The following is a 54,710-nucleotide window of genomic DNA, read 5'->3' as shown; positions in this document are numbered from 1 at the left end:
CAGGCCCCACCAGGGGCTGTCCGCCCCTGGACCCGGACCAGCGCAAGCGCTGGACCCGGGGTCGATGAACTGCGCGATGCGCAGTTCATCGAACAGGCCGAGGCAAGACCGGCGACGACCCCTGCCAACCGAGACAGCGGCGCTGCCATTTCAACGGGCAACGTCGTCTCACCGGCCCGTTGGAAGAACTGCGCGGAGCGCAGTTCTCCATCACGAGTCCAGGGCTTGCCCTGGTTCGGGTCGAGGGGCGAACAGCCCCCGCGGGGTCCGGGGCAGCGCCCCGGCGCGGCGGCTTGCGATGAGACCAATCCGCTGGGTGGGTGTGCGCTCATCGTAATCTCCCTTGCAATACGACCTGAGGCTCGATATTTCCCACGCCTGGAGAGTGAGAGTCGATGAACCGCTCGATCGGAGTTGGGATGGTGTGTGCCGCCGCGCTGCTCGCCGCGTGCGGCGGAGGGGGGACGAACGGCGACACGGGCGGGGGCGGCGGCGCGACGTCGTCCTCGGCGATGGGGGGCGGCGGCGCCTCCAGCTCGTCCTCGTCCACCGCGTCGGGCGGCGGCGGCCCCGCGCCCGACTGGGCCACGGAGCTGCCCGCGGGCGGCAGCTGGACCGAGCTCTCGGGCTCCGAGCCTTTCGCGGAGTGGGCCGCCGCGAACCTCGTGCCCTCGAGCGGCTACGTCGGCTCGGCGCCGATCGGCGCCGTGCGCGACGCGTATTGCAACCCGGTGTTCGATCACGCGGGCAAGGCGTTTTACCTCTTCGGCGGGGGCCATAACGACGGCAGCGTCAACGCCGTCTTCAAGCTCGACGCGTCGACGCTGAAATACAGCATCGTCGTGCCGCCGACGCCGCCCTCCGCGTATCCACCCGCCTACACCGCGCCGAACTCGCCGATCGTCTATCCCTCCGGCGCGACGAACGGGTTCTTCCAGACGGCGGAGACGCTGACGGATCCCGCCGATCTGCCCTATGCGGCGCCGTTCGCCGCGCCCGCGTCGAGCCACACCTACTCCGCGATGAGCTTCGTCGACGGCAAGATGATCCTGCACTATGGCCCCGTGCGCGTCGCCGACGTGGTGAGCGGAAAGTGGACCTCTCTCGAGAAGGACGCGTACGGGCCGCAGCTCGTCAAATTCAACCCCAACTACCACGAGGTCGTGCTCCAGGCGGGCACGCGGACGGCCAACGATCCGGCGACCGGCAAGGCGTGGACGACGCTCGTCCCCGGCGACGCCGGATTGAACTGGCGCAACTGCGTGCTCGAAATGGATCCCGCCACGCGCACGATCGAGAACGTGGTGAGCGCCAAGTGGGAGGTGCTCGGCGACTCGTCTATCGTGATCGGCGGGCCGTACGTCTACGTCTTCACGCCGACGAAATCCAACGGCACCTCGACCGCCACGCGTGGCTGGCGCATCGACAAGGCGACGCGCGCGGTCGAGCACCTGACGCTCACCGGCGATCTGCCGAGCTGGCCGGAATACTCCCCGAAGCAGGAGGGCATTCCGGTCTTCTACGATGGGGCGAAGCTCAATTTCTGGAACTACAGCGTCGAAGCGGATCTCGATGCGTTCTTCCGCGTCGATCTCGAGCCCAAGAGCGGCGCCGGCACCGAGGCGGAGCCGTATGTGCTGGCGTCCACGCGAGAGGTTCGCCCGCCCTCGGGGATGCCCTCGCCCGCGCTGACGTACGAGCTGACCTACATCGCGGAATGGGGCGTCGTGCTGTTCCTGCCGAAAGCCAGCGAAAAGCTCTGGGCCATCAAGCTCTGACGGGACGCCGGCCTTTGCGAGCGGGGCCGAAGCTCTCCGGTCGTTCCTTTCGCTGAACGGCGATTCCGACGGCTATCCTCGACGGCGGGCGGCCTGCATTGCGACCGCAATGCCGTCCTGGAGCGTCGCCTTCGTGACGATCCCTTGCAGGGATGCGTTGATGTGGACGAGCGTCCGGGCCACCTCCGAACGTATCCCGGTGATCACCGTGCGCGTTCCGAGGAGCCTGAGGCCGCTGGCAGCAGCGAGGAGCATGCTGGCGACGTTCTCGTCCACGCGCTTGAGGCCCGTGATGTCGAGAATGACGAATTCGGCGGATCGGCTGCTGGCGCCCTCGAGCATCGCCTCGATGGCCTGCTGGGCCCGGTCGGCGTCCATCGTTCCGATGAGCGGCATGACCAGGATGCGATCCGTGATCGGAATGAGGGGCGTGGAGAGCTCGAGGAGACGGGTCTGCTGCGCGGCGATGATCTGCTCGTGGAGCGCGGTCTTCTCCGCATTCGCGCGCCCTTTCTCGACGAGCTCGAGCTCGAGCCGCTCCTTGGCCTCGCGCAGCTCCTCGGTACGGGTCATGAGCTCGACGAGGAGCGCCTCGCGCGCGGCCTCGGCGGCGGCGCGCTGCCGAACTTCCGCTTCCAGGCTCGTATTCTTTTCCTGCAGCGCCCGTGTCATGCGCCGGACGGCGATGTGCGGGCGGATGCGCGCGAGGAGCTCTTCGGAATCGAAGGGCTTGCTTATGTAATCCACGGCGCCCGCATGTAGCCCTTGCAGCCTGTGCTCCCGACTGCTCAAGGAGGTCATGAAGACGACCTGGGTATCGGCGGTTTGCGGGTTGGCCTTCAGCCGCCTGCACACCTCGAAGCCGTCGATGTCCGGCAACATGACGTCGAGGAGCACGAGATCAGGCTGTTCGCGCTCGATCAGGCGCATCGCCATGCTGCCATCCGTGGCGACGGCGAGGTCCAGACGCTCGACCGACAATGCTTCGAGAAGCGTATCGAGGTTGATGGGGTTGTCATCGACCGCGACCACGAGACCATTGTATTGCGTCAGAGCGTCCATCCAGCCCCCGAAGAGTTTAGCGCGGACCCTATCAAGAAGCGCCACGACAGTAAAGCGCCAAGCATTTGGCGCCGCTCCAGGGAACGCGAGGTCGACGGGTCTGCAAATACGCGATTCCGTGGTGCAGGCGTGATTTTGTTCACACACGTTCCAGGCTCGGTGGGCAACGACAGTGTGTGTGCACGGTTTGGCGTGACACGACCAATCCTCGCATCGTTCAGAATTGCATTGACGTACATCGCCTCGCCGAGGTTAGTCTGGTGCAGATCGGGAGCGTGCATCTGAACGAGACGCACGGGAGGGGTCGAGGATGGATCTGACGGGCTATGGATTGGGAGACGTCGCTTACGAGGGAAGCGAGACACGCGTCTACCGCGCGGTGCATCTTGCCTCGGGCGCGAGGGTGGCGATCAAGGTCCCCCTGGCCGATGTGCCGAGCCCGCGCGTGATGGGGCGACTGGTCCACGAGCATCAAGTGCTGCAGCAGCTCGCGGCCGTGCCCGGCGTGGCGCGCGTGCAGGCATTCGAGCAGCGGGACGGCACGGTGGCGCTGGTGCTCGAGGACCCTGGATTTCGCTCGGTCGATCAGGTGCTCGCCAAGGAGGGTCGTTTGCCGCTTTCGGCCGGGCTGCGGTTCGGAAGGCGCCTCGCTCGGGTGCTCGAGGGCGTGCATGCCGCCGGCGTGATGCACAAGGACGTCAAACCGCAGAACGTGCTCCTGGATGACGCGTACGAACAGGTCACCCTGCTCGATTTCGGAATCGCCTCGATGCTGTCTCAGGAGGCGACCGAGGCGAGCATTCCCGAAGCGCTGGACGGGACCCTGGCGTATATCTCGCCGGAGCAAACGGGGCGCACGGCGCGCGCGCTCGATACGCGCACGGATCTCTATTCGCTGGGCGTGACGCTCTTCGAGGTGCTGTCGGGCCAGCGGCCCTTCACGGACCGCGATCCGCTCTCGCTGGTACACGCGCACCTGGCCAGGACCCCGCCTCCGCTCGATACGGTCGCGCCGGAGGTGCCGAGCGCGGTGTCGGCGATCGTATCAAAGCTCTTGGCGAAGGATCCCGACCGGCGGTACCAGACGGCCAGAGGCGTGGCGGAGGATCTGGAGGAGGCGCTGCGCGCGCTCGAGGAGCGCGGCACGGTGGAGCCCTTCGCGCTCGGAAAGAAAGACTTCTCGCGGAAGCTGCGGCTACCGCAGGTGCTCGTGGGGCGAGAGCAGGACGTCGAGCGGGTAGGTGAGTCGTTTGCCCGCGCAGCGCGGGGCGCGGCGGAGCTCTTGCTCGTCGGCGGGCCCTCGGGCATCGGCAAAACGGCGCTCGTGCGCACGGTCTACCACGACATCGCGAAGGCCGGTCGCGGCCTCTTGATTGCAGGCAAACACGATCAGCTCGCGCGGTCGACGCCGTACGCAGCGATCGCCCAGGCATTCGGGGGGCTCATGCGTCAATGGCTCTCGAGCCCGAAGACGGTCCTCGAGACCTGGCGAGATCGGATCCGCGACGAGGTCGGGGACAACGCACGGCTGATCGCGGACGTGGTGCCGGAGCTCGACCTCGTCATGGGCAAGCTGCCGCCGGTGCCGCCCGTGGAGGGCGATCAGGTGCTCAATCGGCAGAAGCTGACGTGGCTGAACTTCGTTCGAGCCGTCACGACACCGAACCCGCCGCTCGTCATGTTCCTGGACGACATGCAATGGGCAGACAGCGCCACGCTGATCATCCTGCAGACGCTCTTGACGGACGTGGAGCGAAAGTCGCTGCTGGTGATCGCAGCCTACCGTGACAACGAGACCCCGCCCGAGCATCCGCTGTGGAAGCTCGTGGAGGCCACGGAGGCGAGCGAAGCCAAGGTGTCGAGGCTGGCGGTAGGCCCCCTGTCCGAGGAGCAGGTGCAAAAGTGGCTTGCACGCACGCTCGAGAGCGAGCCCGGCCGCGTGGAGCCGCTGGCGCGCGTGCAATGGCAAAAGACACGCGGAAACCCGTTCTTTCTGGAGCAGCTCTTGCTCTCCCTGCACCGGCAGAAGCACGTGGTGAGGGACCCGGAGAGCGGGGAATGGCGCTGGAATCAAGCGGATCTGGAGCGAGCGCAGGTCACCGATAACGTGGTGGCGCTCCTGACGGACAAGGTGCAAGAAATGCCGGATGCCACGCAGCAGCTCCTGGGGCTCGCGGCGTGCGCAGGGCATACGTTCCATCTCCAGGATCTCGAGCGATTGAGCGGATGGGAGCGCGCCCGGGTGACGGGGGCGTTATGGCCAGCGCTGCAGGAGGAGCTGGTCGTGCCGGTGGATGGGGCGTATCGTCCCGCGCAGGCGCTCGGAGCGGTCGGCGAGGGAGCGCTGGACGCTTCGTACCGGTTCTTGCACGACCGCGTGCAGCAGGCGAGCTACGAGCGGATCTCGCCGGAGCAGCGCGTCCTCGCGCATCTCGAGATTGGCCGGCGGCTCTGGGCGCGGTATCGAGCCGAAGGGGGCACGGCGCCGCAACTCCTGGAGCTCGTGCGGCACATGAATCAGGGCGCAGCGCGGATCACGTCCGTGGCGGAGCGCAATGACGTCGCGCGGGTGAACCTGGAGGCCGCTCGTGTCGCGAAGGCGGCGAGCTCCTACCGATTGATGGCAAGCCTGCTGGAGAGCGCGCAGGCGCTCCTCGGCAAGCGAGCCGTCGAGGAAGAGCGAGCGCTGTCGGTGGAGATTGCGCTGGAGCGCCTGGAGGCGGCTTATCTGTTGCGAGACTTCGACGACGTCGAGGCACGCGCCCTCGACTTGCTCGCGAGGCCACTTCCGGCGGTGCCTTGGCTATCGGCGCAGGAGATCCGGGTCCGCTGCTGCCTGGCGACGGGCCAGTATGCGCGGGGAATCGAGCTTGGCATTGCGGCGCTCGCGGAGCGAGGTTTTACCTTTCCCGCGACGGACGAGGCGTGTCAGCCGGCGCTCCTCGAGGAGTCCGCCGCGCTGGATCGATGGCTCGAGCAGGACCTCGGCGCGTTCGATCGAATGCCGCCCGAGCGGTCCCTGGAGCACCGGCTCATCGATGCCCTGATGACGCAGGCGCAGCTCTGTTCGATCTACGGCGGCCGGCCGATGCTTTACACGCTCATCATCGTTCGCCTGGTCTCCGAGGCGGTGCGACGGGAGGCCCTCACGCCGGCGGCCACCCTCATGCTCTGCAGCTTCGCCAATGTGTGGTCGGTGGCCACGGGCATGTATCGACGCGTCTTGCGCTGGGTCGAGCCCGGGGTACGTGCCGCGGAACGAGTGGGGTCCGCGATGCTCCCCGAATGCCTGGTGCTCCATGGTATCTACATGGTCTATTCCAGGCCCGTCGACGAGACGGCTGCCCTCTACGAACAGGCCATCGCGACCGGCTTGAAGATCGGCTCGTTCCAGGGCACGAGCTGGGGCCTCCTGGCCGAGCTGTTCTATCACCGCGTCTGGCGTGGCCTGCCGCTCGGAGAGGTCCAGGCGCAGGTCAAGGCTCGCTGGGATCTCGTGCAGCGCTCGGGAGACGCCGTGGGAAGGCACCACTACGAGGCGGTCGCGTCCTATTGCGAGGTGCTGATGACGCCTGACGGCGCCCCGAAACTCCTGAATGACGAGCCCTTGTCGCGAGGTTCGCGCTCCCTCCTCGGCGACGGGGACGGGTTCACGGGAGGGCTCGCGCGTACCTTGGAAGCCTATCTGTTCTGCGTCACCGGCAGGTGGGATCGCGCGCTCTCGCGGGCGCGGGAGGCAGACCAATTTCGAGCCGACATCCTCGGCATGCCGCCGGTGACGGACATCCCGCTCTTCCTCGCGCTTTCGGCGGCGAAGTTGTGGCATGACGCCGCCGGCACCGAGGAGCAGGCGCGGCTCCGGGCACACATCGAGCACGGCCTCGAGCGGCTGCGTTACTTCGCAGAAGGTTGCGCGTCGAACTTCCTTCACAAGCTGCGCCTCGCCGAGGCCGAATACGCGCGCGTCCTCGGCAAGACCGAGGAGGCAGCGGCCAAATACGACGAGGCCATCGAGCTCTCGCGCGAGCACCGCTTCCTGCACATCGAGGCGCTTTCGACCCAGCTTGCCGCCGAGTTCCGATTGCAAACGGGCAAGAGCCACATCGGCGCCCTGTACATGCGCGAAGCTCGCGACGCCTATGCGCGCTGGGGCGCGGTCAACGTGGTCGCCCATCTGGGCGCGAAATACCCCGCCTTGCTCAAGGCGCCCGTGCACGCGTCGGCTGTCGAGCGCGCGGCCATGACGACGGCGAGCACGACGACCACGGGCGCCTCCGCGGGCGCGAATTTCGACGTGAACACCGCGGTGCGTGCGGCGCAAGCGCTTTCGAGCGAGCTCGACCCGGATCGCGTGGTGGGCCGGCTGATGGGGCTTTTGCTGGAGAATGCGGGTGCGCAGCGCGGCGCCCTCGTGCTCAGCCAAGGGGAAGCGCTCTCCGTCGTGGCGCGGCTGTCGGTGGAGGGGGCTCGCATCGAGACGGGTCTGTCGGAGCCGCTCGGGCAAAGCCAAGACTTACCGGCGACCGTGGTGCAATATGCGGCCCGCACGGGCGAGCCCGTGGTGGCGGCCGATGCCAGGACCGAGGCGCGCTTCGCCGGTGACCCCTATCTGGCGTCGCGCGCGGTGCTCGCGCTGTTGGCGCTGCCTTTGACACACCGAGGCAACCTCGTGGGCGTGCTTTACCTCGAACACCGCGACGTGGCGTCGGCGTTCCCTCCCGCGCGCGTGGAGTTCTTGTCGGTGCTGGCCTCGCAGGCGGCCATTGCCGTCGAAAATGCCATGCTGTACCGGGATCTGGAGGCCAAGATCAAGGAGCGCACGGCCGAGCTTCGGATCGCCAAGGAGGCGGCCGATCGGGCGAACCGGGCGAAGAGCGATTTCCTCTCGAGCATGAGCCACGAACTGCGCACGCCGCTGAACGGGATCCTCGGTTATGCCCAGGTCCTCGCGCGCGCGCCCGAGCTCTCGTCGAAGAGCCGTGATGGTGTGCAAACCATCCAGAAATCGGGCGAGCACCTGCTTTCCTTGCTGGAAGACCTGCTGGACCTCGCGAAGATCGAGGCCGGCAAGATGGAGCTCGTCTCGAAGAGCTTCGAGCTCGGCACGTCGGTGCGCACGGTGGTGGATCTATGTCGCGTGCGCGCAGACCAGAAGGGCATCGCGTTCACCCAATCGATCCGCGCGGGCACGATGTCCACGGTCCATGGCGACGAGAAACGCCTGACGCAGGTGCTCTTGAACCTCGTGAGCAACGCCATCAAGTTCACCGAACGAGGAAGCGTGAACCTCGCCATCGACGAGCTTTCGCGCGGCCCCGATGAGGGAGTCACGTTGCGGTTCCGGGTCGAGGATACGGGCCCCGGGATTGCCTCGGAGCACCTCTCGCGTATCTTCGATCCTTTCGAGCAGTTCGGCGATCACAAAGCGAAGGGCGCCGGCACGGGGCTCGGCCTCGCCATCACGAAGAAGATCGTCGATCAAATGGGGGGCACGATCGAGGTCGAGAGTGAGCTCGGTCGAGGCAGCGCCTTCACGGTGACGCTCGCGCTCGGCGGGGCGCCCACGTCCGCCAGCGCCGATATGGCCCTCGGGTGGGATACCATCACCGGGTATCGAGGAGAGCGCCGCACGATCCTCGTCGTGGACGACAACGCGCAAAATCGTTCCCTGGTGAGTGATCTGCTCATCCCGATTGGCTTCGACGTCGTCGAAGCCGAGGACGGTGAGACGGCGCTCCGGCTGGCCCTGGAGCGGAGGCCGGGGCTCGTCTTGATGGACCTGGCCATGCCGGGCATGGACGGCTATGAAGCGACGCGCCGTCTGCGGCAGATGCCCGAACTCGGCGAAGTCGTGATCCTGGTCTCGTCGGCGAAGGTATCCGAAGTCGAACGGCAAGAGGGCGTCCACGCCGGTTGGAACGATTCCTTGCACAAGCCCGTGCAAGCGAGCGCGCTCTTCGAAAAGATCCAGCGTTTCCTCGGCGTGGAATGGATTCATGCCGAGAAGAAGGCCCCAGTCACAGGGGCGCGAGCGAGTGGTCCGATGGTCCCGCCCTCCGCCGAGGAGATTGCCCTTCTATCGCGGCTGGTGGCGTCGGGGCGCGTCCGGATCGTCATGGCAGAAGCAGCGCGGATGGAGCAGAACGACCCGCGACTCGGGCCGTGGCTCGAGCAGCTCAGGGGGCTTGCGCGGACGTACCAGATGCGGAAGCTGCAAGAGTTCGTCGATGGATATGCCGCAGGTATGGCCCTGCCGGAAGTAAGCGCCTAGCGTTCTTTCAGCAGGTTGCCGGAGCATTGGTCTCGTCTGGGAGCCGCTGCGCTGGGGCGTTGCCCCAGGCCCCACCGGGGCTATCCGCCCCTGGACCCGGACCAGCGCAAGCGCTGGACCCAGGATGGAAGAACTGCGCGATGCGCAGTTCTTCCATCCCGAGGCCGCACGACCGAGACGGAACGAAAGGCAGGAGCAAGAAAAGGGGGTATGCAAGATTCCAGGGGGTAAAGGACCGTCTCTTCCCCGGCGACCACCGGATTCCGGATGGGCGCCCCGCAAGCTCCCCGCGTACGCCATTCGAGCATCGAGGCCTTGTGCATCGCCTGACGTCCGATCTATGCTGCGACCGTAGGGGGGCACGTGCATGTATATCCATGCGATCGCGGTCGCGGACGCCGAGAACCATCGTTTTCACGAACCCATGCGCACCGAACTGGAGCGGCGCATCGCCGAGCTGGAGAGCAAGCTCGAGGCTGCCGAGCATGGGCAGCGCCTCGAGGCGGAGCGCTTCCGGTTGACGGTCGACGGTGCCCCCATCGGGATGGCCCTCGTCGGGCTCGATGGCACATTCATCCGCGTCAATCACGCGCTCGGCGAGCTGCTCGGCTACACGCCCGTGGAGCTCGTAAAGGTGCGCTTCCAGGACATCACGCATCCGCAGGACCTGCAGAGTGACCTCGACCTCGTCGGCCGCGTGCTCCGGGGCGAGCTCGCGCGCTACGAGCTGCGCAAACGATACTTCCGCAGGGACGGCGCCGTCATCCACGCCGAGCTGCACGTCTCCATGGTGCGCGATGGGCGCGGCGAGCCGCTCCATTTCATCTCGCAGATCCTCGACGTCACCGAGAAGCTGCGCGCCGAGGAGGCACTACGCGCGAGGCTGGCCGAGCTCTCCACGCCCCTCATTCCCATCCGCGACGATGTCATGGTCATGCCGCTCATCGGCGCGATCGACTCCGAGCGCGCGGAGCAGGTGCTCACGACCCTGCTCGCAGGCGTGAGCAAGACCGGCGCGCGCGTCGCGATCGTCGACGTCACCGGCGTGGTCGCGGTGAACGAGCAGGTCGCGAGCGCCCTCTTGCGCGTTGCGCGCGCCGTGCGGCTGCTCGGCACGCATATGGTCCTGAGCGGAATCGGGCCCGAAGTGGCGCGCACGCTGATCGCCGTCGGCGCCGACCTGTCCGGCATCGTCACCTGTTCGAACCTGCAAACGGCCGTCGCGCGTGCCGCCAAGCTCACGCGCGACAGCAGCTAGCTCTTTCAACCCCGTCGCGCGTCGACGCGCTCACTCGAGGTACGCCTCCACGGGCCGGGGTGGGGGGCGGGCAACGGCAGGCGATTTTTTCCCGCCTCGGAGTGAAAGATCCGCGTAGGATGCCGCTCCTATGAAGCGTCTCTTTGTCGGTATTTCCCTCGGCAGTCTCCTCCTCGTCGCTTGCAGCGACGGCTCCAGCGACACCACGAGCGCGAGCACGAGCTCCAGTTCCGGCTCCGGCAGCGGCGGCATGGGCGGCGCCGGTGGCGTCGGCGGCACCGGCGGCACCGGCGGCACCGGCGGCACCGGCGGCGTCGGCGGTATGGGGGGCAGCGGAGGAATGGGCGGAGCCGGCGGCGAAGGCGGAATCGGCGGCGGCGGCGGCGGCGCGGGCGGGGCAGGGGGCATGGGCGGCGAGGGCGGCGCGGCTGGAAACGGCGGCGGGGGCGGCGCTCCTCCTGCTTGTGTCATCGATGGCGTCGTAAAACCCCCGGAGCAATGCGACGACGGCAACCTCGTCGACGGCGACGGTTGCGATCAGGATTGCACGTACTCGTGTGTCGACCCCGCGGCCGATTGCCCCGCGGCGCCGCCTTGCCAGCAGAACGCTTGTCTCGCGAACCATACCTGCGTCGCCCTCGCCGACCCCGCGCAGGACGGCACCACGTGTGGTCCGAATGCGACATGCAAGGCCGGCGTCTGCACGGCCCCCGTCTGCGGTGACGGCGTCGTCCAGGGCAACGAGCAATGCGATTTCGGCGCGGCGAACGGCCCCAATGCGGGGTGCGAGGCGAACTGCACGTTCTCGTGCACCAAGGGGCCGGACTCGTGCCCCGACGCCGAGACCTGCAACGGCGTCGAGACCTGCACGACGGTGATGAACGGCGCGAATGTCGGGCAAAAGTGCATGCCGGGCGTGCAGCTCCTCGACTGCTCCGCGTGCGCCGCGGGCGTCTGCGCCTCCGGCGTGTGCAAGGCGTCCGTGTGCGGCGACGGCTGCGTCGACCCCATGAAGGGCGAGCAATGCGAGCCGCCGGGGACCGTCCTTTGCGACGCGATGTGCAAGACCGCGCCCACGTCCATGTGCGGCAACGGCATTCGCGAGGCCGGCGAGGATTGCGACGACGGGAACCAGGTGAACCTCGATGGGTGCGATGGGGTCTGCAAGTTCGAGCAAGACCTGCGGTCGAACTATCTGAGGATGCAGTTCGCCACCGACGCATTCTGCTCGGCGAATCGGTTCGGCACGGCGATTGACTCGGGCGTGGCCGGCTCCCAGGTCCAGAACTACATGGATCAGGGCGTCAATGCCGGGACGACGGGCTTCCTCGTCAAGATGTTCGGCCTCGCGAGCCTCGTCGGCGTCGACGATCCGTCGGTCGAGCTCGGTGTCGTGCGCGCGACGCCCGTGGCGGGCGCTGGCTACAGCGGAGCGAACGACCTCGATTGGTGGTACAACACGAACACGGCCACGCTCGACGCGGCCCGGAACCCGCTGGACAAGCTCACGGGCAACATCACCGGCGGCGTTTTGAATGCAGGCCCCGGCTCGATGAGTATTGCCATCAATTTCTTCCCGAGCGCAGCGACGCCCCTCCGGATGTCGAGCGCGAAGCTCCGCGTCTCCGTCAACGCGGGCTCGACGCCGCTGCTTTCGAATGGGACGCCCCCCGGCCACCTCGCCTCCGAGCACCTGGACCCCTCTTTGCAGAGCTTCGCGAGCCTGGGGCAGAAAGACACGACGTTCTCCGGCCTGCTCTGCGGCGACATCAGCGCGCGGTCGCTCGCGCAGACCCCCATTCCGCCCGAGCTCTTGCCCGGCGGCTCGCTCGCGTGCACGCAGGGCTACAGCGCCGCGAATACTTTCCTCGACCTGCTCGTCTCCGGCTGCTCGATCAACGTGGGGTTCGTCGTTCCGGCCCTCTACCCGACGCAGCCCGATCAGGCCGATCCGGCCGCGCCCGTCGGCGGAGCCGGCGCGCCCTACAAGCTCACCGTCAATGCGCAGAAGGTCGTGACGGGCTGCACCGACAAGAACAACGCCGCGGTGAACCTCTCCACCTGCATCGACGCGGCCGCCTATTCGAGCTTCTTCCGGTTCGCAATGGGCCGCGTCATCCTCAAGTAGCCAGGCAGCCCTCTCCGGGGCGATGGTCATGCGTGTTCGTGCGTGAAGCCACGAGAGGCAGAGCACGATTGTGCTTGGCGTCAGCCGGGCGCCCGTGTTTTGCTGGCACGTTATGGCCTATCGCCCCGTCGGAGCCGCGATTCACGAAGGCTCGTGCACCGTCATCCATCGTGGGCAGCGGGATTACGACCCGACCCCGGTTGTCATCAAGCTCCCACGCGGCGAGGTGACCCCGCGGGACATCGAGCGGCTCCGGCACGAGTATTCGATCCTGAAGAGCATCGACGCGCCCGGCGTGGTCAAAGCCCTTTCGCTCGAGCCGTCCGAGCGAGGCGTCGCGCTCGTGCTGGAGGCGCTCCCGGGCGAGACGCTCGCCGCAATGCTCCGCGCGCGGCGCCTCGACGTGGCGACGGCGCTGAAGATCGGCCGCGGCATCGCGGGCATTCTCGCCAGCGTCCACCAGCGCGGGATCGTCCACCGCGACGTCAAACCCCAGAATCTTCTTTATCACCCGGAGACGGGGAGCGTCTACCTCCTCGATTTCGGCCTGGCCATGCGTCTGTCGGAGGCGACCGGGCGCGGCGCGGAGGCCATGACGGGGACGCTCGCCTATCTCGCGCCCGAGCAGACGGGCCGCATGAATCGGCCTTTGGATCACCGCGCCGATCTGTATGCCTTCGGCGTCACCCTGTACCAGATGCTCACGGCGTATTTGCCTTTCACGACGACCGACCCCGTCGAGCTCGTGCACAGCCATATCGCACGCGTCCCCGCCGCGCCGCGGGAGGTCGACGGGCGTATCCCCGAGGTGGTCTCCGCGCTCGTCATGAAGCTCCTCGCCAAGGCGCCGGAGGATCGATACCAGACCGCGCGCGGCGTCGAGCTCGATCTCGCCGCGTGCATCCGCCAGATCGAGGAAACGGGCGCCGTCGAGACCTTCGTGCTCGGGCGCCACGACACCGCCGCGGCGCTGCACTTGCCGGAGCGGCTTTATGGCCGCTCGGTCGAGGAGAAGGCCTTGCTCGATGCATTCGAGCGTGCGCGCCTCGGGCCGGCGGAGCTCGTCCTGATCGCGGGCCCCTCCGGGGTCGGCAAGTCGGCGCTCGTCCACGAGCTCCGCCGGAGCCTCCCTCGCGACGGCGCGCGCTTCATTTCCGGCAAATTCGATCTCCTGAGCCGTAGCGTCCCGTACGGCCCCGTCATTCAAGCGTTCCGCGAGCTCTTGCAGCAGCTCCTCGGCGAGAGCGCAGGCGAGCTCGCGACCCTTCAGGCGCGCCTGTCACGGGTGCTCTCGGGCAATGGCCGGGTCATCGTGGATCTCGTCCCGGAGTTCGCGGACATCCTGGGCCCGCAGCCCGCGCTCCCCGTCGTCGGGCCGGCCGAGTCGCAGAATCGCATGAGCCTCGTACTCAAGAGCTTCATGCAGGTCTTCACGAGCCCGGAGAGGCCGCTCGTCCTGTTCCTCGACGATCTGCAATGGGCCGATCCCGGCTCACTCAAGCTGCTCGAGCTCCTGCTCGCCGATCGGGATTGCCCCGGCCTCTTGCTCCTCGGCGCGTACCGCGACAACGAGGTGGACGCGGCGCATCCCTTGACGGCGACCCTCGCCGCGCTGCGGAACGAGGGCGTCGCCGTGAGCGAGATCGGGCTCCGATCGCTCGGCGCCCCGGAGCTCGCGCAATTGCTCGGCGACGCGCTCGCCGTGGACCCGCTGCGCGCGCGCCCGCTCGCCATGGCCGTGCTGGCGAAGACCCAGGGAAATCCGTTTTTCGTGGGCCAGTTTCTGCACGCATTGCACGAAGGCCAGCAGATCCGCTACGACGCCGAGCAGAGCGCCTGGCGCTGGGACCTCGAGGCCATCGAGGCGCGCGAGGTCACCGACAACGTCGTCGATCTGATCGTCCGTAACCTCGCGCTCCTCGCGCCCGAAACGCAGCGCGTCCTCCGCCTCGCCGCGTGCATCGGGCATACCTTCACGCTGCAAACCCTCTCCACCATCGACGAGCTGTCCCCCGAGCGGACCGCCGATGCATTATTGCCCGCGATCCGCGAGGGGCTCGTGGTGCAGGAAGCGTCCGATCGATACCGCTTCCTGCACAACCGCGTGCAGCAGGCCGCCTATGCGACGATCGACGAGGCGGACCGGGCCGCGACGCACCTGCGTATCGGGCGGCTCCTCCTCGCGGGAATGGATCCGGGCGCGCCGGATCGGGCCCACTTCGAGGTCGCCTTCCACCTCAATCACGGCGAGGCGCAGATGCGGGACCCCGCCGAGAGGCTCGCGCTCGCCGAGCGGAACCTCGACGTCGGCCGCAGGGCCAAGGCGTCGAATGCGTACGAAGCGGCTGCAAGCCATTTCCGCGTCGGCACGACCCTGCTCCCGGAATCGGCCTGGCAGGACCTCTACGCGCTCACCTTCGCCCTGCACCTGGAGCTCGCCGAATGCGATTACCTCTGCGGGCGCTTCGAGCAGGCCGAGGCCTCGTTCGAGCGCCTCGTGGAGAGGGCCCGGTCGAAGGTCGACCTCGGGAACGTGTTCGCCCTGGAGCTTCGGCTCTATCAAGTCGCGGGCAAGTACGCCGAGGCCGTCGATGTCGGCTTCCGGGCGCTACGGCGCCTCGGCATCGAGATTCCGGAGACCGACGAAGCCGTGCAGGCAGCGACGATACGCGAGATGCAGGAGGTAAAGGCGCTCCTCGGCGAAACGCCCATCGAGGCGCTCGTCGACGCGCCTTTGATGACCGACCCCGAGCCGATCGCGGTGATGAGCATCCTGAACGAGCTCCTGTCCTGCTCGTACATCGGCAGGCCCGCGGTGTTCGCGCTCAGCGTCATGCGGGCCGTCCGCCATTCGCTGCGCCACGGGAATTCGCCCGAGTCCTGCTACTCGTACAGCTGCTATGCCGTTCTTCTCGTCACGTGGGACCAGATCCCGACCGCCGTCGCGGTCTCCGAGATGGCGATGGCGTTGAACGAGCGTTTCGGCGACGCCGCGTCGCGCGGCCGCGTGCTGCACGTGCACGGCAACCACATCCATTTCTGGGTCAGGCATTACCGCACGTGTTTCCCCATCGTCGAGCGCGCGTTCGACGCCTGCCTCGCCGTCGGGGAGTTCGTCAATGCGGGCTTCATCGCACACGCGGTGACATGGCTCGCCCTGGAGCGGGGGGATGCGCTCGACGACGTCGTCCGGTTCTCCGAGCGCTTCGCCGCCTTCGCGAAGCAGAGCCGGAACGAGCTCATCCTGCTCGCCGTTCAGCTCACGCAGCAGTTTGCCCGGAGCCTCACGCGCCCCTGGCTGCCGGATCGGCCCCTCGACGACGATCGATTCTCCGGCGACTTCGTCCTCGCGACCTTCACGCGCGCGGGCTTCCGCACGGGCATCGCCTTCTATCACATCACCTTGCTCATGTTGCATTACACGGCCGGGCAATACGAGCAGGCGGTGGCCTCGGCCGACCGCGCGCGCGACGTCCTCGACGGCGTGCCGACGCTGCCCATCGAGCCGACGTTTTACCTGTACGAGGCGCTCGCCCTGCTCGCGCGTGGCCCCGTCGGGGACGCGGAGGCCGCGCGGCGGGATCAGGAGCGGATCGACACGAGCCGCGACAAACTCGCGCGTTATGCCGAATTCGGCCCCGAAAACTACGAGCACAAACATCTCCTCGTGTGCGCGGAGGCGTCGCGCGTCGCGGGGCGCCATCTCGAAGCGGACGACCTTTACGATCGGGCGATTCTTTCCGCCCGGACGTACGGCTTCACGCCGTACGAGGCGCTCGCAAACGAGCTCGCAGGCCGGGCGCTCCTCGCGCGCGGGCGGCATCTCCTCGCGCCCGTGTATCTACGCGAGGCGCACGCCGCCTACGTCCGCTGGGGCGCGGCGCACAAGGCCGAGCGACTCACGAAGGAGCACCCGCACATCGTGGCCCACGGCCTCGCGCGCGTGCCGGCGACGCACGCGTCGGCCAGCGCGAGCACCTCCGCGGGCCGGGGCGTAGGCGGAATGGTCGACATGGCCACGGTCTTGCGCCTCGGGCAGGCCCTCGCCGGGGAAATGGAGCTGCCCAAGGTGATCGAGCAGCTCATGCGCATCGTGCTGAGCAATGCGGGCGCCACGCGGGGCGCCTTGATCCTCGATCGAGAGGGTGTGCTGCGGATCGAGGCGACGATCAGCCTCGGGCCCGATATCGTCACGGTATGCGACGCAGGCCCGATGGATGCGTCCGCCGACCTGCCGAGCTCGGTGATCCGGTATGCGGCGCGCACCCGCGAGGCCGTGGTGCTCGGCGACGTGGCGGCCGATGCGCGCTTCGCGAAGGACGCCTCCTTGCGCGGCCGCGGGGTCCTGTCGATTTTATGCCTCCCGCTCGTGCACCAGCGCCGCCTCGTGGGCGTGCTTCACCTGGAGAATGGACTCGTCCGTGACGCGTTCGGCCTCGAGCGGGTGGAGTTTCTGGAATTGCTCTGCGCGCAGGCGGCGACGGCGCTGGAGAATGCGCTCCTCGTCGGACGCCTCCAGGCCACGAGCCAGGCGCTGCGGCAATCGAACGAGCGGCTCGAAGCCGAGGTCGCCGAGCGGACGCACGATTTGGTCGAAGTGAACACGCGCCTCACGCAGGAGCTCGTGGAGCGAGAGCGCGCCGAGCAGGCGCGCGTCCGGCTCCAGGAGGAAATCATCCGCGTGCAGGCCGACCTCCTCCTGGAGCTCTCCACGCCGCTCATTCCCATCACGGACGACATCCTCGTCATGCCGCTCATCGGCGAAATGGACGCGCGGCGCGCCGAGCGCGTGATGGATACCGTGCTCTCCGGGGCGCAGAGCAGCGGGGCCCGGGTGGTGATCATGGACATCACGGGGATGAAGACCGTCGACGCCGAGGCCGCGTCCGCGCTGATCCGCGCGGCGTCCGCGCTGCGCCTGCTCGGGATGCAGGCGTGGCTCACGGGCGTGCGTCAAGACGTGGCCCAGACGCTCATCGCCCTGGGGATCGACCTCGGCGGCATTCTGACGTTCGGGAGCTTGAAGCGAGGCGTCGCGCATGCGGCGCGCCTCGCGCGCGTCACTTCTCGTTGAACACGTACTCGTGCTGTGCGTCGCGGATCGTCAGCGTCCGCTTCGCCCCGCCGCCGACCACGAATTCGACCCCCGTCATGCCCGGCGTCGTGGTGACGAACGAGATCGTCCCGTCCGGGTTCTTTTTCGTCGCGACCTCGCTCTTCCACTCGCCGAAATCGAAGATCGTCGCGGCGCCGGCGCGCGACACCTTGACGTCCCCGAGCGCGGCGTTCGTGTAATGGGCCGCGAGCTTCTTGGACTCCGCGGCGTCTGCCGGCGACGTGAGCAGCTTGCGCTCGGCGGCCAGTTGATCGAAGTACATCTTGCCCACCGTCGCGATCTCGGTGTCCGCCTCGGCTTTCCCGTCGAACAGCACCTCGAGCAGCTTGCGCTGGAAGATGCTGCGGATGAGCCAGCCGGGGTCGCCGTTCGTCAGGACCACGGCCCCGACGCCGTGCTCGGGCAGCCACATCATGTCGCTGTGGAAGCCGATGAGGTCACCGCCGTGATGCACCACGGTCACGCCCCATTTCTTGTCGACCATGAGGCCCATGCCGTAGGTCGCGTCCGTATTGATGGCGACCTGAGGCGCGCGCCGCGCGAGGAGGATGTCCTTCTCGAGGTAGGATTTCCCGTCCGGCAGCTTGCCCTCGGCGAGCTCCATCTGCACGTATTTGAGCACGTCGTTCACCGTGGCCCAGGCGCCGCCCGCCGGGCGTACGGGAATGACGGCCTCGTTCACCGCCGCGATGGCGCGCGCGGATTTCCCGTCGATGTCCTGCGCGTGCGGGACCGCGTAATTGCCGGTCTGCGCGCGCTTGAAATCGAACGTGGCCCCCTTCATGCCGAGCGGCTCGAACACGCGCGTGCGCATCGCCTCGTCGTAGGCCTTGCCGACGTCGAGCTTCGGGAACGCCACGTGCCCGCCGATGAACCCTGCCGCCGCGGCGAGCGGGTTCGAATACTGGAACAGCTCCCCGAATTTGCTCGTCGGCTGCATCGTCGCGAGCGTCGCGAGCGCGCCGTCGGGCGTCACGCCCTGGAACTGGAAGATCCACTCGAGATCCTGCCGCGGCATTCCCGTACACGCGCAGATCAGGTGCTTGACGAGCACGCGGCTCGTCGTGTCCGCATCTCCGAGCTTGAACGAGGGCAAGAGGCTCGTCGCCGGCGTCTCCCACGTGAGCTTCTTTTCCTCGACGAGCTTCGCGAGCATCAGCGTCGTCAGCGCTTTCGTGTTCGACGCGATGATGTACTTCGTGTCCGCGTCCACGGCCTGCTTCTTGCCGAGCTCCCGCACGCCGAAGCCGCCGGCGAACACCACCTTGCCGCCCTGGATGAGGCCGACGGAGACGCCCGGCACGCCGAGCTTTTGCTGTGCGGTCTCGACGAACTTGCCGAGCGCGGCGATACGCGCCTGATCGAGCGTATTCGCGGTTTTCCCCGCGAACGACTCGCGCGCCCGCCCCTTGGGCAAGAGGCGGCCGTAGATCAACCCGACCTGCGAGCCGCGCTTCTCGCCGACGGCCTGCTCCATGTCGTAGATGACCACGGTCCACGTATCGTTCGCGAACCGCGCCATGGCGCCGACATCGCGTTTTTCGTTGGGCGAGGTCTGGTAATCGTAGATCTTGATGCGGGTCCAGCCGTCCTTGTCGGGGGCGTCGACCGTCGTCTTGAGCGGCCATTTCTTCTCGGAGCCATAGGCCGCCCACGCGAGCGCGACGGCATCGTCCGCGTCCTTCGCCTGCACGTCGACGAGCGCGATGCGCGAGCCCGGCTCGGGGGCTTCGAGGATCGTGGCCGGACCCTTCACGCTGATCCGCCAGCCGCTCGGCGCGATGAACGTATTTCCGGCGACGGTGGTCTTCGGCGTATCCGCGGCGAGCCTCTCGCCCGCGATCGCCTGCGGGGCAGGGGCCTCGGGCGCGGCCGTCGGCGTGACGGAAGCGGCGGGCGCGGACGAACCGGTCGGCTCCACGGGCGACGTGGGGGCCGTGGGTTCTGGTGAGGACGAACAGGCGGCGAGCGTGACGAGCGCGATAACAGGTAGGAGCGAACGCATGGCGCGCAATCTACACGCGCGCGCTCGGCAGGGAAAGTTCTGTTCTCACCGGGTTTGCGGCAGCGCGTATTCGAGCAAGATTGCGCCGCCGGCCTCGGTGAAGAACAACGTCTTCAAATCGATCAGGTTCCGCGTGGGCTCTGCGCCCGCCTCCGTCGTCACGCCATACGTGCGCACGAGCTCGACGCCGAGGCCCTGCACGAACGCGCCGACGTTGAAATCGTAAGCCACGGGCGTCACGAGGTAATCGAAGGCCTGGAAATATTGGAGCATGTCCTTGCCCGATTGCACGAACAGGTAATTGCCGCCCCGGCTGTTCGTGATCGCGTGGATCACCGACTGGTGGAAATTCTCCCCGAGCCCGAGCGCAGTCAGGCCGATCCGACGGCTCGCCTGCTCGGTCACGAGCCGCTGGAGCGAGGCCGTATCCGTCACGCCCGTGTTGAGCCCCGCGTCCGAGATGAGGATCACACGGTGCTCGTAGCCTGGAAGGCGATCCACGTTTTCACGGACGAGCGAGAATCCGTCGCGCAGCCCGGCTTCCAGGTTCGTCGAGCCGCGCGTCTGGAGAGCCCTCACCTTGGCGATGAGCGCCTGCTTGTCGCGCACGGGCGCGGGACGGACGAGGATTTCGCTGTTCGTCTCGAAGAGGACGATCGACAGCATATCCCGCTCGTCGAGCTCCTCGATCGTGCGGATGAGCGCGTCCTTGGCCCATTCGAGCCGCGATTTTTCGGTGCCGTCCGTGGCGCCCATCGAGCCGCTGACGTCGAGCACCACCGCGAGGTTCAGCGGATCGCGCCGGAAAGCCTCCGCGGTCATCGCCGAGCTCATGCCGAGCTGCACGTACAGCTTGCGATTCTCGGAATCGACGGCCACGGCCGGATCCACGCAAACGAGGGACGGGCAGGCCTCGGCGCGGGTGAGCGGCAGGGAAAACTCGCGCAAAAATCCCTCGACGGTGAGCACGTCGGCCTTGGGTACGCTTCCATCCCGCACGAGCTTGCGGAAATACCCGAACCCCTGCGCCCCGCCACCGCCGAGGGCGAGGCCACCGCCCCCCGCGCGCGCGGCGTAACGCATCGCCCGATGCAACGGGACGGACGGCGGCGAATAACCGCCGACGGGCGCGCGACCCTGCGCCATGTTCGCCGCGAGAGAGCGCGTGAGATCCAGGACCTCCACGACGTCCTGGTCCCCGCGAAGCCGCGGGTTCGCCAGGATGCGGGCGTCCATGGTCTGGATCTCGGTGCGTAATGCAGAAGCGACGGCCCTGCGGGCGGTGGTGCAATCGGGGGTGACGACGCGCCCGATCCAGGTGCGGACGGGGGCCGGGCAAGCTTCCTGGTACCGGCCGAGGAAATTCACGAGGGTCTGGGCGGTCTGCGCCAGGAAAATCGTCTTTTCGATCCCGGGATCGGTCGCGACGAGGCCGGGGCCTCCGAGCGGCGGGATTTCGACGGAGCGGGACCCCGATTCGGTGCGTGCATTGTCTGCGCGCTCGTAACGAAAGGAGACCTCGACGCGCGGCGCGGCGAGCGCAGGCTGCGCGAAGAGGACGAGCGTCGCGAGGAACAAGAGGATCTGCATGGAAACCTCCTTCCCGGGCAGGGCCCGGGCGAGGGGAGGAGGCAAGATGGGCGCCCTCGGGAGGCGCGCATTCCAATGTTCCGCCCAACCATGGCAACATGCGCACGCATGGAGGTTCTCATGGCGCGTGACGCAAGGGCGCGGATGTTCAGAGGTGCGTCGAATGGCGGAACGCGGATCCGGGGCGCGCTCGTCGCTGTCGGCGTCTTTGCAATCTCTGTGCGCTCGTGGAGAAAGGTGTAGCAGCTACAGCGCTGTTGCAACAGAAGACATGTACGTTCATGATGGTCCTCATGAACGTACGTGCGAGCCTTCCCTTGGACACCACGCAGACCGGATGCGCCGAGCCCACCCGCCTCGAGCATCGAGCGCACGCCGAGGACTCCCATGAGGCCTGCTGCGCGCACCACCGCCATCATTCTCGGCCCGCTGGGAAGGCCACGCCCGGCCGCTCGTCCTTGCTGAGCGTGGTGCTCCCGGTCCTCGCCTGCGCCGTCTGCCCCACGTGCCTCGGCGCTTGGGCGCAGGCGCTCTCCGCCCTCGGCGTTGGCTTCGTGGTCACCGAGGCGCAGCACCACGTCCTGCTCGTCGTCGCGGTCGCGGTGACGCTCGTGGTGAGCGTCCGTCGTTATGTGCGATCACGCCGCAAAGGCCCGCTCGCGCTCTCGCTCGCCGGTTCCATCGGCCTCGTCGCGAGCCACCTCCTCGGCGAGATCGAAGCCCTCGCCTGGGCGTCGATCGTGGTCCTCGTGGCGGCGTCCATCTGGCAGCATCGAGCCTTGCCGAGCCCGGCGCGCCCGGCGAAGCAAGCCGCCTGAGCGCACGCCTCTTCATTGCAGCATCGCGCTGGCCTCCTGGGGCATGACGAGCGCGAGGACCTCCTCGCCGCTCCTGGATTCGAGCACCACGTACGTCGCCGGGCAGAGCGAGAGGATCTGCTCGAGCCACGCGTCCGCCTCGAACGCCGAGAGATCGTCGTGTGACGACGTGATCCAGCAGAGCAGGCCGAGGAGCGAGGACGTGGCGAAGATCCGGAGCTCGGCGCGCCCGCCCCGGAAGATCCCTCGTGTCGCCGCGCCGCGGACGAACGTCACCGAGAGCCTGAGGAGGCCCGCGGACGGCTCGTACGCGAGGGTGAGCGTCGAGTCCACGGCGATACGCCGCATGTAGAGCCCTCCTGCCGGCCCGCCGGCGATCGGGGAGAAGCCTGCCTCGTGGAGGTGGCGCACCGCGTGACGGCAGAGCTCCTCGTGCTCGTGTTGCGTGTTGCAGTCCATGTCGAACTATAGTTGCAACTGTGATGCGTTTGCAATATAGAAGCGCCCACCATGATCAAGCAGCCGGAGCCCGGCCTCTACCGGACCACGAAGCCCTACCCTGGCCAGGAGGAGGCGATCCCCGCCGGCGTCCTCGTGTACGTCGGCGTCGAGGACGGCGTCGCCTTCGTGGTTCGCCCCGGCCAGAACCGCCGGAATCGCTGGTTCTGGGGCAAACCCACCTACGTGCTCCGCTCCGTGAGCTGGGCCGAGTCGCTGAAACGTTTGCCTTCGGAGGGCTTCTACACGCTCCCACACGACCTCGCGCTCGACGGCGGCGGGCGCTGGCTGAAGAACGCGATCGTGCAGCTCGGATACAACGGAGAGGGGCGCGGGATCCTCTTCGTCGCCGAGGACCACGAAGGCGAGCCGCGCAACGTGCTCGTTTTTTCGGACCGCGGGGTGCTCGTGAGTGACGAGATGCTCGCGAAGCTCGTCTGGGCGCCGATCCTGCCGGTGCGCTCGTGAATGGAGGACATCCCATGCTCCAGCACGCTTCTCTCCCTTTCTCTTCGCGCCCCGTGGCCCCCGAGGATGGCTCGTTCCGCATCGGCGGCGATCCCGACGTCCTCGCCTCCATCCACGAGCCCTCCGTGAACGTCGCGATCTGGGCGCGCCTGCTCCCGCCGGACCTCGGCCCCGAGATCGCGGCGCGGGCCAGCCGCAAGGACGACTTCGAGGGGATCTTCGACGCCGCAGAGATAAAGGAGGGCCGGCTGTTCGACCCCGCCGACGCAGCGAGCCCGCTCCGCGCGGATGTCGGGCGCCTGCTCCAGCTCTTCGCGGCTCTCGCCGGCGTGCCGCGCATCCAGGTGTTTTTCGGAGCGATACGCAACGATCAATGCCGCAAGTTCCACGTGGACTACGTGCGCCTCCGCCTCGTCACCACGTACCTCGGCCCCGGGACGGAGTGGTTGCCGGAGGACGCCGTCTGCCGCGAGGAGCTCGACCTCGCGCCGCCTTCCCCCGCGGAGGCCAATCGGCGGATCGTGCGTGATGCCGGCAAGATTCGACGGGCAAACGCCGGCGACGTCGTGATCCTCAAAGGGGAGCGTTATCCGGGCAATGAACGGGCGGCGGTGCATCGATCACCGCCGATCCAGGCGTTCGGCCTCACCCGCGTCGTGCTCGTCGCGACGACCTACGACAAGGGCTCGTGACCGCGCTCGCTCCCGCCGAGGACCTGTATCTCGTAGATCGGAACAGGCCTCGGTCCACAAACCGTATCTTTGTTGCAACTGCAATCGTTGCCTGCTAGGGTCTGCCCCGGACGCGGACGTCTCCCTCCTCCACGCCCGGCCCTCTCTGCCAGCGTTGGTGACGTTCGCGCCCTTTTTCTTTCCAAAGGAGTGTCATGCGAAGTCTCAGGTGGATGCTGATCGCGTCCCTCGTGATCGGTGCCTTCGGCTGCGGGGACGGTGGAAGCAATGGCCAGGGCGGCGCCGGCGGCCAGGGCGGGACAGGCGGCCAGGGCGGCGCCGGTGGCCAGGGCGGGACAGGCGGAACAGGCGGAGCAGGCGGCGAAGGTGGCGGAGGCGTCACGCCTGCGTGCTTCACGGGCACCGCGACGTGCAATCCGTTGACGAACGCGGGGTGCGAGGGCGCGGGCGAAGCCTGCGACTTCGGGGAGAAGCAGGGGAAGCACGGATTCTATTGTTACCCACCCCCGAACGAGGCCAAGGAGGGCGAGGCGTGTAACAATGGAAGCGGCCCTTTCTGCGCGCCGACGTTGCATTGCAACGGCACGTGCAAGAAGTTCTGCTGCGCGAGCGCCGAGTGCGCCCAGGGCGAGACGTGCGAGCCGTTCGACGCGGCGCTCGGGCCCCTCGGCTTCTGCCGTGATCCGAGCGCCTGCTCACCCGCGGGCGGGCCTTGCCAGAAGCCCGAGGATTGCTGCTCGATGGATTGCCACGTGGACCATTGCCACTGAGCGATCCTCAGTGCGCGCCGGGCGCGAGGTCGATGTTCCTCGTGTCGAGCCCGAGCACCACGATCCCGCTCGGCGCGCCTCCGAGGACGTGCCGCTCGACCATCACGAGCGGATCGGCGTCGATCTCCAGGACCTCACCCGAGCCCGGCGCCGTCACGAATGCGCGATCGGGCGTGAGCGCGAGCCCGTGCCTCGGCCCCTGTCCCTCGCAGGCGAAGGGCGGAACGATGCCGCCGAGTGATGTGATCGCGCCCGTCGCGAGCTCGATCCGCCGAAGGGCGCCGTCGCTCGTCAAGGCGAAGAGCGCCTCGCCGCGCGGCTCGATCCCGAAGAGGCACGTCTCCGCGCCCACGTCGAAGCGCGCCGAGGCTCCCGTGCCTGCCTCGAATCGAAACAATGCCGCGGGGCCGAGATCGCCGACGACGAAGCCGCGCGGGCCATGCCCCACCAACGTGCGCGCAGGGCCGTCTCCGGGATAAGGCCACTTGGCGCCGATCATGCTCCCGCCGTCCTCGGACGGCTCCACGACGAGCACTCCGTCCTCGCATGCGAAGGCGACGAGACCTTCGACGGGAGCCGCCCCTGAAAGCGCGGGGCAGCTCGGCATGATCACCTCAGCGCTGCCGCTCTCGTTCACGAATGAGACGCCCTCGGCTCGCCCTTCCGGGTCGCCCGGCAAGGGGCGCGTCATGAGGACACCTCCTTCCACGGCAGCCGCCGATCCGCGATGAGGTGCCTCCGCGACGAACCACTTCGGCACCGGCGTCTCGCCGCGAATCCGGAGCGCCTCCTCCGAGACCACGGCGGCTTGCGCGGGGGCCCCGTCCGCCGCCGATCCCTCGAAGAAGAGCGCGACTTGGCCCGCGCTGGAGAGGGTGGCCCCCGGCGCCGCGCCCTCGATGGTGAGCTCGTGCAGGGCCGTCTCGAATTTGTAGATGTGGAGGTGGTCGTCGTGCGGCGCGACGGACACACCCGCGCGCAAAAAATGCCCTTCGCCGCGCCCGGAGGAGAGCAGCACCGCGAAATCGCCGGACTCCGTCGCGTGCATCGATACAGGGCCGTCCCCTGGGAGCGTGGCGATCCACGCGTCCTCTTCGACGTCGAAGATCGAGACCGCGCCCGAAACGCCATCCGCGACGGCCACCCGCGCGCGACGCCAAGAGGGGTGGCGCGTCTCGAGGTCCGTTGCGGGCCCCGCGACATCGCCGTCGGGGCCACACGCCGCCCCCGCGAGCGCGGCGAGGACGAACCCGAGGCGCGACAAACCAGCACGTTTCACGTGACAAAACCGGTCGAGCATCCACTCGCTCTTATCACGTACAGATTGTTGTTGCAACTTAGATGCTTTAGAAGTACACGGAGCCATCCACCGTGAACCTCGGTTCGTCTGGGAAAGGACAGGCCTCGACGTGGGCTCGTGTCGCGAGGTGCTGCGCGCGCCCGCTCATGCCGTTGGTGCTCGCCTGCGCGCCGGGGCTCGCGTCCGCGGACGAACCCTCGCCGCCGCGCGAGGATGCGACCTCGAACGGGCCCATCCACGAGCCGAAAAAGCCGGTGTCGCCCGCGACGAACGAACCAGACGAGTCCGAGGAGCCGCGCGGCGAGGTGGTCGTGCGCGGTTCGTCACGACCGCCGCCGCCCAGCGCGGCCGGGGATCACCGCGTCCGCGTGGGACAGCTCGCCGACGTGCCGCGGCGCTCGGCCGAGCAATTGCTGACGCTCGCGCCCGGGTTTCTCCTGCAAAACCACGGCGGCGAAGGGCACCCGTCGGCCATCTTCCTGCGGGGCTTCAGCGCGGCCGAGGGGCAAGACCTCGAGATGTCCGTGGGCGGCATCCCGCTGAACGAGCCGTCGAACGCGCACGGTCACGGATACGCCGACACGCATTTCGTGATCCCGGAGCTCGTGGAGGAGCTACGCGTGGTGGAGGGACCCTTCGACCCGCGCCAGGGGGATTTCGCGGTCGCGGGATCGGTCGAATACACGCTTGGGCTCGCGGAGCGGGGAATCGTTGCGCAGGCGGGGTACGGCTCGTTCGACACGAAGCGCCTCCTCCTTTTGTGGGGCCCCGGGGGCACGCCGCGCGGTACGTTCGTCGGCCTCTCCGTGACCGACAGCGACGGGTTCGGTCGGAGCCGGGCGAGCACCGCGGCCCGCTCGATGGCGCAATACGAGCACCGCTTCGGCGCGGCGAGCCGGCTCGTCGCGCTCGTCTCGGCGTACACCACGCGCTTCGACGGCGCGGGTGTGGTGCGTCAGGACGATTTCGAGGCGCGCAGGCTCGATTGCCCCGAGGACCACGACAGCCAGTTCTTCTGCACCTACGATCCGAACCAGGGCGGCGCCGTCGCGCGGCTCGACGCGTCCCTCCGATTCGAGCACAAGGGCACGCGCGAGGAGCATACACACCAGGTCTTCGCCACGATCCGAAAGACGCGGCTCCGCGAGAATTTCACGGGGTTCGTCACGGACGTGCGCCCCTCGGGCGAGCCGCAGCGCGGGGACGGGGTCGAGCAGATCTACGATGCGACGACGTTCGGCGCGCGGGGGAGTTTTACGCGGGCCGTGGACGCATGGGGACACCGGCAATCGCTGGAGCTCGGTTATTTCGCGCGACACGATCGGGGCGACACCCTGCAGCGGAGGCTCCGGCGGGTGGGCGGCGTGCCCTATCGCGTGGATTTCGAGAGCGGCCTCGCGCTCACGAACATCGCGGGATACGCGGCGGGCAAGCTCCGGCCCGCGTCGTGGCTCACGCTCCGCGGCGGGATCCGGGTCGATACGTTCGGCTTCGCGGTCGAGGATCGGAACAAGCCCGAGAAGGATCGCAGCGGTCCGCGGGAGCCGTCGGATACCATCGAGGCCTTCGGGCTCACGCTCGGGCCCCGCGCTTCGGTGGAGATCGGCGTCGCGAAGGGGCTCGCGTGGATGACGAGTTACGGCGCGGGATCACGATCGAGCGACGCGCAGGCGCTCTCGGACGGCGAGAGCGCGCCGTTTGCCCGGGTCCACGCATTCGAGACGGGCGTTGTCTTCGAGCGATCCGAGGGGAGGACGCTCGACGTCTCCGCGCGAGCGCTCGCGTATTTCACGCGGGTGGATCGGGATCTCGTGTTCGACGCGGCGCGCGGGCGTAATGTCCTCGTGGGGACGTCGAATCGGTTTGGCGCGTCAATCTCGGGGAGGCTCACTTCACGCGCGGGCATCGACACGCAGGGGAGCTTGACGTACGCCGAGGCCTACCTGCCCGAGGCGGGCGCGCCGTGGTATGCATTCACGAGCGGCAAGCGGCTCCCGTACATCCCCCGCTGGGTGGCGCGGCTCGACACCTCGGTCCGCAAGGACATCGAGGTCGGGGGCGTGCGCCTCCGCGCCACGGGCGCGCTCGGGACGACGTACGTGGCGCCGCGACCCTTGCCGCTCGAGCAGTTCGGCCACGACATCTTCACGGTCGATATCGCGGCGCGCCTCCGGTATCGCTTCGTCGAGGTGGGAATCGAGGCGACGAACGTGCTCGATCGCCGCAACCGCGCGGCCGAGTTCAATCACCCGTCGAATTTCAGCTTGCCCGACGCGCCGGCCTCGCGGCTCTCGCATCCGCATTTCGCGGCGGCGCCGCCGCGTCAGATCCTCGGGACGGTACGATTTCATCTGGAGGCGGCGAAGGGCGAGGAGGAGGCAGGACGATGAATCTCGACGCACGTTTCGCGTTCGCGCTGCTCGCCTTGGGGAGCCTCGGCTCCGCCGGCTGTGACCTGCCAAGCGGAACCGGCGGGCGCGCGATCGAATTCGAGATGCGGTTTGGCACGGCGTGGAGGCCGGGGCTCCCACCCGGCTCGTTCGAGACGAGCACCGGCTGGAGGGTCGAGCTCGGGGAGGCCACGGTGGCGATCGGGCCCGTGTACGTTCACGAGAATCCGCCGCCGCTCGCGGGTCTCGGCGCGCCGAGGGGCAAAGGTTTGTCCGACATGCTGTGGGACGTGCTTGTCTCCGACGCGCATGCCCACGCAGGGGACCAGCATTTCGACGGCGGCGAGGTCAAAGGGGAATGGCTGGGTCAGCTCGCCTTCGACGTGCTCGATCCCGGCGGCGTGTACATCGGCCCCGTGCCGGGGACGGAGGGGCGCGCGCGTTCCCTGTCGATCCGGCTCGATCCGCCGCGCGCGTCGATCGGAGGCGACGGCGGTGCCTTGCGCGGCCACCACGCATACGTGGTCGGGGTGGCGGAGAAGGACGGGCTGGTCGTCCCTTTCGAGGGTGGGCTCGATATCGAAGAGGAGGGCACGAAGCGCAGCGTCGACGGCGTCCCCCTCGACGTGTCGCTCGGCGACGGGATCGTGGTGGGGATCGTGATCCACCCGAGTGCCTGGTTCGACGGCGCCCATTTCGACCGGCTGACGGAGAAAAACGCGGCGGGGCGGTTCGTGATCACGCCCGAGAGCCAGGTGCGAACGGCCTGGTTTCTGGGCGCCCGGGGTTTTTCCGCATTCTCGGCGGAGACGCGCGACGCGCGGTGAGGCGGATCCGCCGCCCCTCGGCGCGTCGTATCGGAGGGTATACGATGAAAACGATGGTGGGCTTCGTCCTTTCTTTTCTTTCTGCGATGGCAGCCGGCTGCGGCGGGGAGGACGCCTCGAGCGGCGCGGGCGCGCTGGCCGTCCGGATCACGGGCGAGGATGCGGCGAAGACGGGGTTCCCCGTCGAGGAGGAGGGGGAGGCCATTGCCTTCGCGGATGGCTGGACCGTGCAGTTCGCGAAGGTGCTCGTTTCGTTCGGCGCGCTCGACGTGCGCGGCGCGGACGGCGCGGTGGCGATCGAATCGAAGGGGTGGTGGGTGGCCGATCTGCACACCGGAGACGCGTCCTTGCCGGTGTTCGAGGGGCTCGAGGCGAGGCGCTGGGATCGGTTCGGGTACGAGATCGCCGCGCCCGATGCGAGCGCCGTGGCGCTCGGCGGCGTCACCCAGGCCGACGTGCAGGCCATGATCGACGGAACATTCAATTATTGGATGGAGGGGACGGCCACGAAAGCCGGCGATACCTACACGTTCGCCTGGGGCCTCTCGAACCCGACCCGGAATACGAGCTGCACGAATGGGCTCGACGGGACGGACGGGGTGGTGATCCGGGGCAACACGACGACAGAGGCGGAGATCACGATTCATCTCGACCATCTCTTCTGGGATACGCTCGGCTCCGAGGAGGCGTCGCTTCGTTTCGACGCGCTCGCGGCGGCCGCCGGAGCCGACAAGGAAATATCGCTCGAGGATCTCGCGACGCAGACGTTATCGGACCTGAAGGGGCTCGACGGGATGACGCTCGTGGACGCCGAGGGAATGCCGGTCGTCTACAACCCCGGGAGCGTGCCGCTCGCCTCGCAGGACCTCCTGTCCTTCATGCTCGCGTCGTCGGCGTCGATGGGCCACCTCAACGGCGAGGGGCTCTGCACCGTCGGCGCGTTGTGATCTCCCCACGTTCTGGGACACCGTCGGGCCCCCTGCGGCACGCTCCCCGCGCGCGCTGGATCCTCGCGCGGCGATGTGGAGCGGACCACGCGTACGTTGGTCTTGCCAAATCTTGACGCGCATACCTGCGGGTCATCTCCCCTTGTCCGGACAACCATCGGCGCCCTCGAAGCCGTCGAGGTTCCAGGGCTGCTCGGGCCCTTGCCCTCGTCGTCCAGGAGGCCGTCCCTGTCCATGTCGAGCGCAGCCGTCCTCGTTCGGCTCGACAGACGCGGGAGCACGGCCGTAGGTCGAGACAGACATGCGCCCGGCCAGACGAGCGCTCCTCCCACGAGGGGACCACAGTTTGGAATTGACGCCGCCTTGCGAAGGTCCCAGGATCGAGCAGTTGGATAGCGAGGTTCGCTAAATGGACTCCCGGGCGCAGCAGAGGCAGCGGATGTTGCGTACGAGCGAGCCTCGGCTTTTGACACGCGGGACATCCGCCGGCTTCCACCTCGGTGAGCCGAACGGGCGGCGCTTACCTTTTTCGGGCCGGCTGGCCCAGGAGTTCGCGTGGAAGGTGACGCCGGGTCTCGGTACGCGGCGCGCCTGGGGCGGTCGGCGATCATGAGCAGAGCTCCGGCGCCCGGTGCTCGTGAGGGCACGATCCTCATCGTGGATGACATGCCCATCAACCTGGCCGTGCTCGTGGATCATCTGGAATCCGCAGGGCATCAGGCGCTCGTCGCTCAGGACGCGGAAGACGCCTTGAAGCGGGCGAGCCTCATGAAACCCGACCTGATCCTGCTCGACGTGGTGATGCCTGGGATCGACGGCTTCGAGACTTGCCGGCGCCTGAAAGCGGCCGAGAGCACCCGAGACATCCCGGTGATATTCATGACCTGCCTCGGAGAAGCGGCGAACAAGCTCGTGGGGTTCGAGGCGGGGGGCGTCGATTACATCACCAAACCATTCGAGATCGACGAGGTGCTCGCGCGGATCAAGACGCATCTGAGCTTGCGCGAGGTGCAAAAGGAGCTGGAAGCGAAGAACGCGCAGCTACAGCGTGCCCATCAGGACCTGGAACAACGGGTGCGAGAGCGCACGGCCGAGCTGGCGAGCTCGAACGCCGCGCTCAAAGCGGAGAACGCCGAGCGCCGGCGCGCGGAAGATGCTTTGCGCGAGAGCCGGCATCTGCTTCAGGCCATCGCCGACAACTCCACCACGGTCATCTACGTCAAGGACCTCGAAGGCCGCTATTTGATGGTCAACCACCGCTTCGAGGAGTTATTTCATGTGACCGCGCGGTCGCTCATGGGCAAGACCGACTATGACTTGTTCTCCGTGGAGCATGCCGACGCATTTCGTGCTTTCGATCTGCAGGTGGCGGCGGCCGGGAGGCCGCTGGAGAAGGAAGAGACCGTACCCCAGGACGATGGGCTCCACACGTACATCTCGATCAAGTGCCCGCTCTTCGACGAGTCGGGCCGGGCGTATGCGGTTTGCGGGGTTTCCACGGACATCAGCGAGCGAACGCGGGCGGAGGCGGAGCGGGAGAGGCTGCTCTCCCGCGAACAGGCGGCGCGGGCGGAGCTCGAGCGTACCGGGCGGCTGAAGGACGAGTTCCTGGCGCTCTTGAGCCACGAGCTGCGGACGCCGCTCACCGCGATCCTCGGCTGGTCCCAGTTGCTCCTCACCCGCGGTCCGTCGGACGAGTTCCTGCGCCGAGGGCTCGGGACGATCGAGCGGAACGCGCGGACGCAAGCCAAGCTCATCGACGACCTCCTGGACATGTCGCGTATCATCAGCGGGCGGCTGAGCCTCGAAATGGAGGCGGTCGATCTGGCCGAGATGCTCGAAACGATGCTGGAATCGGCGGAGCCGGCGGCGAAGACGAAAGGGATCCGCCTGGAGCTCAGCATCGCGACGGCCGGAGAGCAGGTCCTCGGGGACCCGAATCGTCTCCAGCAGATCGTGTGGAACCTTCTCAGCAATTCGATGAAGTTCACGCCGAAGGGCGGGCAGGTCAAGGTATCGCTGCGTCGCGAGGGGGCGTTTGCGCATCTCGCGGTGACCGATACGGGGATCGGTATCGATCCGGGGTTTTTGCCGTACGTATTCGAGCAATTCCGGCAAGCAGACGCTTCGACCACGCGCGAGCACGGCGGGCTGGGTCTGGGTCTTTCGATCGTGCATCACCTGGTCGAGCTGCACGGGGGGACGGTGGAGGCGCAGAGCGCAGGGAAGGACCAGGGAGCGAGCTTCACGGTGAAGCTGCCGCTCGGGGCCAAGCATGTCGACGTTTTGGCCGGAGAACGGCCGTCCCCGATTCCGCAGCGCCGGCCATCCTGGCACCGCGGCGGTGGGCTCTTGAATTTGACGGGGGTGCGGGTGCTGGTGGTGGACGACGAGCCGGATACGCGGGAGCTGCTCCTGCGGATCCTGGTGGAGTGCCACGCAGAGGTGCGGACGGCGGGTTCGGTCGTGGAGGCTCTGGCGGAGCTGGCTCGAGACCAGCCGACGGTCCTGGTGAGCGACATCGGGATGCCGCAGGAGGGCGGGTACGAGCTGATCCAGAAGGTACGGCAGTTGCCGCAGGAGCGTGGGGGGAGGGTACCCGCGCTGGCGTTGACCGCATTTGCGCGCGCCGAGGACCGCACGCGGGCGCTTCTGGCCGGATACCAGATGCATCTGGCGAAGCCCGTGAAGCCGTCGGAGCTCGTGGCGCACGTGGCGAGTTTGGCCGGGCGAAACCATGGTGGGAGCGAGGTGAGCCCAGACGGCCGCGCTCGGTCCGTGTAGCAACGACGGGCCGCCGCGCCGGGGCTCTGCCCCGGACCCCGCGGGGGCTGTTCGCCCCTCGACCCGAACCAGGGCAAGCCCTGGACCTCAGGGGGAAGAACTGCGCGATGCGCAGTTCTTCCCACAGGCCGGTGGCAAGACCAGGGGCAGCGTTGCCAGTCACGACGGTCTTCATTGGCAGGGTCGTCGCCGGTCTTGCCTCGGCCTGTTCGATGAACTGCGCATCGCGCAGTTCATCGACCCCGGGTCCAGCGCTTGCGCTGGTCCGGGTCCAGGGGCGGATAGCCCCTGGTGGGGCCTGGGGCAAAGCCCCAGCGAAACGCCGCCTCGTCAGGTGCCCTCGTTCGCCGCTGCCTGGCCTCCCGCGGCATATTCATCGACGAACTCCTGCAGCTTCCGTATCTGGTAGGACAGCGCCAGCGTCTGGAACTGCTTGAGCCAGGGGCCGAGTCGAGGCTCGTTTTGCTGCATTCGCTCTGCCTCCGCCAGCACGTTCCGGATACGGCCCGATGCCACCAGCCGCGATAGCAACGATAGCTGTTCGGCCGAGGGCGGCACCAGCGCGCCTTCCTCCTCTTTCCCCGTGGGGGCCGCGGCTTTCACCGGTTCGTGCGTCCATTCCACGCCGAGGAAACGCGCGATCTTGTCGAAGAGAAGGCTCGCTTGCACGGGCTTGGGCAAGAAGTCGTCCCAGCCGGTATGAGCCCCCTTCGGCTGCTCGGCGGCGGTGACGTTTGCCGACGAGGCCAGGATCACCACCCCGTCGAGCTCGGGCATCTGCCGCATGCGGCGCGTGGTCTCATAGCCGTCGAGGCCCGGCATGGCCAGGTCCATCAGGATCAGCGCCGGCCTGTGCTGAAGGGCCAGCCGTAGCGCGGATTCGCCGCCGTCGGCCTGGATGACGTCGAAGCCCACGGGGACCAGCAGATCGCAGAACAATGCGCGGTTGCCGGGGTTGTCGTCGACGACGAGGATCTTTCGGCGCTCGCCGCGATACCCGGTGATCGTGTCCCACCCCGGGGCTTCGTCGGCGACCGCGGAGGGCAGAGCCTCGGCCAGCGTGAGCGTCACCGTGAATGCGCTCCCTTTGCCGAGCTCGCTCTCGACATGAATGGTCCCGCCCATCTGCTCGATGAGCCTCTTCGTGATGGCGAGCCCGAGCCCGGTCCCCTCGCTCTTCACTTTCTGGTCTCCCACCTGCTCGAAGGGCTCGAAGATGCGCGCGAGGTGCTCCGGGGCGATGCCGGGGCCCGTGTCCTCGATCCGGAAGCGCACCTCGCGCCGACCTCCTCCGCCCTCGGTGAGTACGTCGACGAGCAGGGTGACTGCGCCGCGCTCGGTGAACTTGATGGCATTGCCGAGCAGGTTCAGGAGCACCTGCGTCAGGCGCTTTTCGTCGGCGTGCACGGCGGCGAGCGCCGGGCCTCGCACCTCGTGGGTGAAGACGATTCCCCTCTGTTCGGCGCGCACACGGCAGAGGTCCACGATGGTCTGCACGAAAGAGGGAAAGTCGAACTTCAGGGGGACGAGCTCCATCTTGCCGGCCTCGATCTTCGCCAGGTCGAGGAGGTCGTTGAGCAGCGAAAGCAGGTGCTCGCCCGATTTCTTCACGATCTGCACGCCTTCGCGGCTCTTCGGCGAGAGCTCGGGCGCTCGTATGAGGAATTGCGCGTAACCGAGGATGCCATTGAGCGGCGTGCGTAGCTCGTGGCTCATGCTCGAGAGGAAATCGCTCTTCGCTCGATTGGCGCGGTCGGCCGCCTCCTTGGCGATCTGCAGCTGCGCCGTGCGCTCCTGGATCTTGACCTCCAAGTCCCGGTACAGCACGGCATTCTCGACGGCGATCGCCGCCTGCGATGCGAGCACCGACAAGAGCTCCACGCGCGCGGGAGGGAACGCCGACGGCACGTCGCGGTGCTCGAGGTACAGCACGCCCACCACGTGACCCCGATGCGTCAACGGCAGCGCCAGCAGCGAAAGGACCGCGTGAGATGTGAGGTACGGGTCGCCGGCGAAGCGCGCCTCGGACCTCGCGTCGCCCGTCACCACGGGCTCGCCCGTGCGGGCCGCGTATTTCACCACCGCCACCGGCACGTCGTGACTCTGCCCGAGAGGCTCCGACAGCCCCGTCTCGATGCGGCTCCCTTCCACCGAGAGCCGCGCGACGACGGAGAGCGCTTCCCCTTCGCTGAGCACCAGGGCGCCGCGCTGCGCCCCCGCGTTCTCCAGCGTGAGCTCCATCAACCGACCCACCACGCGCCCCGGGTCGAGCTCGCCCGAGAGCGCCTGCGCCGCGCGCACCGCGGTTTTCACGTCGAAATTCGCGCCCGTGGATTCGACCGTGGTCGTGGTCGTCGCCGTCACGGTCGTGCGCTCGGCGGAAGGCTCGTGCATGCTCACCTTGAGCAAGGCGGGATACCTCGCGCCCAGGTGGGCGACCACGGCGTAAGCGCCCCAGCGCGCGTAGGCATCACGCGCCTCGCGCAGGTACATCGCCCCGACGTGGCTCTTGCCCGACGAGAGGCGAAACTCGGCGGCGAGCTGGGCTGCCAGCGCCTCGATGTGCAGGAAGCGGTGCTCGCGGCTGAGCTCGATGGCCTCGTCGTATTTGGCCGCCGCCTCCTCGGTCTTGCCGAGGACGCGGGCGTATTCGGCCTCGACGAGGCGCAGCTTGTGGAGGAAGTTCGCTTCGCAGCCTTCGCTGTAGTAGCGCAATCGCGTCAGGCCATGCTCGATGTGCTGCCCGAGCCGCGCTTGCTGCTCGTCCGTGGCGGCGTCGGGCCAGCATTTCGCGGCCGCGAGCGCGAGAAAGAGCGCGATGTCCGTCACGGGCGGCATCCCGAGGATGTCTGCCTGGAATTGCTCCGCCTCCCGCATGCTCGACAGCGCCTGCTCCCATTTGCCGACGGCACAGAACAGATACCCTTCCAGGGTACGAGCGATCCCTCCGGTGAACCTGTCCCCATCGGCCAGGAGAGAGCGCGAACCTCGCGGCAATGGCTCTTCCTCCAGGAGGTTCTTGGCTCCGTCGGGAGACATGAGCACCTCGCAAAAGGACGCGACCAGCTCGAAGTGGTGTCGCCCGACCGCGTCCCCTGCGCGCTGCACCAGATCCCAGCGAGCCTTTTGCTGCGCGTCGACCTGACCGAGCGGCAGACCACGCCACACCCGGTAGTAGAGCAATTCGGACAAGAGCCCCCAGCTCGTGCCTTGAAAGGACCCGATCTTCAAGCCGGCTGCGATACCTTGCTCGTAGACGGGGGACGCTTCATCGATCGGCCTCGAGTGGGCCAGGTAGATCCCCTTGAGCGCGATGCATTCGGGGAGCATCGGAGATCCCACGCGCTCCGCGGCACGCACCCCGGGCGTGAGCCAGCGCATGACACGGCGATACATGCCCGTCGCCACCGACCACACGTTGGCGAAGCTGCAGATCATGAAGGTGGCCGCAGGCGTGAGCGCGTCCCGCCGGATCGCCTCGGACACGATGCGGGCGATGATCAGCGAATACAACATCGGCCGGCCGCCGTAGATCGTGCAGAGCTGCGCCTGCGTCATCAGGGCATCGATGAGCCGGTGCTCCAGCGACGGATCGACCTGCATGCGATCGAACCCGTCCGGGTTTCGTTCGAGCCATTGATCCAGCTCGGTGGACTCTTGCAGCAGCGCGACCTGACACGCGTCGTCCGTGTCGGGGAACGTGATACCCCGCTTCGCGAGCGCGGCTATCCCGAGCCCGATTCCCCGCGCGTACTGACCCGTGGCGACACAGCAGCGCGTGCGGATCTCCTGCGCCGAAAGCCACGCCACCTCCGGCAGAGACCTGTCCAGCAAGGCGAGGGCCCGCGCCTCGACGTCGTCGAACTCCCGCAGCAGATAGGCGGCCTCCAGGCGCGTGAGCCCGATCTCCACCGACAGCTCGTGCTGCTCCTCCCAGGCCCGCTCGCCGAGGAGCGCCTGCGCGTTGTCCAGCAGGTTGGCCATCAATCGATACGAGCTCGCCGCCTTCGCGGTGCGCGCGGCCTCGAGGTTCAGCCGCGCGAGCTCCTTGCGCTCCTCCACGGATTCGACCCGCGCCGAGCCCAGGTTCAGGTGCCGCACGAGCTCCAGGAATTGCTGGGCCGTCCCCCCCTCGGCGCGATAACGCGCCCGGAGCCGCCGGCCGATCTCCAGGTGCGCGAGCACCCGCTGCTCCGGCGAGATCCGCTCGTAGCTCGCCTGCTGCACGCGGTCGTGCAGGAACCGGTAGGCTGCGTCCAGCGACACCTCGCCAATGCCTCCGAGCGCCTGCGCGGGGCGGTACGCGCCGTCGACCGGCACCACCAGCTCCGCATCCAGCGCCGGCCATAACGCCCCCGTCACCGGGGCGCGCTCCCACCCGCTGAGCCGCTCGAGGTCCTGCAGGTGGAACGTGTGACCAGCGCAGGCCGCGAGCCCGAGGAGCTTTTGCGTCGGCTCGGGCATCTCGCGCACCTTGGCCGTCAAGAGCGCCACCACGTTATCGGTGACGCCCGCCCTCTCCAGAGACGATTGCTCCCAGCGCCACGCCCCGCTCTCCGGGTCCCTCACCACCTGCTTTTGCCGGTGCAGGGAGAGCAAGAGCTGCTCCAGGAAAAAGGGGTTTCCACGGGTCTTCTGCGAAAGCACACGCGAAAGCGGCAAGACCCGCGCGGGCTCGCTCTCCAGCGTCCGCGCGAGCCATTTTTGCACCTGCTCTCCCGACAGGGGGCCCACCGTCATGCGTGAGACCTTGGCCTCGCTCTTTTCCACCGCCTCCACGAGCTTCCACAGCGGGTGCTCGGGCGGCGTCTCGTTGTCGCGGTACGCCGCGATCACGAGCAGCGATTTGCGCTCCACGTCCGTCAAGAGCGTCTGCAGGATGATCAGCGTGGCGCTGTCGGCCCATTGCATGTCGTCCAGGAACATCACGAGCGGCGGGTTCGGCGCCGTGACGGCTCGCACGAAATTCAGCCACGTCAGCTTCTGCCGGTTGAGCATCTGCTCGCCCTCCACCGGCGGCACCGGCGGCAGCTTGCCCATGACCAGGTCGAGCTCCGGCACCACGTCCGCGATGAGCCGCGCGTTGTCCCCGACCTCGCGCCGGATCCGCTCCTGCCAGGCCTCGAGCACCGCCTCCGAGCTCGAGAGCCATTGGCGCATCAGCGCCCCGAACGCTTGCGAAAGCGCCGCGAACGGCGTCGACCGCGCGAGCTGGTCGTGCTTGCCCGCGATCAAGAGCCCGCGCCCCGCCTGCGCGATGTCCCTGTAGACCGTGCGCACGAGCGCCGTCTTGCCGATGCCCGAGGGACCACCGACGAGCAAGAGCTCCGTCGTGCCCTGCGCGGCGCGCGTGAAGGACTCGCCCACGCGCTCGACGTCGCGCTCCCGCCCCACGAGCGTCTGCGGAATCCGGAGCTTTCGCGAAAAATCTTTTCTTCCGAGGGCGAACGGCTCCACCGTGCCCCGCTCGTCCCATTGCCGGAGCGCCTCCTCCAGATCCTCCGTCAGGCCGCGGGCCGTCTGGTAACGCCGCTCGGGATCCTTGGCCAGGAGCTTCGCCACGATGGCCGCCACGGCCCGCGGCACGTCCGGGGCGACGGAATCGAGCGGAGGCGGGTCCTTGGCCAGGTGCGCGTGCACCAGCGAGAGCGGATCACGCTCCGTGAATGGCAGCCGCCCCGACATCACCTCGAAGAGCGTCACCCCCAGCGAGTAGAGGTCCGTGCGTGTATCGAGCGCGCGCGCCGTGCGCCCCGTCTGCTCGGGGGAAATATAAACCAGCGTCCCTTCCAGCGCCTCGGGGATGCTCGCCTCGGTCGCCTCCTGGGACAGCAGCGAGGCAATGCCGAAATCGAGCAGCGTGACCCTCTCGCACGCCTCGTCCACCAGCACGTTTTGCGGCTTGATGTCCTTGTGCATCACGCCGGCGGCATGCACCCCCTCGAGCACCCGCGACAGGAGCCGGCCGATCCGAAGCGCGGCCCCGATCGGCAAGCGCCCCTGCTTGGCGAGCAGCCGATCGAGCGAGTCGAGGCCAGGATCCTCCAGCACGAGCGCCGCCGTGCCGCCCTGCTGCACGAGCGCCCGTGCGCGCGCCACCCCGGGCACCTCCGCGAGCTGCATGAGCGCCTGGTGCTCGTGGATCAGCCGCCCCAGCACGCGCGGACTGGGCACGGCGGCCACCGGGCTCTTGATGGCCACGTGCGCCCCGGAAGGGACATGGAGCGCGCGCCAGACCCGTGTTTCGCTCCCGTCGTAGACGACCTCTCCGAGCGTGTAATCCCGCAGGTCCATCGTTTTCCCTCGCGGCCTTCCCAGGGGCGCGGCTATCCGAGCGTCGATCTAGGATCGAGCGGGGTGGAATGCGACCATCGGTCTCTGGGGAATTTTTACTTTTCGGGCAAGCTTTCGGCGAGGGCCGCTCATGCTCGGCATCGACGAGGCTGGCGGGACGACTTCGCTACGGCTGCCGTGGCTCTTTCGGCAGGCGCGCCGCCCCTGCGCGAGCGCCTGCGAGCACGGTGTCGATCGCCGCGGCGGCGTAGTCCTCGCTCACGTCCTCGCCGCGATGGATGAGGCGCCCATAGATCCCCCCGAAGATCAGGTCGAGGACGAGCTCCGTGTTCACGTCCGCGGGCAGCTCGCCGCGCGTGATGCCTCGCTCGAGCAAGGCCTGGTTGCGTTGTCGATTTCGATCGCGCAGGCCCCTCGAGAGGGCCTCGACCTCTGGATCCGCGAGCTCCGTCTGAAGCATCCGCACGATGCCCCGGCCCGTTTTCGTCTGGCACGTCCGCACGGCCCCCATCACCACGGCCAGGAGATCCCCGCGCAGCGTGCCCGTGTCCGGCGGCTCCTGCTCTGCGTTCACCGCGCGCAGGGACGCCGCCACGAGCTCCGCCTTGGTCGGCCAGCGCCTGTAGATGGTCGTCTTGGCGACCCCCGAGCGCGCGGCGACGTCCTCCATGCGTAGCGCGCCGTAGCCGACGCACCCGAGCTCCTCTTGCGTCGCGGTGAGCACGGCCGCGACCACGCGCTCCGCGCGTCCCCCGGCGCGGGTGCCTTCGGTGCGTCGGCTTCGGCGCGCGGGCGGGGGGGTGCTCTCGTGATGCATGGGCAGACCTCTTCCGGCTCGAGTCCTAGCGGACCCTCACCCAAAGGCAACTTTGTGTTGCGATTCCAGTTCGGGGCGGGTACTATGGCTAAAGTTAGTAGCCTTTATTGGCATGCGTGAGCACGGCGAGCGTCTCGCTCCGACGAAAGGATGTGTGCTGCGATGAATACAAGTCAGGTCAGCCAACCCGCTCACCGAGCTCCGCGATGCGCGCGGGGCGCGCGTCCTCTGGGTGGGCACCGCGAGCGGCGGCGCCGCGCGATACGATCTCGACGCGGAGGCCTGGCTTCCGTCGCTGAACGAGAGGTCGAACCCGGCCCTGCCGGACAGCACCGTGCTTTTCGCGCGCGCGGACGCGCTGGGCCGCGTGTATCTCGGCACCAACCGGGGCGTCGCGCGCCTCACTCCTCGCACGCCGACGCCCGAGGACCCCGCGGAGTTTTCCGTCTACGTCTTCACGCGCGAGGACGGGCTGCCGGGCGACGAGTGCAATGCGGGGACCGCCTCGGTCGACAGCCGCGGGCGCATCTGGGTGGGCACGACCGAGGGCGCGGCGGTCTTCGATCCGGCGGAAGAGGTCCCGGATCACGCGGGCGGGCCCCTCGTGTTCTCCTCCGCGCGGGCCGCGGACGGCACGCTCGCGCTTTCGCCCGGCGCGTCGCTCGCCTGGGACCAGAACACGGTGTCGTTCGATTACGCGCGGCTCAGCTTCCTCCACGAGCGCAGCACGCAGTATCGCATCCAGATGGTCGGTTTCGACGCGGCGCCGAGCGCGTGGACCGCGGACGGGAAGGTGCGGTACACGAACTTGCCGGCGGGCGCGTACACGTTCCAGGTCTGGGGGCGTGATCACGCGGGCGACGTCGCGGGGCCGGCGGCGATCGCATTCCAGGTGAGACCCGCGCCTTGGCGGACGTGGTGGGCCTACCTCGGGTATGCCGCCGTGGCTTCGGGGCTCGTGTACGGCGGCGTGAGGTTCCGGCTTCGCGCGCTCGCGCGGCGCAATCTCGACCTCGAGCGACAAGTGGAAGAGCGGACGGCGGAGCTTCTGGCGGCCAAAGAGGCGGCGGACGCGGCGAACCAGGCGAAATCGAGCTTCCTCGCCAGCATGAGCCACGAGCTGCGCACGCCCCTCAATGGAATCCTCGGGTACGCGCAGCTCCTCGCCCAGTCACCCGAGCTCTCGCGCAAGGATCGCGCCGGGCTCGATGTCGTGCAGCGCTCGGGCGAGCACCTGCTCGCGCTCATCGACGACGTCCTCGACCTCGCGCGGATCGAGGCGGGCAAGATGGCGCTCGCCCCGTCGGAGGTCCATCTGCCGTGGCTCTTGCAAAGCGTCGCGGATCTGTGCCGGGTCCGCGCGGAGCAGAAGAGCCTCGTTTTTCAGTACGTGATCACCGGGGCATTGCCCGAATGGGTCGAGGTGATCCGAAACGACTGACGCAGGTCCTCGTCAACCTGCTCGGCAATGCCATCAAGTTCACCCGCAAGGGGAGCGTCACCCTGCGGGCCTCTGCCCAGGGCAGCGGTGATTTCGTTTTTCGGGTGGAGGACACGGGCCCAGGGATCGCGGCCGCCGATTGTCGCGCGGATCTTCGAGCCCTTCGAGCAGGCCAGCGATCGGAGGGCGCGCGCCGAGGGCGCCGGGCTCGGGCTCTCGATCAGCCGGCGGATCGTGGAGCAAATGGGCGGCCAGCTCGACGTGGAGAGCGCGCCCGGCGAGGGCAGCACGTTCGGGGTCTCGCTTCGTCTGCCCGTCCTTTCGCGGGGTCTGCCGACGAAAGAGGAGCGCCCCGCCGAGGTCATCACCGGCTACGAAGGCGAGACACGCGTGGTCGTCGTCGTCGACGACAACGAGGGCAATCGTGCATTCGTGCGTGATGCGCTCGAGCCTCTTGGATTCGAGGTCCTCGAAGCCGAGGACGGCGCGCGAGCCATCGCCTCGATCGCTCCTCGAAGGCGAACACGGCGTCGAGACGCTAGCCGAGTCGATGAAAATAGTACCGTACGCGGCTCGGGCTCGTGCGGCTATTGTCCCCGTGATACCCGTAGGTGGTCCGCAACCTTTGCCTGTCGACGTCGTTCGGGGGCGTCATGTAATCCGACTCCAGGCTGAAGTTGAGCTGCCAGCAATAAGGATGTCGGCGAAGCTGATCCAGGAAGTTTTGTAACCTCGTTTTGCATCCGTCACAGGGCCCCATGTTGCTCACGACGATGAAGTCGATTCGATACCCCGGCCGGAGCTGATCCCACCTGAGCCGCTGGTCCCGAAGCACCATGTTGAGCGTGGCGACTTCACTGTCACGGACACTGGCCGCCATTTCCGCATCCTCGACCCCCGCTGCTATCCCGTATGTGTCCGTCTCGTCGTGTTCCCCCGCTCTCACCGGATCGGTCTGGAACACGAAGACTTTTTCGACGAAAACAAGGACGCTGGTCCAGACGCCGCCGTCCCTGCGCACGATGCCGTCGAGTGCGACGAGCGCGTCGTCTCTTGCGAGCTCCAGGCGACAGATCTGTATGTATTCATCGTTCGCGCGGTTGTTTTCGCGAAGCATGCGGTCGAGGATGTCCCTCATTTGAATGGGCCCTATCTCGCGGAGATAGGCCAGGACCCTGCCTCGATTGCTGGGATCGGTCGTCTCGAGATCGGAAGGGCCGATGGGGACCCGTTGAATCGACGCGGCCCGCTTGCACTGCACGGTGGCGGGGTGCGGCGGCTTGGCCGTGAGGTTCTCCGGCAGCATTGCCTTCCTCTGCACCATCGCCGGGTGCGGCGGCGACGCGCCCGGCTGCTCGCGCCGTTGCAGGGTGGCAGGGTGTGGAGGCCGTTTCCACGCGTGCATGGAACCTCGTATACGATGACCCCGGCGCCCAAGACAAAGAAACGGCCCCCTTCGTCCCGCGCGCACGCCCCCTGAGCATTGCTTGGGGGAGACGAGTCGCCGCAAAAAGGGTGGCCCGTCATGTCGGCTCCTCGGGGATCTCGGGCGAGCCGGGCCAGGTGATGCCCACCTTTTGAAGCCTGCGTCGAGCCTCGGGCAAGTCGTGCGGCCGAAGGGGCGATTTGGGAAGGATCGTCGCGATCTCGTCGGGCAAAAGCTCCGTGGGGCCAACCAGCGCGCGGGCGGTGACTGCGTCCACGATCGCGAGAAGGGGGGCGACCTTCCTGAAGGTGTCCTCCGTGATTTTCGTGGCGTAATCCGAATCATACGCCGGTAGGAGCCGTCCTCGCCCAACGCGGCCCCAATTGGCAAGTTGCCAGACGCCGGGGGCGGTCGGCGTGTCGAAGAGCTGCCTCCGTCCACGCGACGACGTCGTAATCTCCGCATCCGTCGCCGTTGAAGAATGCGCCCCGCTGAAGGTCGCCCGTCCACTTCGGCACGACGCAGGCCGTGAGTACGTGCCGCGCGAGCGGGTCCAGCGGCGCGAGGATGTTTTCGACGTACGCGCGCAACGCGGCGCGGACGATGGCATCTCGGTTGAACCGGACGGGCCCGAAACATTGGGTGAGGTAATCCGGCTCCACATAGGGTCCGCCGGTAAACGGGTCGATCGTTGGTTTCGGCTCCTTGGGGATCTCGGGCGAGCCGGGCCAGGTGATGCCGACCTCCTGAAGGCTGTGCTGGGCGTCGAGCACGCGCTTGGGATCGGGCGCGGGGTAAAGCAGCGTCTCGAGCTCGGCAGGCGTGAACTCCGTGGGGCCTTTCAGCCTCCGATCGACCACGGCGTCCATGATGGCGTGGGCGGGGGCGTCTTGCGGGCGGGCGTGGTTGACCACGACCTTCCCGGGGCGAGGATGAGAAGAAGCCTCACAACACAGCGGCAGCAGCCGCCCGTTGTGGAGCAGGCCCCACGCGGCCAGCCAGTGGCCGCCGCAGTTCTCCGGGTCCTCGAAGAACCTGCCTCCCATGCGATCGCCGTGGAGCCAGAAGCCGCCGCCCACGTCCCTCTCCCCATGATCGCATCCCACGCCGAGCAGGCTGGTGGCGAGCACGAGCGCGGGCTCCAGCTCCTCGGGAAGCCCTGGCAAGGCCCAACGCACGTCGTCCGGGCCACCCGTCACCGCGTCGATCGAAAGGGCGCAATGCTGCATCGGACCACAGCCGTCGTATGCGAGGCCAACGATGCCCGCCTCGGTCCACGCCACGACCACGTAGTCCACCCACGATCGCAGGTGGAACAAGGCGCCCCGCTCGACGTTGCCCCTCCACACCGTCAAGTCGTAGGCTGGGAACGCAAAGCGCGCGATCCCATGAAGGGAGCTTTCCACGTACGCGCGCACCGCAGCGCGCACGATGGCGTCGCGGTCGAAAACCAGGCGCCCGAAGTGAGTGGTGGCCCGTTCGATCACCTGGCTCGCCTAGAGTCAGATGGGTCTCGGTGTCAACGTGCTCGTGGATGCCGACCGCGTCACGGCGTGTAGGTGTACGGCGGAACCTTGTTGATCTGCTCTACCTCGTCCGCCGATGGATATTTGCACCAGAGAAACCTGTTGAGCTTCTCGGAGATGACCGCCGCATTCTTGTTCGCGTTCGTGCCCCACTTGCAACTGCGCAGGTCCGTCCTGCGCGCGACGTGGTGCACACGCGCTGCCTTTGCGTCATAGACCCCGGGTTTCGTGGGGGGCTCATTGAGGAACGTCGGCTCGGTGCACATCTCTGGACAGCCCTTCTTGCAAGGATACCTGAAGCCCGCGAGATCGGAGCGTATCTTGCCATCGTTATTCTGGCGGTTGACCTGGAGGATCCACTCCCTCTGGGTGAGGGTGCCGCCGTCGGGGCCGACGAGGCCGGTTTTGCAGTAGAACTCTTCCCCTGGTTCGACGGTGGTCAGTTGGGGCAAATTGCGGTAGGGGCCGTTGACCTCCAGCGGCGCGCCGCCGTCGACCTCGATGAGCGACGTCTCCAGGGGGCGCGTCCTCGAGTTTGATGTCGATCTTGATCGCGGGATCCGGACCGACCTGCAGCCAGTAGTCCTTCGTGCCCTTGTCTTCCTGGCACTTGTAGTCCTTGCTGTAGGGCGCGGCTCCGAAGATCTCCGCGATCATCTTGGCATCGGCGCACGCTTTCCCATCCTTCTCCTTCTTCTCCTTCAGCACCTCCTCCTTGTAGAAACAGTTGAACGTGGGGGTCGCGGCCGCGGGCAGGTAGCAGGCCGAGCCAAACGCGGCCTTGTACTTCTTCTGCAGCTCGATGTTGTCGCTCGGATTTCCCAAAAGCGGGATGCGGTAGCGCTTGCACGGCTCGGGCATCGGCTCCGCACATGCGGTCGACGGCTCTTCGACCGGCGTGTCCTCTGCCGGCGTCTCGCACGAGTCGACAGGCTCCGGCGCGCCCCCCGCGCACGCACCCATCATCCACGCCCCCACGAAGCCCAACTCCACCACGCCCAGCATGGCCCAGCGGCGTCTCGTCATCCTTCCCATGAGGTACTGAATCTCAGGTTGATCGGCCGAGCGACAAGGGGAAACGAGCCAGGGGGCGGCTCACGCTGCACCCTCTTGCCGCCTTCGCCCGCATTTCCTCTGGACATCTCCCGCCGGCTTTGGTACGACCGCTTCCACCCGAAGGAGCCCATTCCCTCCATGGAAATGCCCCCCGAAGACACTCCGCCGGAGGCCTACCTCCCGCGGAGCGCCTATAGCATCTCCCGCGTCGCGGCCGATCCGAAGACCGCCGGCCTCGAAAAGCCCCTCGAGGCGATTCACGGAGACCTCAAGAAAATCCTCCGTGAGCGCGAGGACCTCGAGGAAGAGGCCGAAAAGAGGAGCGCCGTCGTCGACGCGCGCGATAGCGAGCTCGACGAGGACGTCGGCGGCTTCGAGCTCAGCCTCCTCGCCCTCGTGACGAAGAATCGCGAGGATCCGCGATATCGTCGTTATTTCCCGGAGGGCCTCCGTGAGGTCACGACCGCCGAGCCGCGCAAGGAGGAGCCCGAGCTCGTGGGGGACATGCTCGACAGCATGACGGAGGACATGAACGATCCCGAGCTCGGCTCCCTCGTCGCCACCTGGGCCCCGAAGCTCTCGAACTCCCGCAGCAGAGTCCTCGCGGCCAGCGAGAGCCTCGCCATCAGCGAGAAGGAGCTCGCTGTTCTGGACGACAAGCGCATCCCCGCGCTCATGGCCGCCTGGCGCACGGAGTACAAGAAGCTCGAAGGTCAGCTCACCGCCGTGTACGCGTCGAACCCGAAGAAGGTCGCTCGCTTTTTCAAGCCGTTCCGCAAGCGCAACAAAGCCAAGAAGACCGACGCCTGATCGCGTCCGGCACGTACAAAACCCCCTCCGCGCGCGCCTGCCACGTGTCCGATCGTGCCGGCGCCCCCTCCGCGCGTCTCCGCCACGTGGCAACCGGCGCCGAACGGCCCTGCACGCAAGTCCGCCACGTGGCAGGAGGCGCCGAACGTGGCTTCGCGCCCCTCCGCCACGTGGCGGCCGTGTCCGAACGGCCCTGCACGCTAGCCCGCCACGTGGCAGGAGGCGCCAAACGCGGTTTCGTGCGTCCCGGTCCGACGTCCGCTCTCTCCGCAGGGCGCGAGGTCCATCCGCGCCAATCTGGTCCACAGGCGCGCCGTCCGTGGTAGCCTCCTGACCATGAGCTTCCTTCGATCATGGTCCAACGCACGGATCCGGCAGCTCGCGCGCCTCGCCGTCCTGCCGATCATCATCTTCGCCGGCTCGTGCTACCAGGCACCGAGCTGCAATCTGAACTTCGACCAATGCCAGGGCGATTCGGAGTGCGGGTCGGGGTCCATCTGCGACCAGGAGCTTTTTTCCCTTGGCCTCGAGTGTATCCGCGCGACGGAGTGCCAGACGCACGCGGACTGCCCGGCCGGCTCCACCTGCGACCAGCGCGCCACGATGCCCGCCGACAACCCCTTCGGCAGCGACTTCCAGGGCAAGAAGGTCTGTAGCTGTGGATCGCTCTGCGGCGGCGGAGTCGGCGGCTTCGGTGGCGCTGGAGGCGCGGGCGGAAGCGGAGGCGCGGGCGGAAGCGGAGGCGCCGGCGGAAGCGGAGGCGCCGGCGGAATCGGCGGCGCAGGCGGTAGCGGGGGCGGAGGCGGAAGCGGAGGCGCCGGCGGAAGCGGCGGCGCGGGTGGCGGCGCGAAGATGGGAGGTGGGAATTGAAGCGCGTTCTTTTCGTGGCGCTCGGCCTCGCGATGCTGAGCCTGGGCTGTCAACACACGGTCGACGAAGTCTGCGAGGACCTCGGCGAATGCACCGAGGTGGACGCGAACGATTGCCTCACCGATGGCCAGAGGCTCCAGTCGACGGCGGAGTCACGCGGCTGCGACGACGCCTTCGAGGAGTACATCGATTGCGTCGCCGGCGCGGTCTGCTCGTTTCGGCAGGTCTGCCAGGTCGAGCGCTTCGCCCTGGAGTCCTGCGCGGGATCGTTCCCGCAGTAGCTCGTCTTGGGCTGGGGCCGCCGCGCCGGGGCGCCGCCCCGGACCCCGGCAGGGGCTATCCGCCCCTGCACCCGGACCAGGCACGGCCTGGACCGAAGGTGGAAGAACTGCGCTCCGCGCAGTTCTTCCAACGGGCCCGTTGGACCGCGTTGCCAGTCGAAAAGGCAGCGCGGCTGTCTTGTTTGGCAGGGTGGTAGCTGGCCTTGACTCGGCCTGTTCGATGAACTGCGCATCGCGCAGTTCATCGACCAAAGGTCCAGCGCTTGCGCTGGTCCGGGTCGAGGGGCGGATAGCCCCCGCGGGGCCTGGGGCGGAGCCCCAGCGAGGCGGCTTCCGTTACAGCGCCTTCGGCGCGAGCACGCGGCAGATCTTGGCGGCCTCGTCCCGTCGCTCGACCTTCGCCGCCTTGATGTTGCAATGCAGCCAGTCCTTGCCGATCGGATAGGCGTACTCCGCCACGTAGAACGTCTGGATGGCGGTCTTGTACGAGCCCTCGCGCGCGGCGGAGCCGTCGGGGTTTTTCTGGTCCTTTTCGACCTTGACGTCTTGCGCGTCGGGGGGGGCGAGGTCGCCCATCGGGCCGACGGGCGTCACGGCGACGAGCGTCCCGCTGAACTTGTCCTTGCCCTTCGGGACGACCCAGAACCCCGACGCCGACGCTTCCTTGATCTCCATGTTCCCCGCGATCGCGACCTCGCACTTCGCTTCGGGCACCTGCACGCGGACGACGGCCTCTTCACCTTTGCTGCACCCCGCGAGGGCGGCGGCGACGACGAACATGGATGCGGCGGTATGGATCGAGCTCTTCATGGGTAGCGGTCCTTTCCCTGCTTTGTGTGTGACCCGGCGGCCTCGTACCAGACCCCCGCGAGCAAGGAAACAAGAATTTTGAACCTTTTGCTGGGTCACGAGGCCGCCGCTGGCCCTCGTCCTCCTACGGCTCCCCGTCCCAGTAATCGACCGACGCCTCCTTGCGTTGCACCACACGGAAAGCCCCGGGCTTCGCCTCGGCCTTCGCGAGGTACTTGCCCGAATCGGGGTACTCGCAGATCTCGGGGTACTCCATCGTGCTGATGGACAGGTATTTGAGCGGCGCGCTCGAGGTATTGAGGATCTGGTGCGGGTACTCCGGGCCCGGCGGGATGAAGATCACGTCGCCGGCCGTGATCGGCAAATGTTCGCCCGCCACGCGCAGCGTGCCTTCGCCTTCGAGGACGATGAACATCTCCTCTTGCGTGTAATGGTAATGGTAGGGGCAGCCGCGGCCGCCCGGGGGCATGATGTCGATCGAGGCGCCGAGCTTCTTCGCCGCCGTGCCCTGGGCCAGGCCGGCGAACGAGGTATCGTACAGCGGCGCGCGCTGGAAACGTTCGAGGTTCGCCGTGTTGAAGTTGCGGATGAGGCGTTGTCGTAGATCGGTGGCTTTGTCGCTCATGGGAGCGCTAAGTTAGTACATCCTTCCGGAAGTTCGTAGTGGTTCACGTGATCGGCGTGAGCATCCATGCCGAAGGAGCATCTGCACGCGCTTGCCGGGGGCCTCGGGATCACTCGTGGGGACGAAATTTGGTCTCTCCCTGCGGGGAGTAGTGACGTGAACCTTTCTGGAGGAGATCTATGTACAAATATTTGCTGCCCGTTGTTGTCGGTATCCTCGTCGCAGGCTGTGCCAGGACAGAAGTCACGAATGAACCCGAAGTATCGGATATGGCCTCCGAAGAAACCATGGAAGCAACCGAGGCGCTTTCCAACACGAAGATGATCCTTACTTGCACGGGAACGGGCTGACGAGCGAGCTTCCGGGATGATGCCGGAGCACGCCTCCGCATCACCAATAAGCAAAAGCCCCCCGGAAGAGCCCTCGCAGCCCCTCCTCGTCGATCGCGCACGGCGCATTCGACACGAGGCGCGCCTGCACGATCGTCCCGGCCGCGAGCGCCTCCACGTCCGCCTCCCCATATCCGACCTCGGAGAGCCCATTCGGCACGCCGGCCGCCCGCATCATCCCGCTGAGGTGCGACGCCAGCACCTCGCCCGCGTCCTCCGGCGCCGCGCCGCGTACGTCCGCGCCGAGCCGCGCCGCGGCTTCGAGGTGCCGCGCCGGGTTCGTCTTCGCGAGCGCGCGAAACACCGAAGGCGCGTTCACCACGACCGACACCCCGTGCGGCACGAGCGGCTCGCCCTCGGGATACCCCGGCATCGTGAACGAGCGGCACAGGCCCGAGACCGCATACGACATCGCGTGCGGCAAATGCACGCCCGCATTGCCGAACGCGATGCCCGCGAGCGTCGCCGCCCACGCCATTCCCTCGCGCGCCTCCTCGTCGTCCGCGTCCGCGACCGCGCGCAAGAGATAACGACCCGCGAGCTCCAGCGCGCTCTTGCAGCCCATGTCGCTCCACGGGTTCGCCCCCTGGCTCATCGGGCGCTTGCTCGCTTCCGGCGCCCGCGGCCGCGTCGAATACGGGCGCGCCGTGAACGATTCGAGCGCGTGCGTCACCACGTCGAACCCGCTCGCCGCGACCACGCTCTTCGGCATCGTCCGCGTCGCCGTGGGATCGACGATCGCCCGCGTCGGGCGGAGCTTTCGGGAGGCGATGCCCGTCTTCGCCTTGCGGCCCGTGTCGTCGAAGACGGCGATGCCCGTGCATTCGGCGCCCGTGCCCGTCGTCGTCGGGCAAGCGATGTGCGGGGGCAGGGGACCCGGGACCTCGCGGCCCTCGCCAATCGGGCGATTCACGTACGCGTAAAAATCGGCCGGGTACGTCGCGTAAAGCAGCGCGGCCTTGCACGTGTCGATGACCGACCCGCCGCCGACCGACACGTATCCGTCGAACCGGCCCTCCGCGGCGAATCGCGCGGCCTCGGCGAACGAATGATCCGTTGGCTCGATGTGCACCTCGTCGTACACCACGACGTCGACGCCCGCGCGCCCGAGCGAGCGCCGCGCCTCCTCCACGGGCGCGAGCCGCGCGAGCCGCGCATCCGTGAAGAGCGCGACCCGCCCGAGCCCGAGCGCCGCGGCCTCCTCGCCGACCTCCGCGAGCGCGCCCGGGCCGAACGTGACGGCCGACGCGTCCATCGAGAACGCCGCGTCGCCGCCCTCGATCAGCGCATACCCGAGGCAATATCCCATCGCCCTAGACCCACTTCTCGCGGCGATACCATTCGAGGGCCTGGCGCACGCCCTCCTGGAGATGCACCTTCGAGCGCCAGCCGACAGCCTCGCGGAGCGCGTCGCTCTTGCACGTCCACGCCTCCTGCGCGCCCATCTTCGCCTTCTGCCGGTTGAAGAGGCGCGGCTTCTTGTCGAAGCGCGTCGCGATCTCGCCGCCGAACGCCGCCACGTCGACGAGCATCTCCGGCAGATCCACGGTGAGCACGCGCCGGCCGCTCGCCTCGACGATCGCGCCCTGGAACCGCTCCCAGGTCACGGGTTCGTTGTCGCAAACGAAAAACGCGCGGCTCTTCGCGCCGTCGTGCATGGCGCTGACGAGCGTCGCCGTGACGAGGTCGTCGACGTAGATGCCCGAGAACCAGCGCTTCTTGTTGCCGAAGAACACGTTCCGGCCGCGCTCGACCTCGCGGAAGAGGTTGAAGTAATCGACGTCGCCGGGGCCGTACACGCCGCCAGGGCGCAGGATCGTCCACGGGATCACGTCGCCCGCGCGCTCGACGACGCGCTCGGCTTCGAGCTTGCTCTGGCCGTAGAACTCGATGGGGCGCGGCGCGTCGGTCTCGACGTGGGGGCGCGTGGCGCTCGAAGGGCCGAAGCTCGCGAGCGAGCTGACGAGGACGAACCTTCGCACCTCGGGGTGCTTCTTGCGCAGCGCTTCGAGCAGGTTCTCCGTGGGCATGACGTTGGCCCGCTGGAAATCGGTGTACTCGACGCCCTTCGTCGCGCCCGCGACGTGCAGCACGTAGTCCGGCTTCTCCTCGGCGATCAAGCGCTCGAGGCCCGCGCGATCGTCGTATTCGACCTCGACCGAGCGCCCCCGCTTCGCCGGAGGCGAGCCGCGCCGCCGCAGCGAGACGACGTCCACGCCGCGATCGACGAGCGTGTTTTGCAGGCGGCCGCCGATGAAGCCGCTGGCGCCCGTGAGGAGGACTTTTCCGGTTGAAATTCCGAGCTCTTCCACGTCGCCGCTTTGCCTCAACTGGCGCGGGGCGGCAAGATCCGATCAGAAGGGCGCGAGCGTCTCCAGGATCCGATAGGCCTCCTCGCAAGCCTGCGCCGTGTGGCAGCGAGCCTGGAAGTAGAGCTGACCGACGCTGACGCTCCCCCCCAACTCCGGGAGGCAGAAGGGAGGGCAGACCGCCTCCTTCTCGTCGAAAGCCACGAAGAAGCCTTGGGTATACCCCTGGGGCATCGCGAGCTCGGTCGTGTCCATCCTCCTCGTGACCGCGTGGTAGTTCCCGATTCGAACGGGCGTCGTGGCCCCGCCGAGCGCGAGGCCGTATTCACCGAGGGTGAAGGACGCCTCGAAATCGTGCCGATGGAGCGTGAGGATCGCACCGGGGCCACAGTCGAAGCCGTTCCGGCGCGTGGTGTCGACGTCGGGCGGCGCGAAGAACGTGAAGAGGCGCGCGAACTCGCGCCGGGTCCAGGTCTCGGGCACCGGGTGCGGCGGGCGCTCCACGCAGCGGCCCTGACGGCACATCGCGGTGGGCTGGGCGCTGCAGACCTCGTAACGCGAGACGCACCGCTCTTCGAGCCACGCGCGCGCGTGGCGATCGGCCTCCTCGGTCGACGCATGCCGATTCTCGAACCGGAAGCAGCCGTCGAGATCGTACCATTGCTCGCCGCGAAGCGTGGCGCGGCAGTCGTTGTCGTGCGTGCAGGTGGAGATGCGATCCATCGCGCTCGTGTACTGCCCCGCGAGCACCTTGCAGTGCGCTGGGTCCCCGAGCTGCGCCGCGACCTTCTTCCGCGCCTTCGCCTCGGCCGCGGCCTCCGCCTCGGCGCGAGCGGCGAGCGCGCGCGCGTCGTACGAGGCCTTCCCGAGCCCGATCGCAGCCCCGAACGCGAGCGTGAGCCCGGCGAACGGCGCCATCGTCCGCAGGCGCCGCCGCGAAAACGCCGCCCCGAGCACGCCCGACACCGCGGGCAAACCCGCGAACGCGATCCGTACGACCTCCAAGGATCGATCCGTCGACGCCGCCGGCACCAGCGTCCAGGGCGCGCCACCCTCGCGATACCCCGCGGCCGCCGAGGCCGCTTCCGCGCGCACGAGCTTGCCCGCCACGACGACACGATCGCCGTGCATGATCGATCGCATGCGGAGCGGCCCTGCCGGAATGGGATCCCGATCCCCGCAAGCCGTGTGAATCCGCGCCGCCACCTCCGCGGCCAGCGTGCCCTTCGCGTCGTGCCGCGTCTCGCGTGATCCCGCGACGACCAGGGTTTTTCCGTGCAGATCGACCGCCCCGTCCCGCATCACGAGCCGGAGCCGCGCCGCGCGCGCGTTCGCTTCGGAAAACCGCCCCGCGGCCGTGGCCGCCGCGGCAGGAGCGCCGTTCTCGAACCGCGCCCCCGGCTCCCCGACGACCTCGAGCACCCCTCCGAGTGTGACGTTCGCCGCCGGATCGAGCCCCGCGAGCGCGGTCCGCGGCTCGCCGAGCGCGCGCCGCGCCGCGCGCGCCTCACGCCTGGCCGAAAACGCCGCCCCGAGCGCCTGCGCGCCCATTCCCACGACGAACGCAGCCGCCCCGCCGAGGGCCCCGGCGATGGCCGCCGTCTCCGGACTTTGGAACGGATGCATGCCGGCGCAGGATAACGCGAATCGCGGCGCGGCGGGCCGGCGATGCATCCCGCAAGGATGCATCCGCCGGCCGCGCGGGGGGGACGAATCAGGCGCGCTTTTCGAGGTACGCCGCGACGCTCGGCAGCGCGCGGAAGCGGTCGTGGAGCGCGCGGAGCTTGGGGAAGTCCGCGAGGCTCTCGGGCTTCGTGCCCATGTGGTTGTCGAGCGTGTCGAACGCGAGCACGTCGGCGTACGTCGGCGACTCGCCGCCGCCGAACCAGGTACAGCTCGCGAGCAGGCCTTCGAGCGTGCGCAGCGTCGCCGGCAGATCGGACCAGTACTTCTCGATCACGGCCTTGTCGGTGTTCATGAACGCGGCGAACTGCACGGGGGCGAACTTGCTCCGCCAGTCGTTGATGGTCTCGGCCGCGACGTCCGCGGTCGTCTTCTCGACCTCGTCCTTGCCGGCGAGGTCGAAGACGCGCGCGAGGTGGCGCACGATGGCCATGCTCTGCGCGATCTTGCGCTCGCCGGATTCGTTGCGCTCGACGAGCACGGGGAGCTGGCCGAGGGGCGTCTGCGGCTTGAACTCGGGCCAGTTCGTGATGGGCGTGTTGGTGAAATCGACGTTCGCCGTGGCGAAGAGGAGCCGGATGGGCTCGGCGCGGCCACGGAGCGGGAAGTAGAGCAGTTCGTAGGAAGTGGACATGGCCCGACCTTCTATCAGGAAGGCCCGAGCCCGAGAAGTCCCCCGGGTCCCGAGGGCGAAGAGGCGCCCGCACGCGTGCGCCGCCCTCCGATTTCCTCGTGCGAACCCCCACGAACTCCTCTACCGTGCGCCGCTCGGAGGACTCGCATGAGCGACGAGGATACGGACGATTTCGAGGACGAGGACTACGGGGACGAGGACGGGGGCGACGAGGAGCCGAGCCCGCACGAGGTTTCGTTCGACGAGGATACGGAAGGCGTCCTCGTCGCGGGCAAGCGCTTCTCGGCGGGCGGCATGACGCGCAAGCAGCTCGGCGAGTTCGCGAAGCACGTGGAGGCGGTCGCCGCAAAGTCGGGGCACGCGGTGACGATCGTGGCCTCGGGCGATCTGACGGATACGGGGCCGGCGCCGGACGACACCGTCTACACGGAGGTGCACATCGGCTTCGAAGGCGGGCGCGGAGGGACGGACGGGCCGGAGACGATCTCGCGCGACGTGGCGCTGCACGTGCTCGAAAAGGCGAAGGCAGTGCCGGCCGAGGTGTGGGCGGAGATCGGCGAAAAGCTCGAAGGGCGCGAGCGCGAGGGGTGGGACGAGGCGTCCGTGTCGATGTACTTCACGTGCGTAGGACCTCTCACGGCCGCGACGCTCGCGTTCGGCGTGCTCGGGACCGAGGACGGCGAAGGGCCCGGCAAGTACATGCGCGGCGTGAACATGGAGCAGGAGGCCCACGAGGAGGGCGTGTGGGGCCAGAAGGTCACGTACGTGCAGTACGAGAGCCCCGAGAGCGAAGAGGTCGATCTCGGCGACGCCGCGCACGCCGAGCGCGTGCGCGAACTCGGCGTCGAGCATGCGCGTTACTTCATCATCGCACGTTATGATTGAGGCCTAGCGCCCCCGGAACCGAAGCCGCTGCGCTGGGGCGTTGCCCCAGACCCCACCAGGGGCTGTCCGCCCCTGGACCCGGACCAGCGCAAGCGCTGGACTCGGGGTCGATGAACTGCGCGATGCGCAGTTCATCGAACGAGACGGGTCAA

General features: G+C 68.0%; 36 protein-coding genes. 18 read left to right on the top strand and 18 right to left on the bottom strand.

The features are described from left to right. The first annotated feature begins 395 nt into the window (after nt 1-395). Entirely contained in the window at nt 396-1,778 is a 1,383-nt protein-coding gene (locus QHF83_RS39445; protein WP_282423237.1) for a hypothetical protein, read from the top strand. Nucleotides 1,779-1,850: 72 nt separating this feature from the next. On the opposite strand, the gene QHF83_RS39440 is transcribed toward QHF83_RS39445, so the two are convergent. Further along, complete coding sequence (locus tag QHF83_RS39440) at nt 1,851-2,840, bottom strand: response regulator (protein WP_282423236.1); 990 nt, start codon at nt 2,838-2,840, stop codon at nt 1,851-1,853. Nucleotides 2,841-3,150: 310 nt separating this feature from the next. Between QHF83_RS39440 and QHF83_RS39435 the strand changes: the two genes are divergently transcribed. The 4 genes from QHF83_RS39435 to QHF83_RS39420 all read left to right on the top strand — a co-directional run bounded on the left by QHF83_RS39435 (nt 3,151) and on the right by QHF83_RS39420 (nt 17,571). Continuing rightward, nucleotides 3,151-9,111 carry an AAA family ATPase gene (locus QHF83_RS39435; RefSeq protein WP_282423235.1) on the top strand — a complete coding sequence of 1,987 codons (5,961 nt, stop codon included), beginning with the start codon at nt 3,151-3,153 and terminating at the stop codon, nt 9,109-9,111. Nucleotides 9,112-9,535: 424 nt separating this feature from the next. Next, nucleotides 9,536-10,369, top strand: a complete 834-nt coding sequence (locus QHF83_RS39430; RefSeq protein ID WP_282423234.1) for a PAS domain S-box protein — start codon at nt 9,536-9,538, stop codon at nt 10,367-10,369. Between the two features lie 130 nt (nt 10,370-10,499). After that, complete coding sequence (locus QHF83_RS39425; RefSeq protein ID WP_282423233.1) at nt 10,500-12,497, top strand: DUF4215 domain-containing protein; 1,998 nt, start codon at nt 10,500-10,502, stop codon at nt 12,495-12,497. A 112-nt stretch (nt 12,498-12,609) separates the two neighbouring features. After that, the gene (locus QHF83_RS39420) at nt 12,610-17,571 is read left to right on the top strand and encodes an AAA family ATPase (protein ID WP_282423232.1); all 4,962 of its coding nucleotides are present in this window, start codon (nt 12,610-12,612) and stop codon (nt 17,569-17,571) included. Here QHF83_RS39420 and QHF83_RS39415 read toward each other — a convergent pair. Together QHF83_RS39415 and QHF83_RS39410 are read right to left on the bottom strand one after the other, a co-directional pair. Beyond that, on the bottom strand, nt 17,558-19,618 hold the full coding sequence (locus QHF83_RS39415; RefSeq protein WP_282423231.1) for a serine hydrolase domain-containing protein: 2,061 nt from the start codon (nt 19,616-19,618) through the stop codon (nt 17,558-17,560). The genes QHF83_RS39420 and QHF83_RS39415 overlap by 14 nt on opposite strands. A gap of 45 nt (nt 19,619-19,663) precedes the next feature. Beyond that, nucleotides 19,664-21,208, bottom strand: coding sequence for a VWA domain-containing protein (locus QHF83_RS39410; RefSeq protein WP_282423230.1), 1,545 nt, complete (start codon nt 21,206-21,208; stop codon nt 19,664-19,666). A gap of 293 nt (nt 21,209-21,501) precedes the next feature. Between QHF83_RS39410 and QHF83_RS39405 the strand changes: the two genes are divergently transcribed. Continuing rightward, on the top strand, nt 21,502-22,026 hold the full coding sequence (locus tag QHF83_RS39405; RefSeq protein ID WP_282423229.1) for a MerC family mercury resistance protein: 525 nt from the start codon (nt 21,502-21,504) through the stop codon (nt 22,024-22,026). A gap of 12 nt (nt 22,027-22,038) precedes the next feature. On the opposite strand, the gene QHF83_RS39400 is transcribed toward QHF83_RS39405, so the two are convergent. After that, nucleotides 22,039-22,485, bottom strand: a complete 447-nt coding sequence (locus QHF83_RS39400) for a hypothetical protein (RefSeq protein ID WP_282423228.1) — start codon at nt 22,483-22,485, stop codon at nt 22,039-22,041. Nucleotides 22,486-22,536: 51 nt separating this feature from the next. On the opposite strand from QHF83_RS39400, the gene QHF83_RS39395 reads away from it, so the two are divergent. The 3 genes from QHF83_RS39395 (at nt 22,537) to QHF83_RS39385 (ending at nt 24,454) form a co-directional block, all read left to right on the top strand. Beyond that, nucleotides 22,537-22,992 (top strand): hypothetical protein, encoded by a 456-nt coding sequence (locus tag QHF83_RS39395; RefSeq protein WP_282423227.1) that lies wholly within the window; start codon nt 22,537-22,539, stop codon nt 22,990-22,992. A 14-nt stretch (nt 22,993-23,006) separates the two neighbouring features. Next, nucleotides 23,007-23,684, top strand: coding sequence for a DUF1826 domain-containing protein (locus QHF83_RS39390; RefSeq protein WP_282423226.1), 678 nt, complete (start codon nt 23,007-23,009; stop codon nt 23,682-23,684). 194 nt (nt 23,685-23,878) lie between these two features. Continuing rightward, nucleotides 23,879-24,454, top strand: coding sequence for a hypothetical protein (locus QHF83_RS39385; protein ID WP_282423225.1), 576 nt, complete (start codon nt 23,879-23,881; stop codon nt 24,452-24,454). A 7-nt stretch (nt 24,455-24,461) separates the two neighbouring features. On the opposite strand, the gene QHF83_RS39380 is transcribed toward QHF83_RS39385, so the two are convergent. Beyond that, complete coding sequence (locus tag QHF83_RS39380; protein WP_282423224.1) at nt 24,462-25,754, bottom strand: hypothetical protein; 1,293 nt, start codon at nt 25,752-25,754, stop codon at nt 24,462-24,464. Between the two features lie 146 nt (nt 25,755-25,900). On the opposite strand from QHF83_RS39380, the gene QHF83_RS39375 reads away from it, so the two are divergent. From QHF83_RS39375 to QHF83_RS39360, 4 genes are all read left to right on the top strand, one after another. Continuing rightward, nucleotides 25,901-28,144, top strand: coding sequence for a TonB-dependent receptor (locus QHF83_RS39375; RefSeq protein ID WP_282423223.1), 2,244 nt, complete (start codon nt 25,901-25,903; stop codon nt 28,142-28,144). Next, the gene (locus QHF83_RS39370) at nt 28,141-28,971 is read left to right on the top strand and encodes a hypothetical protein (protein ID WP_282423222.1); all 831 of its coding nucleotides are present in this window, start codon (nt 28,141-28,143) and stop codon (nt 28,969-28,971) included. Before QHF83_RS39375 ends, QHF83_RS39370 begins: the two co-directional genes overlap by 4 nt. Before the next feature lie 44 nt (nt 28,972-29,015). Then, complete coding sequence (locus tag QHF83_RS39365) at nt 29,016-29,918, top strand: hypothetical protein (RefSeq protein ID WP_282423221.1); 903 nt, start codon at nt 29,016-29,018, stop codon at nt 29,916-29,918. A gap of 609 nt (nt 29,919-30,527) precedes the next feature. Continuing rightward, the gene (locus QHF83_RS39360) at nt 30,528-32,702 is read left to right on the top strand and encodes a response regulator (RefSeq protein ID WP_282423220.1); all 2,175 of its coding nucleotides are present in this window, start codon (nt 30,528-30,530) and stop codon (nt 32,700-32,702) included. A 330-nt stretch (nt 32,703-33,032) separates the two neighbouring features. On the opposite strand, the gene QHF83_RS39355 is transcribed toward QHF83_RS39360, so the two are convergent. Further along, a complete protein-coding gene (locus QHF83_RS39355; RefSeq protein WP_282423219.1) occupies nt 33,033-38,996 on the bottom strand; it encodes an AAA family ATPase in 5,964 nt (1,987 codons plus the stop codon). 166 nt (nt 38,997-39,162) lie between these two features. Continuing rightward, the gene (locus QHF83_RS39350) at nt 39,163-39,813 is read right to left on the bottom strand and encodes a TetR/AcrR family transcriptional regulator (RefSeq protein WP_282423218.1); all 651 of its coding nucleotides are present in this window, start codon (nt 39,811-39,813) and stop codon (nt 39,163-39,165) included. A gap of 232 nt (nt 39,814-40,045) precedes the next feature. Here QHF83_RS39350 and QHF83_RS39345 point away from each other — a divergent pair, with 232 nt between their 5' ends. Next, a complete protein-coding gene (locus QHF83_RS39345; RefSeq protein WP_282423217.1) occupies nt 40,046-41,254 on the top strand; it encodes a histidine kinase dimerization/phospho-acceptor domain-containing protein in 1,209 nt (402 codons plus the stop codon). Nucleotides 41,255-41,792: 538 nt separating this feature from the next. Here the strand turns inward: QHF83_RS39345 and QHF83_RS39340 are convergent. From QHF83_RS39340 to QHF83_RS39320, 5 genes are all read right to left on the bottom strand, one after another. Continuing rightward, the gene (locus tag QHF83_RS39340; protein WP_282423216.1) at nt 41,793-42,659 is read right to left on the bottom strand and encodes a hypothetical protein; all 867 of its coding nucleotides are present in this window, start codon (nt 42,657-42,659) and stop codon (nt 41,793-41,795) included. Nucleotides 42,660-42,777: 118 nt separating this feature from the next. Then, complete coding sequence (locus QHF83_RS39335; RefSeq protein ID WP_282423215.1) at nt 42,778-42,957, bottom strand: hypothetical protein; 180 nt, start codon at nt 42,955-42,957, stop codon at nt 42,778-42,780. A 64-nt stretch (nt 42,958-43,021) separates the two neighbouring features. Further along, complete coding sequence (locus tag QHF83_RS39330) at nt 43,022-44,167, bottom strand: hypothetical protein (protein WP_282423214.1); 1,146 nt, start codon at nt 44,165-44,167, stop codon at nt 43,022-43,024. Between the two features lie 59 nt (nt 44,168-44,226). Further along, on the bottom strand, nt 44,227-44,472 hold the full coding sequence (locus QHF83_RS39325; RefSeq protein ID WP_282423213.1) for a hypothetical protein: 246 nt from the start codon (nt 44,470-44,472) through the stop codon (nt 44,227-44,229). Nucleotides 44,473-44,536: 64 nt separating this feature from the next. Continuing rightward, the gene (locus QHF83_RS39320; RefSeq protein WP_282423212.1) at nt 44,537-45,211 is read right to left on the bottom strand and encodes a hypothetical protein; all 675 of its coding nucleotides are present in this window, start codon (nt 45,209-45,211) and stop codon (nt 44,537-44,539) included. Nucleotides 45,212-45,400: 189 nt separating this feature from the next. On the opposite strand from QHF83_RS39320, the gene QHF83_RS39315 reads away from it, so the two are divergent. The 3 genes from QHF83_RS39315 (at nt 45,401) to QHF83_RS39305 (ending at nt 47,223) form a co-directional block, all read left to right on the top strand. Further along, nucleotides 45,401-46,072, top strand: coding sequence for a hypothetical protein (locus QHF83_RS39315; protein ID WP_282423211.1), 672 nt, complete (start codon nt 45,401-45,403; stop codon nt 46,070-46,072). Nucleotides 46,073-46,408: 336 nt separating this feature from the next. After that, entirely contained in the window at nt 46,409-46,942 is a 534-nt protein-coding gene (locus tag QHF83_RS39310; RefSeq protein WP_282423210.1) for a hypothetical protein, read from the top strand. After that, nucleotides 46,939-47,223, top strand: a complete 285-nt coding sequence (locus QHF83_RS39305) for a hypothetical protein (protein ID WP_282423209.1) — start codon at nt 46,939-46,941, stop codon at nt 47,221-47,223. Before QHF83_RS39310 ends, QHF83_RS39305 begins: the two co-directional genes overlap by 4 nt. A gap of 336 nt (nt 47,224-47,559) precedes the next feature. On the opposite strand, the gene QHF83_RS39300 is transcribed toward QHF83_RS39305, so the two are convergent. The 6 genes from QHF83_RS39300 to QHF83_RS39275 all read right to left on the bottom strand — a co-directional run bounded on the left by QHF83_RS39300 (nt 47,560) and on the right by QHF83_RS39275 (nt 53,673). Then, a complete protein-coding gene (locus QHF83_RS39300; RefSeq protein ID WP_282423208.1) occupies nt 47,560-48,033 on the bottom strand; it encodes a hypothetical protein in 474 nt (157 codons plus the stop codon). A 124-nt stretch (nt 48,034-48,157) separates the two neighbouring features. Next, nucleotides 48,158-48,658, bottom strand: a complete 501-nt coding sequence (locus QHF83_RS39295; RefSeq protein WP_282423207.1) for a cupin domain-containing protein — start codon at nt 48,656-48,658, stop codon at nt 48,158-48,160. Between the two features lie 390 nt (nt 48,659-49,048). Next, a complete protein-coding gene (locus tag QHF83_RS39290; RefSeq protein WP_282423206.1) occupies nt 49,049-50,356 on the bottom strand; it encodes a hydroxyacid-oxoacid transhydrogenase in 1,308 nt (435 codons plus the stop codon). Nucleotides 50,357-50,360: 4 nt separating this feature from the next. After that, nucleotides 50,361-51,359: an NAD(P)-dependent oxidoreductase gene (locus QHF83_RS39285; protein ID WP_282423205.1), complete on the bottom strand. Its 999-nt coding sequence runs from the start codon at nt 51,357-51,359 to the stop codon at nt 50,361-50,363. Between the two features lie 42 nt (nt 51,360-51,401). Next, on the bottom strand, nt 51,402-52,982 hold the full coding sequence (locus tag QHF83_RS39280; RefSeq protein WP_282423204.1) for a hypothetical protein: 1,581 nt from the start codon (nt 52,980-52,982) through the stop codon (nt 51,402-51,404). Nucleotides 52,983-53,070: 88 nt separating this feature from the next. Next, nucleotides 53,071-53,673 carry a glutathione S-transferase family protein gene (locus QHF83_RS39275; protein WP_282423203.1) on the bottom strand — a complete coding sequence of 201 codons (603 nt, stop codon included), beginning with the start codon at nt 53,671-53,673 and terminating at the stop codon, nt 53,071-53,073. A 147-nt stretch (nt 53,674-53,820) separates the two neighbouring features. Between QHF83_RS39275 and QHF83_RS39270 the strand changes: the two genes are divergently transcribed. Further along, nucleotides 53,821-54,558 carry a hypothetical protein gene (locus QHF83_RS39270; RefSeq protein ID WP_282423202.1) on the top strand — a complete coding sequence of 246 codons (738 nt, stop codon included), beginning with the start codon at nt 53,821-53,823 and terminating at the stop codon, nt 54,556-54,558. The last annotated feature ends 152 nt before the right edge of the window (nt 54,559-54,710 follow it).

Origin of the sequence: Polyangium sp. 15x6, assembly GCF_029960785.1 — a bacterium.
Lineage (GTDB): Bacteria > Myxococcota_A > Polyangia > Polyangiales > Polyangiaceae > Polyangium.
The sequence above is the reverse complement of the archived record's forward strand: the minus strand, read 5'-3'. Positions and strand labels throughout refer to the sequence as shown.

Bases quoted from the DNA above. Each gene is read 5' to 3' on its own strand.
- QHF83_RS39350 (WP_282423218.1), bottom strand. From the start codon at position 39,813: ATGCATCACGAGAGCACCCCCCCGCCCGCGCGCCGAAGCCGACGCACC.
- QHF83_RS39380 (WP_282423224.1), bottom strand. From the start codon at position 25,754: ATGCTCGACCGGTTTTGTCACGTGAAACGTGCTGGTTTGTCGCGCCTC.
- QHF83_RS39400 (WP_282423228.1), bottom strand. From the start codon at position 22,485: ATGGACTGCAACACGCAACACGAGCACGAGGAGCTCTGCCGTCACGCG.
- QHF83_RS39325 (WP_282423213.1), bottom strand. From the start codon at position 44,472: ATGTGCACCGAGCCGACGTTCCTCAATGAGCCCCCCACGAAACCCGGG.
- QHF83_RS39445 (WP_282423237.1), top strand. From the start codon at position 396: ATGAACCGCTCGATCGGAGTTGGGATGGTGTGTGCCGCCGCGCTGCTC.
- QHF83_RS39270 (WP_282423202.1), top strand. From the start codon at position 53,821: ATGAGCGACGAGGATACGGACGATTTCGAGGACGAGGACTACGGGGAC.
- QHF83_RS39395 (WP_282423227.1), top strand. From the start codon at position 22,537: ATGATCAAGCAGCCGGAGCCCGGCCTCTACCGGACCACGAAGCCCTAC.
- QHF83_RS39300 (WP_282423208.1), bottom strand. From the start codon at position 48,033: ATGAAGAGCTCGATCCATACCGCCGCATCCATGTTCGTCGTCGCCGCC.
- QHF83_RS39420 (WP_282423232.1), top strand. From the start codon at position 12,610: ATGGCCTATCGCCCCGTCGGAGCCGCGATTCACGAAGGCTCGTGCACC.
- QHF83_RS39355 (WP_282423219.1), bottom strand. From the start codon at position 38,996: ATGGACCTGCGGGATTACACGCTCGGAGAGGTCGTCTACGACGGGAGC.
- QHF83_RS39410 (WP_282423230.1), bottom strand. From the start codon at position 21,208: ATGCAGATCCTCTTGTTCCTCGCGACGCTCGTCCTCTTCGCGCAGCCT.
- QHF83_RS39295 (WP_282423207.1), bottom strand. From the start codon at position 48,658: ATGAGCGACAAAGCCACCGATCTACGACAACGCCTCATCCGCAACTTC.
- QHF83_RS39275 (WP_282423203.1), bottom strand. From the start codon at position 53,673: ATGTCCACTTCCTACGAACTGCTCTACTTCCCGCTCCGTGGCCGCGCC.
- QHF83_RS39340 (WP_282423216.1), bottom strand. From the start codon at position 42,659: ATGCACGCGTGGAAACGGCCTCCACACCCTGCCACCCTGCAACGGCGC.
- QHF83_RS39365 (WP_282423221.1), top strand. From the start codon at position 29,016: ATGAAAACGATGGTGGGCTTCGTCCTTTCTTTTCTTTCTGCGATGGCA.
- QHF83_RS39375 (WP_282423223.1), top strand. From the start codon at position 25,901: ATGCCGTTGGTGCTCGCCTGCGCGCCGGGGCTCGCGTCCGCGGACGAA.
- QHF83_RS39390 (WP_282423226.1), top strand. From the start codon at position 23,007: ATGCTCCAGCACGCTTCTCTCCCTTTCTCTTCGCGCCCCGTGGCCCCC.
- QHF83_RS39370 (WP_282423222.1), top strand. From the start codon at position 28,141: ATGAATCTCGACGCACGTTTCGCGTTCGCGCTGCTCGCCTTGGGGAGC.
- QHF83_RS39310 (WP_282423210.1), top strand. From the start codon at position 46,409: ATGAGCTTCCTTCGATCATGGTCCAACGCACGGATCCGGCAGCTCGCG.
- QHF83_RS39290 (WP_282423206.1), bottom strand. From the start codon at position 50,356: ATGGGATATTGCCTCGGGTATGCGCTGATCGAGGGCGGCGACGCGGCG.
- QHF83_RS39280 (WP_282423204.1), bottom strand. From the start codon at position 52,982: ATGCATCCGTTCCAAAGTCCGGAGACGGCGGCCATCGCCGGGGCCCTC.
- QHF83_RS39320 (WP_282423212.1), bottom strand. From the start codon at position 45,211: ATGCTGGGCGTGGTGGAGTTGGGCTTCGTGGGGGCGTGGATGATGGGT.
- QHF83_RS39415 (WP_282423231.1), bottom strand. From the start codon at position 19,618: ATGCGTTCGCTCCTACCTGTTATCGCGCTCGTCACGCTCGCCGCCTGT.
- QHF83_RS39405 (WP_282423229.1), top strand. From the start codon at position 21,502: ATGAACGTACGTGCGAGCCTTCCCTTGGACACCACGCAGACCGGATGC.
- QHF83_RS39435 (WP_282423235.1), top strand. From the start codon at position 3,151: ATGGATCTGACGGGCTATGGATTGGGAGACGTCGCTTACGAGGGAAGC.
- QHF83_RS39440 (WP_282423236.1), bottom strand. From the start codon at position 2,840: ATGGACGCTCTGACGCAATACAATGGTCTCGTGGTCGCGGTCGATGAC.
- QHF83_RS39425 (WP_282423233.1), top strand. From the start codon at position 10,500: ATGAAGCGTCTCTTTGTCGGTATTTCCCTCGGCAGTCTCCTCCTCGTC.
- QHF83_RS39385 (WP_282423225.1), top strand. From the start codon at position 23,879: ATGCGAAGTCTCAGGTGGATGCTGATCGCGTCCCTCGTGATCGGTGCC.
- QHF83_RS39315 (WP_282423211.1), top strand. From the start codon at position 45,401: ATGGAAATGCCCCCCGAAGACACTCCGCCGGAGGCCTACCTCCCGCGG.
- QHF83_RS39360 (WP_282423220.1), top strand. From the start codon at position 30,528: ATGAGCAGAGCTCCGGCGCCCGGTGCTCGTGAGGGCACGATCCTCATC.
- QHF83_RS39430 (WP_282423234.1), top strand. From the start codon at position 9,536: ATGCGCACCGAACTGGAGCGGCGCATCGCCGAGCTGGAGAGCAAGCTC.